Origin of the sequence: Actinocatenispora sera (assembly GCF_018324685.1) — a bacterium.
In the GTDB taxonomy this organism is placed as follows: Bacteria; Actinomycetota; Actinomycetes; order Mycobacteriales; family Micromonosporaceae; genus Actinocatenispora; species Actinocatenispora sera.
On sequence record NZ_AP023354.1, the window covers coordinates 2,434,673 to 2,490,069 of the forward strand.

57 protein-coding genes and 2 tRNA genes (2 of these 59 running past the window's edge) are annotated in these 55,397 nt (G+C 72.0%); 26 read left to right on the forward strand and 33 right to left on the reverse strand.

Annotated features, from left to right (window positions below; translation table 11 throughout):
• Positions 1-318, reverse strand: partial view of an alpha/beta hydrolase gene (locus tag Asera_RS11705; RefSeq protein ID WP_051802909.1) — the beginning only. It extends 822 nt beyond the left edge of the window; only the first 318 of its 1,140 coding nucleotides appear in the window; it begins with the start codon at positions 316-318; its stop codon lies off the left edge, out of view.
• A 217-nt stretch (positions 319-535) separates the two neighbouring features.
• Between Asera_RS11705 and Asera_RS11710 the strand changes: the two genes are divergently transcribed.
• Genes Asera_RS11710 through Asera_RS11720 form a run of 3 tightly spaced genes read left to right on the forward strand, consistent with a single transcriptional unit; the run spans position 536 to position 3,003 of the window.
• Positions 536-1,147 carry a hypothetical protein gene (locus tag Asera_RS11710; protein WP_051802910.1) on the forward strand — a complete coding sequence of 204 codons (612 nt, stop codon included), beginning with the start codon at positions 536-538 and terminating at the stop codon, positions 1,145-1,147.
• A gap of 42 nt (positions 1,148-1,189) precedes the next feature.
• Positions 1,190-2,341, forward strand: coding sequence for a sensor histidine kinase (locus Asera_RS11715; RefSeq protein WP_157035132.1), 1,152 nt, complete (start codon positions 1,190-1,192; stop codon positions 2,339-2,341).
• Entirely contained in the window at positions 2,338-3,003 is a 666-nt protein-coding gene (locus Asera_RS11720) for a response regulator (RefSeq protein WP_030449140.1), read from the forward strand. Before Asera_RS11715 ends, Asera_RS11720 begins: the two co-directional genes overlap by 4 nt.
• A gap of 166 nt (positions 3,004-3,169) precedes the next feature.
• Here Asera_RS11720 and Asera_RS11725 read toward each other — a convergent pair whose 3' ends face one another.
• A complete protein-coding gene (locus Asera_RS11725) occupies positions 3,170-3,559 on the reverse strand; it encodes a nuclear transport factor 2 family protein (protein ID WP_030449141.1) in 390 nt (129 codons plus the stop codon).
• A 97-nt stretch (positions 3,560-3,656) separates the two neighbouring features.
• On the opposite strand from Asera_RS11725, the gene Asera_RS11730 reads away from it, so the two are divergent.
• Positions 3,657-4,124 (forward strand): MarR family winged helix-turn-helix transcriptional regulator, encoded by a 468-nt coding sequence (locus Asera_RS11730; protein ID WP_051802912.1) that lies wholly within the window; start codon positions 3,657-3,659, stop codon positions 4,122-4,124.
• A 101-nt stretch (positions 4,125-4,225) separates the two neighbouring features.
• On the opposite strand, the gene Asera_RS11735 is transcribed toward Asera_RS11730, so the two are convergent.
• Positions 4,226-5,185 carry a DNA-3-methyladenine glycosylase family protein gene (locus Asera_RS11735; protein WP_030449143.1) on the reverse strand — a complete coding sequence of 320 codons (960 nt, stop codon included), beginning with the start codon at positions 5,183-5,185 and terminating at the stop codon, positions 4,226-4,228.
• A gap of 168 nt (positions 5,186-5,353) precedes the next feature.
• Between Asera_RS11735 and Asera_RS11740 the strand changes: the two genes are divergently transcribed.
• Entirely contained in the window at positions 5,354-6,700 is a 1,347-nt protein-coding gene (locus Asera_RS11740; protein ID WP_030449144.1) for a flavin-dependent oxidoreductase, read from the forward strand.
• A gap of 85 nt (positions 6,701-6,785) precedes the next feature.
• Here Asera_RS11740 and glgA read toward each other — a convergent pair whose 3' ends face one another.
• The 13 genes from glgA to Asera_RS11805 all read right to left on the reverse strand — a co-directional run bounded on the left by glgA (position 6,786) and on the right by Asera_RS11805 (position 22,431).
• Positions 6,786-7,940: a glycogen synthase gene (glgA, locus tag Asera_RS11745; RefSeq protein WP_030449145.1), complete on the reverse strand. Its 1,155-nt coding sequence runs from the start codon at positions 7,938-7,940 to the stop codon at positions 6,786-6,788.
• 66 nt (positions 7,941-8,006) lie between these two features.
• The gene (locus tag Asera_RS11750; RefSeq protein ID WP_030449146.1) at positions 8,007-9,176 is read right to left on the reverse strand and encodes an ABC transporter ATP-binding protein; all 1,170 of its coding nucleotides are present in this window, start codon (positions 9,174-9,176) and stop codon (positions 8,007-8,009) included.
• Positions 9,177-9,185: 9 nt separating this feature from the next.
• A complete protein-coding gene (locus Asera_RS11755) occupies positions 9,186-10,016 on the reverse strand; it encodes a carbohydrate ABC transporter permease (protein ID WP_030449147.1) in 831 nt (276 codons plus the stop codon).
• On the reverse strand, positions 10,016-11,041 hold the full coding sequence (locus tag Asera_RS11760; RefSeq protein ID WP_244843842.1) for a carbohydrate ABC transporter permease: 1,026 nt from the start codon (positions 11,039-11,041) through the stop codon (positions 10,016-10,018). The genes Asera_RS11755 and Asera_RS11760 overlap by 1 nt, the downstream gene beginning before the upstream one ends.
• The gene (locus Asera_RS11765; protein ID WP_244843843.1) at positions 11,038-12,351 is read right to left on the reverse strand and encodes an ABC transporter substrate-binding protein; all 1,314 of its coding nucleotides are present in this window, start codon (positions 12,349-12,351) and stop codon (positions 11,038-11,040) included. The genes Asera_RS11760 and Asera_RS11765 overlap by 4 nt, the downstream gene beginning before the upstream one ends.
• Before the next feature lie 217 nt (positions 12,352-12,568).
• Positions 12,569-13,579, reverse strand: a complete 1,011-nt coding sequence (hpnH, locus tag Asera_RS11770) for an adenosyl-hopene transferase HpnH (RefSeq protein ID WP_030449150.1) — start codon at positions 13,577-13,579, stop codon at positions 12,569-12,571.
• Position 13,580: 1 nt separating this feature from the next.
• Complete coding sequence (locus tag Asera_RS11775) at positions 13,581-14,312, reverse strand: phosphorylase family protein (RefSeq protein ID WP_030449151.1); 732 nt, start codon at positions 14,310-14,312, stop codon at positions 13,581-13,583.
• Positions 14,309-16,246, reverse strand: a complete 1,938-nt coding sequence (gene shc, locus Asera_RS11780) for a squalene--hopene cyclase (protein ID WP_051802913.1) — start codon at positions 16,244-16,246, stop codon at positions 14,309-14,311. The genes Asera_RS11775 and shc overlap by 4 nt, the downstream gene beginning before the upstream one ends.
• On the reverse strand, positions 16,243-17,292 hold the full coding sequence (locus tag Asera_RS11785) for a polyprenyl synthetase family protein (protein WP_030449153.1): 1,050 nt from the start codon (positions 17,290-17,292) through the stop codon (positions 16,243-16,245). Before Asera_RS11785 ends, shc begins: the two co-directional genes overlap by 4 nt.
• On the reverse strand, positions 17,289-18,713 hold the full coding sequence (hpnE, locus tag Asera_RS11790) for a hydroxysqualene dehydroxylase HpnE (RefSeq protein WP_211255768.1): 1,425 nt from the start codon (positions 18,711-18,713) through the stop codon (positions 17,289-17,291). The genes Asera_RS11785 and hpnE overlap by 4 nt, the downstream gene beginning before the upstream one ends.
• A complete protein-coding gene (locus tag Asera_RS11795) occupies positions 18,710-19,717 on the reverse strand; it encodes a squalene/phytoene synthase family protein (RefSeq protein WP_030449155.1) in 1,008 nt (335 codons plus the stop codon). The genes hpnE and Asera_RS11795 overlap by 4 nt, the downstream gene beginning before the upstream one ends.
• On the reverse strand, positions 19,714-20,595 hold the full coding sequence (gene hpnC, locus Asera_RS11800; RefSeq protein ID WP_084132639.1) for a squalene synthase HpnC: 882 nt from the start codon (positions 20,593-20,595) through the stop codon (positions 19,714-19,716). The genes Asera_RS11795 and hpnC overlap by 4 nt, the downstream gene beginning before the upstream one ends.
• Before the next feature lie 12 nt (positions 20,596-20,607).
• Complete coding sequence (locus tag Asera_RS11805) at positions 20,608-22,431, reverse strand: 1-deoxy-D-xylulose-5-phosphate synthase (protein ID WP_030449157.1); 1,824 nt, start codon at positions 22,429-22,431, stop codon at positions 20,608-20,610.
• A 198-nt stretch (positions 22,432-22,629) separates the two neighbouring features.
• Here Asera_RS11805 and clpS point away from each other — a divergent pair, with 198 nt between their 5' ends.
• From clpS to Asera_RS11830, 5 genes are all read left to right on the forward strand, one after another.
• The gene (gene clpS, locus Asera_RS11810) at positions 22,630-22,929 is read left to right on the forward strand and encodes an ATP-dependent Clp protease adapter ClpS (RefSeq protein WP_035298378.1); all 300 of its coding nucleotides are present in this window, start codon (positions 22,630-22,632) and stop codon (positions 22,927-22,929) included.
• Positions 22,926-23,453: a DUF2017 family protein gene (locus Asera_RS11815; protein ID WP_030449159.1), complete on the forward strand. Its 528-nt coding sequence runs from the start codon at positions 22,926-22,928 to the stop codon at positions 23,451-23,453. Before clpS ends, Asera_RS11815 begins: the two co-directional genes overlap by 4 nt.
• 105 nt (positions 23,454-23,558) lie before the next feature.
• A complete protein-coding gene (locus Asera_RS11820; protein WP_030449160.1) occupies positions 23,559-24,056 on the forward strand; it encodes a M67 family metallopeptidase in 498 nt (165 codons plus the stop codon).
• Between the two features lie 73 nt (positions 24,057-24,129).
• On the forward strand, positions 24,130-24,411 hold the full coding sequence (locus Asera_RS11825; protein WP_030449161.1) for a MoaD/ThiS family protein: 282 nt from the start codon (positions 24,130-24,132) through the stop codon (positions 24,409-24,411).
• A gap of 8 nt (positions 24,412-24,419) precedes the next feature.
• The gene (locus Asera_RS11830) at positions 24,420-25,370 is read left to right on the forward strand and encodes a PLP-dependent cysteine synthase family protein (RefSeq protein WP_030449162.1); all 951 of its coding nucleotides are present in this window, start codon (positions 24,420-24,422) and stop codon (positions 25,368-25,370) included.
• A 43-nt stretch (positions 25,371-25,413) separates the two neighbouring features.
• Here the strand turns inward: Asera_RS11830 and Asera_RS11835 are convergent, their stop codons facing one another.
• Positions 25,414-25,971, reverse strand: coding sequence for a hypothetical protein (locus tag Asera_RS11835; RefSeq protein ID WP_157035133.1), 558 nt, complete (start codon positions 25,969-25,971; stop codon positions 25,414-25,416).
• A 570-nt stretch (positions 25,972-26,541) separates the two neighbouring features.
• Here Asera_RS11835 and Asera_RS33920 point away from each other — a divergent pair.
• From Asera_RS33920 to Asera_RS11865, 6 genes are all read left to right on the forward strand, one after another.
• Positions 26,542-26,703 carry a zinc ribbon domain-containing protein gene (locus tag Asera_RS33920; RefSeq protein WP_360872933.1) on the forward strand — a complete coding sequence of 54 codons (162 nt, stop codon included), beginning with the start codon at positions 26,542-26,544 and terminating at the stop codon, positions 26,701-26,703.
• Between the two features lie 144 nt (positions 26,704-26,847).
• Positions 26,848-27,675, forward strand: a complete 828-nt coding sequence (gene murI / locus Asera_RS11845; protein ID WP_051802914.1) for a glutamate racemase — start codon at positions 26,848-26,850, stop codon at positions 27,673-27,675.
• A gap of 143 nt (positions 27,676-27,818) precedes the next feature.
• The gene (locus Asera_RS11850; protein ID WP_030449165.1) at positions 27,819-28,565 is read left to right on the forward strand and encodes an MBL fold metallo-hydrolase; all 747 of its coding nucleotides are present in this window, start codon (positions 27,819-27,821) and stop codon (positions 28,563-28,565) included.
• Between the two features lie 32 nt (positions 28,566-28,597).
• Complete coding sequence (gene rph / locus Asera_RS11855; protein ID WP_030449166.1) at positions 28,598-29,326, forward strand: ribonuclease PH; 729 nt, start codon at positions 28,598-28,600, stop codon at positions 29,324-29,326.
• Positions 29,323-29,934 (forward strand): RdgB/HAM1 family non-canonical purine NTP pyrophosphatase, encoded by a 612-nt coding sequence (rdgB, locus tag Asera_RS11860; protein ID WP_030449167.1) that lies wholly within the window; start codon positions 29,323-29,325, stop codon positions 29,932-29,934. The genes rph and rdgB overlap by 4 nt, the downstream gene beginning before the upstream one ends.
• An 85-nt stretch (positions 29,935-30,019) precedes the next feature.
• Positions 30,020-30,589: an HhH-GPD-type base excision DNA repair protein gene (locus Asera_RS11865; RefSeq protein ID WP_030449168.1), complete on the forward strand. Its 570-nt coding sequence runs from the start codon at positions 30,020-30,022 to the stop codon at positions 30,587-30,589.
• 198 nt (positions 30,590-30,787) lie between these two features.
• Here the strand turns inward: Asera_RS11865 and Asera_RS11870 are convergent, their stop codons facing one another.
• Positions 30,788-31,420, reverse strand: coding sequence for a TetR/AcrR family transcriptional regulator (locus Asera_RS11870; protein WP_030449169.1), 633 nt, complete (start codon positions 31,418-31,420; stop codon positions 30,788-30,790).
• A gap of 194 nt (positions 31,421-31,614) precedes the next feature.
• Here Asera_RS11870 and Asera_RS11875 point away from each other — a divergent pair, with 194 nt between their 5' ends.
• Positions 31,615-32,076 carry an SRPBCC family protein gene (locus Asera_RS11875; RefSeq protein ID WP_030449170.1) on the forward strand — a complete coding sequence of 154 codons (462 nt, stop codon included), beginning with the start codon at positions 31,615-31,617 and terminating at the stop codon, positions 32,074-32,076.
• A gap of 15 nt (positions 32,077-32,091) precedes the next feature.
• On the opposite strand, the gene Asera_RS11880 is transcribed toward Asera_RS11875, so the two are convergent.
• A tRNA-Leu gene (locus Asera_RS11880) sits at positions 32,092-32,164 on the reverse strand.
• Between the two features lie 89 nt (positions 32,165-32,253).
• Positions 32,254-33,729, reverse strand: a complete 1,476-nt coding sequence (locus Asera_RS11885; protein ID WP_084132642.1) for a zinc-dependent metalloprotease — start codon at positions 33,727-33,729, stop codon at positions 32,254-32,256.
• 229 nt (positions 33,730-33,958) lie between these two features.
• Between Asera_RS11885 and Asera_RS11890 the strand changes: the two genes are divergently transcribed.
• From Asera_RS11890 to Asera_RS11900, 3 genes are all read left to right on the forward strand, one after another.
• Positions 33,959-34,975 (forward strand): YlbL family protein, encoded by a 1,017-nt coding sequence (locus tag Asera_RS11890; RefSeq protein ID WP_030449172.1) that lies wholly within the window; start codon positions 33,959-33,961, stop codon positions 34,973-34,975.
• A gap of 127 nt (positions 34,976-35,102) precedes the next feature.
• A complete protein-coding gene (locus Asera_RS11895; protein WP_084132655.1) occupies positions 35,103-38,063 on the forward strand; it encodes a UPF0182 family membrane protein in 2,961 nt (986 codons plus the stop codon).
• Positions 38,064-38,123: 60 nt separating this feature from the next.
• A tRNA-Met gene (locus tag Asera_RS11900) sits at positions 38,124-38,197 on the forward strand.
• A 66-nt stretch (positions 38,198-38,263) separates the two neighbouring features.
• Here the strand turns inward: Asera_RS11900 and Asera_RS11905 are convergent.
• The 6 genes from Asera_RS11905 to Asera_RS11930 form a co-directional block, all read right to left on the reverse strand.
• Complete coding sequence (locus Asera_RS11905; protein ID WP_212804563.1) at positions 38,264-39,604, reverse strand: site-specific integrase; 1,341 nt, start codon at positions 39,602-39,604, stop codon at positions 38,264-38,266.
• A 349-nt stretch (positions 39,605-39,953) separates the two neighbouring features.
• Positions 39,954-40,862, reverse strand: a complete 909-nt coding sequence (locus Asera_RS11910; protein WP_212804565.1) for a bifunctional DNA primase/polymerase — start codon at positions 40,860-40,862, stop codon at positions 39,954-39,956.
• 140 nt (positions 40,863-41,002) lie between these two features.
• Positions 41,003-42,376, reverse strand: coding sequence for an AAA family ATPase (locus Asera_RS11915; protein ID WP_212804567.1), 1,374 nt, complete (start codon positions 42,374-42,376; stop codon positions 41,003-41,005).
• A 234-nt stretch (positions 42,377-42,610) separates the two neighbouring features.
• Positions 42,611-43,279, reverse strand: a complete 669-nt coding sequence (locus Asera_RS11920; protein WP_030445886.1) for an RNA polymerase sigma factor — start codon at positions 43,277-43,279, stop codon at positions 42,611-42,613.
• Positions 43,279-43,803: a winged helix-turn-helix transcriptional regulator gene (locus tag Asera_RS11925; RefSeq protein ID WP_030445885.1), complete on the reverse strand. Its 525-nt coding sequence runs from the start codon at positions 43,801-43,803 to the stop codon at positions 43,279-43,281. The genes Asera_RS11920 and Asera_RS11925 overlap by 1 nt, the downstream gene beginning before the upstream one ends.
• 1 nt (position 43,804) lies before the next feature.
• On the reverse strand, positions 43,805-44,047 hold the full coding sequence (locus Asera_RS11930; protein ID WP_051802147.1) for a helix-turn-helix domain-containing protein: 243 nt from the start codon (positions 44,045-44,047) through the stop codon (positions 43,805-43,807).
• Positions 44,048-44,257: 210 nt separating this feature from the next.
• Here Asera_RS11930 and Asera_RS11935 point away from each other — a divergent pair, with 210 nt between their 5' ends.
• The 4 genes from Asera_RS11935 (at position 44,258) to Asera_RS11950 (ending at position 48,121) form a co-directional block, all read left to right on the forward strand.
• Positions 44,258-45,037, forward strand: coding sequence for a GntR family transcriptional regulator (locus Asera_RS11935; protein WP_030445883.1), 780 nt, complete (start codon positions 44,258-44,260; stop codon positions 45,035-45,037).
• A 1-nt stretch (position 45,038) separates the two neighbouring features.
• Positions 45,039-45,575 (forward strand): GNAT family N-acetyltransferase, encoded by a 537-nt coding sequence (locus tag Asera_RS11940; RefSeq protein WP_030445882.1) that lies wholly within the window; start codon positions 45,039-45,041, stop codon positions 45,573-45,575.
• A gap of 1,237 nt (positions 45,576-46,812) precedes the next feature.
• Positions 46,813-47,184: a VOC family protein gene (locus Asera_RS11945; protein WP_030445881.1), complete on the forward strand. Its 372-nt coding sequence runs from the start codon at positions 46,813-46,815 to the stop codon at positions 47,182-47,184.
• A 157-nt stretch (positions 47,185-47,341) separates the two neighbouring features.
• A complete protein-coding gene (locus Asera_RS11950; RefSeq protein ID WP_030445880.1) occupies positions 47,342-48,121 on the forward strand; it encodes a class I SAM-dependent methyltransferase in 780 nt (259 codons plus the stop codon).
• Between the two features lie 44 nt (positions 48,122-48,165).
• On the opposite strand, the gene Asera_RS33580 is transcribed toward Asera_RS11950, so the two are convergent.
• Both Asera_RS33580 and Asera_RS11955 read right to left on the reverse strand, forming a co-directional pair.
• Positions 48,166-48,294, reverse strand: a complete 129-nt coding sequence (locus Asera_RS33580) for a hypothetical protein (protein ID WP_280529726.1) — start codon at positions 48,292-48,294, stop codon at positions 48,166-48,168.
• Positions 48,295-48,514: 220 nt separating this feature from the next.
• Positions 48,515-48,856: a hypothetical protein gene (locus tag Asera_RS11955; RefSeq protein WP_211255543.1), complete on the reverse strand. Its 342-nt coding sequence runs from the start codon at positions 48,854-48,856 to the stop codon at positions 48,515-48,517.
• 61 nt (positions 48,857-48,917) lie between these two features.
• On the opposite strand from Asera_RS11955, the gene Asera_RS11960 reads away from it, so the two are divergent.
• Positions 48,918-49,511 (forward strand): TetR/AcrR family transcriptional regulator, encoded by a 594-nt coding sequence (locus Asera_RS11960; protein ID WP_030445878.1) that lies wholly within the window; start codon positions 48,918-48,920, stop codon positions 49,509-49,511.
• A 188-nt stretch (positions 49,512-49,699) separates the two neighbouring features.
• Here the strand turns inward: Asera_RS11960 and Asera_RS11965 are convergent, their stop codons facing one another.
• Complete coding sequence (locus Asera_RS11965) at positions 49,700-51,178, reverse strand: amidase (RefSeq protein ID WP_030445877.1); 1,479 nt, start codon at positions 51,176-51,178, stop codon at positions 49,700-49,702.
• 276 nt (positions 51,179-51,454) lie between these two features.
• Positions 51,455-52,660, reverse strand: a complete 1,206-nt coding sequence (locus tag Asera_RS11970; RefSeq protein ID WP_157034774.1) for a hypothetical protein — start codon at positions 52,658-52,660, stop codon at positions 51,455-51,457.
• Positions 52,661-52,800: 140 nt separating this feature from the next.
• On the opposite strand from Asera_RS11970, the gene Asera_RS11975 reads away from it, so the two are divergent.
• Positions 52,801-53,538, forward strand: coding sequence for an aminoglycoside 3'-phosphotransferase (locus tag Asera_RS11975; protein WP_244843844.1), 738 nt, complete (start codon positions 52,801-52,803; stop codon positions 53,536-53,538).
• A gap of 19 nt (positions 53,539-53,557) precedes the next feature.
• Here the strand turns inward: Asera_RS11975 and Asera_RS11980 are convergent, their stop codons facing one another.
• The 3 genes from Asera_RS11980 to Asera_RS11990 form a co-directional block, all read right to left on the reverse strand.
• Positions 53,558-54,157, reverse strand: a complete 600-nt coding sequence (locus tag Asera_RS11980; protein ID WP_051802132.1) for a class I SAM-dependent methyltransferase — start codon at positions 54,155-54,157, stop codon at positions 53,558-53,560.
• Between the two features lie 82 nt (positions 54,158-54,239).
• On the reverse strand, positions 54,240-54,671 hold the full coding sequence (locus Asera_RS11985; protein WP_030445873.1) for a MarR family winged helix-turn-helix transcriptional regulator: 432 nt from the start codon (positions 54,669-54,671) through the stop codon (positions 54,240-54,242).
• A 58-nt stretch (positions 54,672-54,729) separates the two neighbouring features.
• Positions 54,730-55,397, reverse strand: partial view of a helix-turn-helix domain-containing protein gene (locus Asera_RS11990; protein WP_030445872.1) — the 3' portion only. It continues 310 nt past the right edge of the window; the window shows 668 of its 978 coding nt (coding positions 311-978); the start codon falls outside the window, past its right edge; it ends in the stop codon at positions 54,730-54,732.

Genomic DNA, 55,397 nt, shown 5'->3' on the forward strand with positions numbered 1-55,397 from the left:
GAACGCGGCGTCCAGCGCGGCGGCGAGCACCGGCCGGGCGGTACGGGTCCGGACCGCGAGCGCCACCATCCCGGCTGCCGGGACCGCGGTCAGGGTGAGACCGAGCCACCAGAGCGGCGCCCCGGCGGTACCGCCGGCGAGGAACGGCAGGGCGGCAGCGGTCAGGACGACCAGCGCGGCGAACGGTTGCTCGTTGAGCAGGTACGTCATCATCGCGACCGTCGACCACGGGGTGGACCGGCGCGGCCGCGGTGGCCGCCACGCGAGCGCGACCAGCAGTACGAACAGCACCATCGTGGTGATGAATCCGGGCGGCATCTGGTCCTCGTTCCGCGGACGTCGGGGGTGCCGCAAGCCTCGCGGGTACGCGGTTGCGGGCGCATCGGCCCGATGGCGGCGCCGGCTCGGACCCCGGTCGGTACCCGCCTCGACTTTGGTCGGTGGTCCCGCGTTCTCCACCCGGCTCTCCACCCGCGCGCCGATCCGTCCCCGCCGCCCGATCCCTACCTTCGGTGGGCGGGGAAAGGGGTAGGCGATGGAGAAGACCGTCCTGGCCATCGGTGTGGTGCTGGTGGTGGTCGCGTTGATGATCGTGCGGCGGGTGTACGGCGAGCCGCTGAAGGCGCGCCGGCTGCTGCTCGCGCCGCTGATCGAACTGGCGATGGGTGGGTACCAGATCGCCACGCACGGCGGGCTGCCGGCGGGCGAGTGGCTGTCGCTGGCGCTGACCGGTGCGGTGTCGCTCGGCCTGGGCGCGGCCCGCGGCGGGACGGTGCAGCTCTTCGAGCGGCGCGGCGTGCTGTGGCAGCGGTACCGCCTGCGCACGTTCCTGGTGTGGCTCGGCGCGTTCGTCGCCCGGTTCGGGATCCGGGCCCTGCTCGCCGCGCTCGGCGTCACGACCGCGGCGGCCAGCCTGTCGTCGCTCGCGTCCGGCGGCAGGCCGCACGTCAGCGCCGCGCTCATCGGTACCCTGCTGATCACCTCGGGGCTCGGCTTCCTCGGCGAGTCGCTGGTGCTCACGCCGCGGGCGCTGGCCACCGGGGTACCGATGCAGGCGTCCGGGCCGGGCGGATCGGCGCTGCTGGGGATACTCGACGGAGTACGAGGCGACGACCGGCCGGTGGGTGGCACTCGCCGGCGGAGGTGAGACGTGCAGCCCATGTGGTGGGGGCGGCCCGAGGACGGCCCGATGACCTGGGACGTCCTCGTACGGCGGGCGATCCGGGTCGCCGTGCTGGTGTTCCTGGCCGCCGGTGTGCTCGTGATCGAGACCCGGCACTGGGCGCCGCACCGGAGCGTACCGGCGGTGATCCTGCTCGGGTTGTCGGTCGTCGGGATGCTGCTGCTGTGGCCGATGCGCCGGGGCGGCGGCCGGTACGTGCCGGTGATCCTGCTGGTGACCGCGGCGCTGACGGTGGCGCTCGGCATCCTCACCCCGGAAACGATCGGCGGACTCTTCCTCTTCCTGCCGGTCTCGGTGGCGGCGATCCGGTGGCGGATCGACGCCTCCGCGGCGGTCGTGGTCGGCATCGTGGTCTGCTACGTCGGCGGTACGTGGCTGGTCTGGCACCAGTGGCCCGGCTGGTGGCTGCTCGGTGGGCTTGCCGGCTCGTACCTGGGCGGGCTGCTCGACCACGCTCGCCAGGAGCGCGTCCGGCAGTCGGCCGAGCTGCTGGAACAGAAGCAGCGGGCGCACGCCGCGGAGGCGCGGTCGGCCACGCTGGCCGAACGCAGCCGGATCGCCCGCGAGATCCACGACGTGCTGGCGCACTCGCTGGCGGCGCTCGCGGTCCAGCTGGAGGCGGCGGACGCGCTGCTCGGCGCCGGCCGGGAGGAGAAGGCGCGGGAGGTGGTGCGTACCTCGCGCCGGCTGGCCCGGGAGGGGCTGGCCGAGACCAAGCAGGCGGTGCTGGCGCTGCGGGAGGGGGCCAGCGCGCCGCTGCCCGAGTCGCTGTCCGCGTTGCTCGCCGCCACTGCGCCGGCCGAGGCGGCGGCCGGCGAGAACGGCCGGGACGAACGGCTGCGGGTCGACGGGACGGTACGCGAGGTGCCGGAGGAGGCGGGCTTCGCGCTGTACCGGATCGCCCAGGAGGCGTTGACGAACGCGGCGAGGCACGCCGCCGGGGCACCGGTACGGATGGTCCTCGCGTACGGCGCCGACCGGGTCGAGCTGACGATCCGGAACGACCCGCCCCCCGCCGGGTCGCCGGCGTCGCCGGCCGCCGCCGGCAGCGGGTACGGGCTGATCGGCATGCGGGAGCGGCTCGAACCGCTCGGCGGCACCCTGGAGGCGGGGCCGCGCGACGGCGGCTGGCAGGTGGCGGCGAGGATTCCGGTATGACCGAACCGGTGCGCATCGTGGTCGCCGACGATCAGACCGCGGTACGGGAAGGGCTCGCCACCATGCTCGACCTGCTGCCCGACGTGACCGTGGTGGCCACCGCGGCCGGTGGCGCCGAGGCGGTGGCCGCGGTCGCCGCGCACGCTCCCGACGTCGTCCTGATGGACCTGCACATGCCCGGGATGGACGGGGTCACCGCCACCCGGCAGATCGCGGCCGACCACCCGGACACCCGGGTGGTCGTGCTCACCACGTTCGCCGACGACCAGAGCATTCTCGCCGGGCTGCGCGCCGGCGCCATCGGCTACCTGACCAAGGAGGCCGGTCGGGACGAGATCGCCCGCGCGGTGCACGCCGCGGCAGCCGGCCAGGGCGTACTGGACGCCGACGTGCAGCGGCGGCTGGTGGCGGCGACCACCGCGGCGACACCGCCGGTACCGGCCGGGCCGGCGCTGCCCGACGGGCTGACTCCCCGCGAGGGCGAGGTGCTCGCGTTGATCGCCGCCGGGCTGACCAACCGGGAGATCGCCGCCGAGCTGTTCGTCAGCGAGGCGACCGTCAAGACGCACATCAACAACCTGTTCACCAAGGCGCGGTTGCGGGACCGCGCCCAAGCGGTCCGGTACGCCTACCAGCACGCCGTCGTCCTGCCCGACCGCTGACCGATCGCGCGGGTTGATCGTGGACCCGTGCCGCCCCGGCGCGTCGGTCACGGACCCGGGTGGGCGTGGCGGCGGCGTCACGCCGTACCGAGTCCCCTTCGGCAGGGGGTGGTCACGACCCCTGGACCGGTGGGGACGTGGTCACGATCCCTTTGACCGGCGGAGGTCAGGCGCCGGGAGCGCCGGGCGGGGGAGCGATCGGGCTCAGGTGGATGCCGGCGAGGCGCCATCGGCCATCGGGGCGGACCAGGATCTGGGTGACCCGGAACTTCCCGTCGCTGGGCCGCCCCTGGTACGCGGCGCGCTGGTCCTGGATGCCGATCGCGACGGCGCTGTCGCCGTAGTCGCGGACGGTGACGTCGTGCCAGTCCAGTTCGGTGGTGACGAACTGGCCGGACCGGTACCGGTCGAGCCACTGCTTCTTGTCGAGCAGGAAGCCCAGCGGGCCGACCAGGGTGAAGTCGTCGACGGCCAGCTCGTCGAGGGTGTCGGTGTCGCCCTGCACCTCTGCCGCGGCCCAGCGCCGGCCGAGTTCGGTGATGTCGGTGATGGACATGGTGTCCGCCTCTCGGGTCGGGTTCGATGGGCTAAACGTTAGACTTCTAACGATTAGCCGTCAAGCATTTCCCTCGAACCTGGGTTACGCTCTCGCCATGGGACCGCCTGCCCGGATGCCGATCGGCCTGGCCCTGGCCCGTTCGGCCAAGATCGTGAGCCGCGCCTTCGACGACGCGCTCGCCGCCGCCGGCGGCAGCCTGCCCAGCTGGTTGATCCTCATCTCGCTGAAGACCCGGGTACACGCCAACCAGCGCGAACTCGCCGCAGCGATCGGCATCCAGGGTGCGACGCTGACCCACCACCTGAACGCGATGGAGTCGGCCGGCCTGCTGCTGCGTCGGCGCGACCCGGCCAACCGCCGGGTGCACCAGGTGACGATGACCGACGAGGGCGAGCGGCTGTTCCACCGGCTGCGGCAGGCCGCCACCGAGTTCGACCGGCAGCTGCGCACCGGTCTCGACGACGGGGACCTCGACGCGCTCACCCGCACGCTCGGCACCCTCGCCGGCAACGTCGCGACCGATGCGACCGACGCCTTCCCGAACCCCACCGCCGCCCACTGACCGCGAGGCGAGTGGCAAGGCGGGCAGGGCGAGGCCGTGACCGGCGTAACGGCATCTCGTCGGCCGGCGAGCCGTAACCGGCGCGACCGGCTCGGGCGGCGTCAGGCGGCCCGGTGCGGGCGGGTGGCGTGGGTGGTGGGGACGCCGAGGCCGGCCAGCGCGGTCTTCGCGTAGTACGCCCACCAGCCGAGGTAGCGGCCGTAGCGCTCGGCGACCGCGTCGATCGAGGTGTCCGCGCCGTAGAGCCGGGCGGCCACGTCGGCGAACTGCGGCATCGCGATCGGCAACCGGTCGGGCCGGCCGAGCACCCGCAGCATGATTGCCGCCGCGGTGAACTCGCCGACGCCGCGGATGCGCCGCAGCTCGGCCCGCACCTGCTCGTACGGCGCGGTGGCGAGCCACTGCTCGTCGGCGCCGGCGAGCGCGTGGATCGCGGCGAGCAGGTAGTCGGTCTGCCTGGCGTTGCCGGTGAACCGTGCCAGCTGGTCCGGGCCGAGACCGGTCAGCGTGGCGAACGCCGGGAACGCCACGAACCGCTGCCCGTCCACCGTCAGCGACGGCCCGTGTGCCGCAGCGAGCCGGCGCTTGCGCAGCCCGGCGACCCGCTGCGCGGTGCGCTGGGTGAGCACGAAGTAGCACGCGCCCTCGGCCAGCGAGGCGAACCGGACCTGGTGCAGCCCGGCCACCTCGGTGAGCACCGGCCGCAGCGCCGGGTCGTCGGCGGCCACGGCGAGGAATCCGGTCATGTCGTCGGCCAGGCCGAGCCAGTCGGACACCCGTCGCTCGGCCCAGCGCAGCTCGTCGTCGGCGAGCGGCCGGCCGCCGAACACGGCGAGCGACACGCCGGCCCGGCCGTCGCCGCGCGGCCCCACCTCCACCACGATCGCCTCCGCGGCCGGGCCGGCCGCGGAGGGCAGCGCGAACGCCTTGCGGACGGCGCCGTCGGCGATCACCTGCTCGCCGGCGCACGGGGCGAAACCCGACAGCGCCCGCAGGCTCTGCCGCAGATCGAACGGCGGCACGGCCGGAAGCTTGGTGGTGTGCTGAAGGCTGCTCGACATGGTTCCAGCATCGAACACAGGTACGACACTTTCCCGGCCGGCGAACGCCCCGGCCGCGAGGAACCGAACTTTCCTGCCGGCCCCCGCCGGCTCGCCCGGGCGGAATCAGAAACCAGGTACGGATCGGGTATAAGGGAGCACGACAGCCGATCGACGCCGGGAGTGCGCATGTCGACCAGCAGCGAACCGGACGTGCTCGTCGCCGGTGCCGGCATCGCCGGGTTGACCGCCGCGCTGAGCCTGGCCACCGCGGGCCGGCCGGCGCGGGTGTTCGACCCGGTCCGCCGGTTCACCCCGCTCGGGGTCGGCATCAACCTGCAACCGCACGCGGTCCGGGAGCTCACCGAGCTGGGGCTGGCCGGTGAACTGGCCGGGATCGGCATGCCGATCGAGGAGTGCGTGCACGTCGACCGGCACGGTAACCGGATCTGGAGCGAGCCGCGTGGTACGGCGGCGGGCTACCGCTGGCCGCAGTACGCGGTGCATCGCGGTCAGCTGCAGATGCTGCTGCTGGCTGCGGTCACCGCCCGGCTCGGCGCCGATGCCGTCCGGCCCGGGACCGCGGTCGTCGACTTCACCGACGGGGCAGCCGAGAACGTCGAGCGCGTCGAGAACATCGAGCGGGTCGAGGGCGTGGAGCGCGCCGACAGGACGCGGGGGGATCGGTCGGCGCTGCGGGTGACGGTGCAGGACCGCGCGTCCGGCGAGCGCCGGGAGCTGACGCCGGCCGCGCTGCTCGGGGCGGACGGGCTGCACTCGACGGTGCGCGAGCGACTGCATCCGGGCGAGGGTGAGCCGCTGGGCAACGACATCCTGATGTTTCGCGGCACCGCGCGGGCCGAGCCGTTCCTGACCGGCCGGTCGATGCTGGTGGCGGGCTGCAACACCCGGTCGAAGTTCGTCGCGTACCCGGTTTCGCCGGTCACCGACGGGCTGGTCACCGTCAACTGGGTCGGGGAGGTGCGGTTGCCGGCCACGGAGCGGGGGATGGTGGCGGACTGGACCGCCGCCGGCTCGCTCGACGACGTGCTGCCGCACTTCGCCGACTGGCGCTACGACTTCCTCGACGTGCCGGCGCTGATCCGCGGCGCCGACCGGATCCTGGCGTACCCGATGGTCGACCGGGACCCGTTGCCGTGGTGGGGCCGCGGCCGGGTGACGCTGCTCGGCGACGCCGCGCATCCGATGTACCCGATCGGGTCGAACGGCGGCTCGCAGGCGATCCTGGACGGTCGCGCCGTGGCGTACCACCTCGCGACGGCGCCGAGTGCGACCGAGGCGCTGGCCCGGTACGAGGCCGACCGGCGGGACGAGGCGGTCGCGGTGCAGCGGGCGAACCGGGCGATGGGGCCGGAGCGGGTGCTGCGACTGGTCGCCGAGCGCGCGCCGGACGGCTTCGCCCGGGTCGAGGACGTGCTGTCCGCGGCGGAGCTGGCCGCGATCGGCGCGGCCTACCAGCAGACCACCAGCATGGACGTGCCGGCCCTCAACGCCCGCCGCTCCTGGTCGGTCTGACCCCGACCGCCACCCGCGGCGGTGCGCCCCGTCGGTTCCGGGCGCCACTCGGTAGGCGCCCGTCGACTCCGGCCGCGACCGCCGGTCAGAGCAGGCTGCGGTAGAGCTCGACGGTGCGGGCGGCGATGGCGTCCCAGCCGAACTCGGCGACCGCGCGTTCCCGGCCGGCGCGGCCCAGCGCGGCGGCCCGGTCCGGGTCGGTGAGCAGCGTGTTGAGTGCGATGGCGAGGCGGGCCTCGAAGCCGTCCGGGTCGGCCGCGTCGTAGTGCACCAGCAGCCCGGTCTCGCCGTCGTCGACGACCTCCGGGATGCCGCCGACGTCGGACGCGACGACGGCGGTCTCGCACGCCATCGCCTCCAGGTTCACGATGCCGAGCGGCTCGTACACCGAGGGGCAGCAGAACACGGTGGCGTGGCTGAGCAGCGTGATGACCTCGGCGCGGGACAGCATGGTGTCGAGCCAGACCGTACCGCCGCGGTGCGCGTCGAGTTCCTCGACCGCGGTGGCGACCTCGGCGGCGATCTCGTCGGTGTCCGGCGCGGCCGCGGCGAGGACCAGCTGGGCGGACGGGTCGAGGTCGACGGCGGCGCCGAGCAGGTGCGGCAGCCCCTTCTGTCGGGTGATCCGCCCGACGTACAGCACGTACGGGCGGTCCGGGTCGATGCCGTGGCGGCGCAGCAACGCCTCGTCCGGGCGCGGCTGGTACAGCTCGGTGTCGATGCCGTTGTGGATGACCTGTACCCGGTCCGGGTCGATCTGCGGGTAGCTCGCGAGCACGTCGTCGCGCATCCCGGCGGACACCGCGACGACCGCGTCGGCGGCCAGGTAGGCGGTGCGCTCCGCCCACGACGACAGCGCGTACCCGCCGCCGAGCTGCTCGGCCTTCCACGGCCGCAGCGGTTCCAGCGAGTGCGCGGTGACCACGTGCGGCCGGTCGTACAGCAGCTTCGCCAGGTGCCCGGCGAGGTTCGCGTACCAGGTGTGCGAGTGCACCAGGTCGACCGACGGTTCGACGCCGGCGGTCATCCGCAGGTCGGTGGACAGGGTGCGCAGCGCGGCGTTCGCGGCGCCGAGCGCGTCGTCCGGACGGTACCCGGCGGCGTCCGGGCGGTCCGCGCCGAAGCAGTGCACGTCCACCTCGACCAGCCGGCGCAGCTCACGCACCAGGAAGTCGACGTGCACGCCGGCGCCGCCGTAGATCTCCGGTGGGTACTCGTTGGTCAGCATCGCCACCCGCATGCCGCCAGCCTATGCGACGGCCGGGGCCGCGGCGGGTCGCCACGGCCCCGGCCGGGGTGCGGGTTGCTACCTGATGGTGAGGTTGGCGCCGGAGTGCGGCTCGAACACGTCGATCGAGTCCGGGTCGAACCAGACCTCCAGGTTCTGGCCCTCCCGGACCCGGGACCGGGCGTCCAGCTCGGTGACGAGCTGCGCCTCGCCGATCTCCTCGGTACCGCTGTCGCGCTCGATCTCGGCCAGGTGCTCGGAGTCCACGTGCGCGTTCTCCAGCGAGAAGTACGCGTACTTGACCGACCCCATCGACTCCAGGATGTCCACCGGCGCGGTGAACGTGACGCCGGCTCCGCGGCTGCCGTCGACCAGCGCGGCGTCCTCGAACGCCTCCGGCCGGATGCCGACGATCACCTCGCGCGGAACGTCGTGCCCTTCCAGCGTGGTACGGATCCGGTCGGTGAGCGGGATCCGGCCGAGTACCGTGTCGATCGCGTTGTCGGCGACGGTGCCGGGCACGAAGTTCATCGACGGCGAGCCGATGAACCCGGCGACGAACAGGTTGACGGGATCCTCGTACAGTTCCTGTGGCGAGCCGACCTGCTGGATCAGCCCGGCGCGCATGATCACGATCCGGTCGCCGAGCGTCATCGCCTCGGTCTGGTCGTGCGTCACGTACACCGTGGTGGTGCCGAGCCGCTTCTGGATCCGGGAGATCGAGGTGCGCATCTGCACCCGCAGCTTGGCGTCCAGGTTGGACAGTGGCTCGTCCATCAGGAACGCCTTGGGGCTGCGGACGATCGCCCGGCCCATGGCGACCCGCTGCCGCTGCCCGCCGGACAGCGCGCCGGGCTTGCGGTCCAGGTACGGCACCAGGTCGAGGATCGCCGCGGCCTCCTCGATCTGCTGCTTGGCGGTGCCCTTGTCCACCTTGGCCAGCTTCAACGGGAAGCCGATGTTCTCCCGTACGGTCATGTGCGGGTAGAGCGCGTACGACTGGAACACCATGGCGATGTCCCGGTCCCGCGGTGCCACCTCGTTGACGCGCTTGCCGTCGATGCGCAGCTCGCCGTCGGAGATGTCCTCCAGCCCGGCGATCATGTTCAGCGTGGTGGTCTTCCCGCAGCCGGACGGGCCGACGAGGATGATGAACTCGTGGTCGGCCACGTCCAGGCTGAAGTTGTCGACGGCGACGGTGCCGTCCGGGAAGCGCTTGGTTATCTTGTCGAGGACGATCTCAGCCACTGTTGCCACTCATCCCTTCACCGCACCGGACGTGAGCCCGGAGACGATCCGACGCTGGAAGATCAGTACGAAGATGATGATCGGGATCGTGATCACCACTGCGGCCGCCATGATCGAACCCACCGGGTCCTCGAACTGGGAGGCACCGGTGAAGAACGAGATCGCCGCCGGCGCCGTGCGGGCCCTGTTCGACGAGGTCAGCGAGATCGCGAAGACGAAGTCGTTCCAGCACATGATGAACGCGAGGATCGCGGTGGTGATCACGCCCGGCATCGCCAGCGGCACGATCACCTGCCGGAACGCCTGGAACGGCGTGGCACCGTCCATCTTCGCGGCCTTCTCCAACTCCCACGGGATCTCCCGCAGGAACGCCGACAACGTGTAGATCGTCAACGGCAGTGCGAACGTGATGTACGGCAGGATCAGTCCCGGCCAGGTGTTGAACAGGCCGATCTGCCGCTCGATCTGGAACATCGGGGTCACCAGCGACACCTGCGGGAACATCGCGATCAGCAGCGAGGCGCCGAGCATCAGCCGCTTGCCCGGGAACTGCAGCCGGGCGATGGCGTACGCGGCGAACGTGCCGAAGACGATGGCGACGAGGGTCGAGATGAGACCGATGCCGATCGAGTTGACCAGTGGCCGGAGGAAACCGCCGACCTGGAAGATGCTGACGTAGTTGTCGAACGTCCACTTGCGCGGGATGAAGTGCCCGTCGGTGAACGTGCTCGGGTCCTTGAGCGACAACGACAGCAGCCACAACACCGGGATCAGCGCGTAGATCGCCACGACGACGTTCGCGATGCTCCAGCCGGTTCGCTGCCGGGTGGTGGTGGCCATCAGCGCCTCCCCGCGTTGTCGCTGCCGGGCGCGGCCGTGCCGAACCCCTTGATGAAGATGAACGCGATGATCGCGACCGTGATGAACATCAGGATCGACATGGTGGAGCCGATGCCGAGGTTCAGCCCGCCGATCAGGTTGTGGTAGGTCAGGATCGACAGCGAACTGGTGCCCTGGGCGCCGTTGGTCAGCACGTAGATGTTGTCGTAGATGCGCACCGCGTCCAGGGTGCGGAACAGCAGCGCGACCAGGATCGCCGGCTTCATCAGCGGCAGCGTCACCTGGGTGAACCGCTGCCAGGTGGAGGCGCCGTCCATCGACGCGGCGCGCTGCAGGTCGTCCGGCACGATGGCCAGCCCGGCCAGCAGCAGCAGCGCCATGAACGGCGTGGTCTTCCAGATCTCGGCGAGGATGATGATGCCCACCGCCGGTGCCTGCTGGGTCAGCGGCGCCGAGTTGTCCGACAGCACGTTCGCCAGGTAGCCGTACCCGGGCGTCCACGCGTACCGCCAGCCGTAGGCGGCGACGACCGTGACGATGCCGTACGGGATGAGGGCCAGGGTGCGCACCACTCCGCGGCCGAGCAGCGTCCGGTGCATGACCATCGCCAGCGCCATGCCGAGGACCAGCTCGACCGCGACGCTGATGACGGTGACGATCATGGTGATCGCGAACGCGTGCCACCAGAACGAGTTGGTCAGCACGGTGACGTAGTTGGTCAGCCCGACCCACTTGTTGTCGTTCGGGAAGCGCAGGTCGGCACGCTGCAACGACAGCAGGATCGCGTAGACGATCGGGTAGATCGTCACCACGACCATGATCACCGCGGCCGGCAGGCACAGCAGCCAGCCGAGCCGCCGTTCGGAGCGCCTGCCCTCGCTGAGCGCGGCCCGGCGCGCACCGTTCGGTACGGTCGCGGTCGCCGCACCCGTGGCGGCCGCGACCGGACCGGCGGCCGGCGCCGGGATGTCGGCTTCGGCGCGCGTCTCGTCGCGGGGTTGGCGCGTCTCGCCGTCGTCGGTCACGGCAGAACCCCCTTGGACTGGAGTGCGTCACTGATCTGCGATCGCAGCGCGCGCTCGGTGGACACCGCCTGGATCGACTTCGGCGGGGACAGCAACGTCGAGGTGACCGTCGAGACGTTCTGGTAGGTGGCGGTCACCGGCCGGGACACCGCCGTACGCAGCTCGTCCAGAATCGCCTGCCGCATCGGATATGCGGTCACCATGCTCGGATTGGTCTTCGCGTTGGTCTTCTTGTTCGGGTCCAGCGGCCTGGTGTCGTGGTAGACGGACTCGATGGTCGGCGGTACCCCGTCCAGAATCGCGCCGTACTTCTGGTTCGCCGCGTTGCGCAGGCACAGCGCCGCGCTGAAGGCAAGGTCCGGATGGTCGGAGTACTTGCTCACGGCGAGGTTCTCGCCGCCGATGGTGGCCTTGCCGGTACCCGTGATGCCGGGGATCGGCGCCCACTTGAAGTTCTTCAGCATCTGGGGCTTGTCGGCGGCCATCGACGCGTACACGTACGGCCAGTTGATCTCGGCCACCGCGGTGCCGCCCTCGACGGCGAGCCGCGCCGGGTCCTCCTGGGTGTTGGACAGCGACGGGTCGGCCGCGGCGGAGTTGGCGAACTTGGACATGGTGGACAGCGCGGTGACCGCCGGCTTGCCCAGCGACACCTCGGTACCGGCCTTGTTCAGGATCGAGCCGCCGGCGGCGGCGAGGACGCTGTTGAACCACACCACGAGGCCCTCGTACTGGGCGCCGGTGACCTCGACGTAGTGCGGCTTGCCGGCCTTCTTCAGCCGGGTCGCCTCGTCGATCAGCCCCTGGTAGGTCGCCGGTGGCTTGGGCATCAGGTCGGAGCGATACCACAGCAGCTGGACGTTGGTGTTGTTCGGCGCGCCGTACAGCGTGCCGTTGATGGTGGCGGTGGACAGCGGCGCGGGAAGCGTGCCGTTCTCCACCTGCTGCCGGTTGCTACCGGTCCACGGGCGGATCCATCCCGCCTTGGCCAGCTCGGCGGTCCAGGTGACGTCGATGCCGAGAATGTCCATGCCGTGGTCGGCCGCGGCGAGGCGGCGCACCAGTTGCTCCCGCTGCTGGTCGGCGGTGCGGGGCAACAGGTTCAGATCGATCCGGTATTTGCCGTGTGCCTGCTGGTTGCAGCGTTTGACGATGTCTGCCCGGTGCTGTTGTGGGTACGCATACATGTTCAGGACCGGGGTGCCCGTCGATTCCGATCCTCCACAGGCGGACAGCAGCGTGCCGGCCATGATGGCCGCCGCTCCCACCGCCACAGTTGTGCGCAGCCGCCGGGTGGTTTCTGGCCGCACGATTCGCTCTCCTTCCGGCATCCCGGGCCGGGTAGCGCGTGCCCGGCCCGTTCTGCGTTCGCCGCACTCGCGGTACGAGCGCGCAAGCGTCGCCGAGATGCGACAAGACGTAATCTAATTCCGGCACGGGTAGGGCGTTGCCGTTTCCGCCCAATAGGCGGACGCCGCTGTGCGGTGGCGGCACCGGATGTACCGGTTGTACCGGTACCGTCACCGGTCAGACCTCGCGCAGCGCGCGCAGCCCGTCCCGCAGCGAGCTCGTCGTGGCCAGGACCGCGCTCGGCTCGTACCCGCAGTGCGCCATGCAGTTGTTGCAGCGCTCGTCCCGGCCGCGGCCGTACGAGTCCCAGTCGGTCGTCTCGACCAGCTCCCGGTAGCTCTTGGCGTAGCTGTCGCCCATCAGGTAGCAGGGCCGCTGCCACCCCTTCAGCGAGTACGACGGGATGCCCCAGGCGGTGCAGTCGAAGTCCCGCTTGCCCTCCAGGAAGTCCAGGAACAGCGGGGAGTGGGACAGCCGCCACTTCTTCCGGTTGCCGTTCGCGAAAGCCTTCTTGAACAGCTCCCGGGTCTCGGTCACGCCGAGGAAGTGGTCCTGGTCGGGCGCCTTCTCGTACGCGTAGGCCGGCGAGATCATCATGTCGTCGACCTTGACCTCGTCGTTGAGGAAGTTCAGCACGTCGATGATGGTCTGCGGCGTGTCGGTGTTGAAGAACGTCGAGTTCGTCGTCACCCGGAAACCCTTGGCCTGCAGGAACCTGATGGCCGCGATCGCCTCGTCGAACACACCTTCCTTGCTCACCGACTCGTCGTGCCGCTCGCGCAGCCCGTCGATGTGCACCGCGAACTGGAAGTAGGGCGAGGGCTTGAAGTCGAACTTGTCGAACCGCTTGCGCAGCAGTACGGCGTTGGTGCAGAGGATCACGAACTTCTTGCGCTTGACCAGTTCGTTGACCATCACGTCGATCTGCGGATGCATCAGCGGTTCGCCGCCCGCGATCGAGACGGCCGGCGTGCCGCACTCCTCGACCGCGGCGATCGCCTGCTCGACCGGCATCCGTCGCTTGAGCACGTCGGCCGGTTCCTGGATCTTGCCGCAGCCCACGCACGCCAGGTTGCAGGCGAACAGCGGTTCCAGCTCCAGGACGAGCGGGAACTTCTTCCGGCCGGCGAGCCTGTTCTTCATCACGTAGGCACCGACCTTGACCGCCTGCCGCAGCGGTACACCCATGTCAGCGCACCTCCTTGAGGGGTTGGTGTGATTCGTTCCGGACTGCCGGGCCGGCCGTCGCGGCCCAACCGGCGAGCACCTCGGCCAGGTCCCGCAGCCGGCGCAGCGCGGTACGCAGGTGCCACAGGGTGGCCGGGCCGAACACCGGCCCCGGCGCGCAGTCGGCGACCACCCGCAGGCAGCCCACCGGACGCGCCGGGCCGGACAGCAGCCAGTACGACTCGGTGTCGGCGACGAGCGCGCCGGTGCCGGCGAGCCGGTCGCGCGCGGTACCGGCCACGAGCCGGCGCCGGCTGGCGACCGGTCCGATGTGGACGGTGCAGCCGGCGGCGCGCAGCAGCGCGGCGAGCTGCGCCGTGCCGTCGAGGCGGACCGGGGCACCGTCGGGGCCGCGGACCTTGTCGGCCAGGACCACGTCGCCGGTGTGCAGCGAGGCGACCAGGCCGCCGCCGACCCCGGCGACGACCACGCCGTGGCCGGCCAGCCGGGCCGCGGCGCGCGCCGCCCGTCCCGGGCCGACCCCGGTGTGCAGCACCGCCGCCGCGCCGGCGCCGGCCGGGCGGGGTGGCAGGGGCGCACCGGTGCCGGCCGGCTCGACGCCGGCCGTGCCGACGCCGGCCGACAGGGCCATACCGGTGCCGGCCGGGTCGGCGCCGCCGGGTGGGCCGGTGCGCGCGGCGCCGCGGCGCAGGGCGCGGGCCTCCGCGCGCATCGGGGCGAGCAGTACGGTCATCGCACCGCCCCTGCGCCGTCGCCGTCCGGTGCCGGCGTGACCCGGCCGAGGATCCGGCCGAGCGCGCTGACCGGGAACACCATCCGGTACAGCTTGTAGCTGAGATAGAAGTCGCCGGGGAAACCGGTCCCGGTGAAGAAGTCCTCGTCCCAGGAGCCGTCCGGGTTCTGCGTCTGGGCCAGGTAACCGGCACCCCGGCGAGCCTCCGCGCCGGCGCCGGCGCCGGCCGCGTCCAGCGCGAGCAGCGCCCACGCGGTCTGCGACGGGGTCGACTCGCCGCGGCCGCGCCAGGCATCGTCGCGGTACGAGCGCAGATCCTCGCCCCAGCCGCCGTCCGGGTTCTGGTGCGCCGACAGCCAGCGCACCGCCCGCCGGATTCGCGGATCGTCCGGGGTGAGCCCGGCCGCCACCAGCGCCGGCAGCACCGCGCCGGTGCCGTACACGTAGTTGGCGCCCCACCGCCCGTACCAGGAACCGTCGTCCTCCTGGTGGCGCAGCAACCAGTCGACGCCGCGGCGCACCACCGGATCGGTCGCCATGCCCTCGGCGCACAGGCACTCCACCACGTGCGCGGTGACGTCCGCGGACGGCGGGTCGGTCATCGCGCCGAAGTCGGCGAACGGGATCTGTGCCGGGATGCTGGAGGTGTTGTCGGCGTCGAACGCGCCCCAGCCGCCGTCGGACGACTGCATCCCGGCCAGCCACCGTACCGCGCGGCCGATCGTGGCCCGCCGGTCCCGCGCATCGGCCGCGCCGGAACGGATCCGGCGCAGCGCGAGGATCACCTCGGCGGTGTCGTCGGTGTCCGGGTACCCGTCGTTGGCGAACTCGAACGCCCAGCCGCTCGGTGCGAGCCCGGGCCGGCGCACCGCCCAGTCGCCGGTACGCCGGATCTCCTCGCCCACCAGCCACCGGCCGGCCCTGGTCAGCGCCGGATCGTCGGCCGCAACGCCGGCGTCGGCGAGCGCGGTGACCGCGAGGCAGGTGTCCCACACCGGTGACTGGCACGCCTCCATCCACCGCACCGGCCCGGCGGGGGAGTCCTCGTGCACGGTGAAACCGTCCAGCCCGGACAGCGCCGCCCGCTGTACCGGATGGTCCAACGGGTAGCCGAGCGCGTCGAGCGCCATCAGCCCGTACGCCCACGGCGGCTGGATGCCGCCCCAGCCGCCGTCCGCCTCCTGCCGGGCGATCATCCACTCGGCGCAGCGGGCCAGGGCGAGCCGGCGCAGCGGCCGGATCGGATGCCGCTCGTACCCGATCAGTACCTGGCGGTCGAGCAGGTGGAACAGCCCCGGTACGGACAGCGCCCGCGGCGGGGTGGGCGGCGGTGACCCGGCCCGCAGCTCGGCCAGCGAGACGCCGAGCCGCCGGCGCGGTTGCAGCGCCCGCAGCACCGCGATCGGCACCACGGTCTGCCGGGCCCAGCATCCGAAGCTGTACAGCGACAGCGGCGCGGACGGCGGCAGGAACACGATCTCCGGCGGGATCACCGGTACCAGCTGCCACGGCCACTCGCCGAACAGCGCCAGCCAGATCCGGGTGAACACCCGGCTCGATTCGAGACCACCGTGCGACACGACGTACCCGCGGGCGGCGGCCATGTGCGGCGCGTCGACGCCGTCGCCGGCCAGCTTGAGCGCCAGGTACGCCTCGACCGTGGTGGACAGGTCGGCCGGGCCGCCGTGGAACGCCGCCCAGGTGCCGTCGTCGCGCTGCTTGGACCGGATCCAGCGCGCCGACGCCGCGGTCTGCTCCGCGGTACGGATGCCGAGGAACTGCCGCATCAGCAGGTCCTCGGCGTCCATCGTCACGTTGGTCTCCATGTTGCCCTTCCACCAGCCGTCCGCGGTCTGGTGCTCGCGCAGCCACGCCACGGCACGGTCCAGCGCCGCCCCGGCAGCGTCCAAAGTGGACTGAGCCTGTACGGTCATCGGTCCCGCCCCGTGACGAAGTGCGCGAGGTCGATCAGCTCGGCCCGGACGTCGGCCGGCAGCGGCGCGGGTGCCGCGTCGTCGCCGCCGGCGAGCTCGTCGATCTCGTCGAGCTGGGCCAGCGCCAGGTCGAGCTGGCGGCCCGCCTCGTGTTCGGTCCACGACCGGCCGCCCGCCGCCTCGACCAGCGCCGCGGCCTCGGCGAGCTGCTCGCCGGTCAGCTCGCCGGGCGCGAGGTACAGCTCGCGCAGCCGGTCGGCCGCGGCGACGCCGGCACCCAGCGCGTACACCACCGGGATCGACTTCTTGCGCGACTGCAGGTCGTGCAGCACCGGCTTGCCGGTCACCTCGGGCGTGCCCCAGATGCCGAGCAGGTCGTCGACGAGCTGGAACGCCACGCCGAGGTGCTCGCCGTACCGGGCGAGGCGCAGCGTGGTCTCGGCCGGCGCGTCGCACAGCATCGCGCCGATCGAGCAGGAGCAGGCGAACAGCGCCGCGGTCTTGCCGCGCACCATCTCCAGGCACTCGTCCAGCGTCACGTCGTCGCGGCGCTCGAAGCGCAGGTCCGCGGTCTGCCCGGCGACCAGCCGCCGTACCGTCACCGACAGGGTACGAAGCGCCCAGGTCGCGGTCGGCTCGGCCGCCTCGGCGAGCAGCTCGAACGCCAGCCCCAGCAGCGCGTCGCCGGCGAGGATCGCATCCGCTTCGCCGTACGCCGCCCACGCCGACGGCCGGTGCCGCCGCTCGGCGTCGCGGTCCATCACGTCGTCGTGCAGCAGCGAGTAGTTGTGCACCAGTTCGACCGCGGCGGCGGCCGGCACCGCGCGGTCCGGTCGGGCACCCGCGGCGCGCGCCCCGAGCAGCGTGAACGCCGCCCGCATGCCCTTGCCGCCGCCGTCGGTCGGCGTCCCGTCGACCTGCCAGTACCCGAGGTGGTAGCCGGAGACCAGGCGGCAGTGCGAATCGAGCCGGTCGATCGCGCCCCGGATCGACGGCTCGACCAGCGCCCGCAGCGCACCGAGGCTCTCCGGTATGGTCGCCGTCATCGCGCCGGCTCCGCGTCGCTGGCGCCGGCCCGGGCTGTGCTCATGATGCTGCCTCCGAGGTGAGTCGGGGATCGGGGATTCTCGGCTGAGCTGCCGAGGTGGTCGGCGATCGCGTCGGCCGCCGCGTTGCCGCTGCGGACCGCGCCTTCCATCGTGTCCGGCCAGCCGGTGCCGACCCAGGCGCCGGCCAGCGCCAGGCCGGGCAGTGCGGTACGGGTGGCCGGCCGCAGCGCGCGGGTCCCGGGTGCCTGGCGGAACGTCGCGCGCGGCTCCCGGGTCACGAACGCGTCGGTCAGCTGCGCACCGCGGGCGCCCGGCAGCAGCGCGGCGAGCGCGTCCCGCTGCTCGGCGATCAGCTCGGCCGCCGGTCGCCGCAGCAGCGCGTCGGCCGCCGACAGCGAGACCGCGAGGTACTGGCCGGAGCGCAGCCCGGACTCCCGGGTCCGGTCGAACAGCCACTGCACCGGCGAGTCGATCGCCGCGGCGAAGCCGTGTTCGGTGACCGGGCGGTCGTACAGCAGGTGCACGTTGACGATCGCGGTGGCGGACAGTTCGGCCCAGCGCTGGGCCGCCTCGACGGCGCCGGCCGGTACCAGCCGGGCGGCGGCCGGGTGCGGCACCGCCAGCACCACCGACCGGGCGAGCACCTCACCGTCCGAAGTGGACAGCAGGAATTCGGTGCCGGACCGGACGATCCGCTCCACCTTGCAGCGGGTACGGACGGTGGTGCCGAGCTCGCCCAGTACCCGTGCCGCCGGGTCGGCGTGCAGCGCGGACAGCCCGACTCGGGGCCGGCCGATGTCGCCCGCGCGCGCCGAGGTCAACAGCCCGGTCCGGAAGACCCGGGCGGCGAGCGCCAGCGACGCGCCGTCCGGCCCGACGTTCAGCGCGGACACCGCGACGAGCTCCCACAGCCGGCGCACCGTGTCCGGCGACTGGTGCTGCGCGGCGAAGAACTCGCCCAGGCTGCGCTCGTCGGACGCCGGCGCGTCCGGGTCGACGAACCGCAGCGCCGCGGCGGCGCGCAGCGCGCGGAGGCGTTCGGTGACCGTCAGCGGCGCGTACCCGAGCAGCGCCGGCAGCAGGTGCAGCGGCGCCGGCAGCCCGCGGGTACGGCGTAGCCGGTGCACGGGGCGGCCCGGCGCCAGTACCGGCACGTCGAACCGGTCCTGCAGCTCGACCCGGTCGGCGGTACCGAGCCGGCGCAGCAGCGCCAGGTAGTCGGTGTAGCAGCGCAGGAACACGTGCTGCCCGGTGTCCACGGTCAGCTCGCCGCGCCGGAACGAGTAGGTGGCGCCGCCGAGCCGCGGCCGGCCCTCCAGCATCGCGACCGTGGCGCCGGCGTCGGCGAGCCGGATTGCGGCGGCGATGCCGGCAAGGCCACCGCCGACCACCGCGACGTCGTAGCGCTGTGCGGTCACGACACCCCCGCGGTGCCGCGCCGCCGGGCGCGGCGCGGCAGCAGCGCGCGGCCGGCGACGAGCGCCTTCTGCCGGCCCGGCAGCGACATCCGCCCGTGCGTGACCGCGAGCGGGTCGCGCCAGATCCGGCGCAGCAGCGCGTGGTAGATCCCGGCCATCGCGCCGGTGCAGGCCGCGGAGCGGTGGTCGAGCCGGGGCAGTAGCTGCAGGCCGATCGTGTACCAGCGGCCGGCCCGCGCCGCTTCGAACCGGATCAGGCCGGCGAGCGCCGCCCGCTCGTCGTCGAAGCCGACCCCGTCGCGCTCGGAGTCGGAGAGCCGGAGCCGGACCCCGAACCGCTGCAGATCCTGCTTGGGCAGGTAGATCCGGTCGTTGCGGCGATCCTCCAGCACGTCGCGCAGGATGTTCGTCAGCTGCAACGCGACGCCGAGCACGTCGGCCAGTTCGGCGTCGGTGAGCGAGTCCGCGGTGGCCGGCTCCGGCGCCAGGCCGAGCATCTCCTCGATCGGCAGTGGCGCGCCGACCGTGACCCGGTGCGACCCGTCCGGCGCCACCGGCGCGTCCGATCCGAGGAAGACGCCGAGCGACAGCCGGCCCACCGAGCCGGCCACCTGGCGGCAGTAGCCGACCAGGTCGGCCAGCGTGCGGTAGCTGGTGCCGCGCACGTCGGCCTCGCAGCCGTCGATCAGCTCGTCGAAGCAGGACAGCGGGATCGGGAAGCGGCGGGCCGCGTCGATCAGCGCGTACAGCACGGGATCGTGCGGTTCGGCGTCCGGGTCGGCCAGCAGCTTCAGGTCGGCCCGGACCGCGGCGAGGCCGGCGAGCCGCTCGTCGACGCTGCCCGTACCGTCGCCGATGTCGTCGATCCGCCGGGCCAGCGCGTACACGGCGGACAGCGCCCGCCGCTGGTCCGGCGGCAGCAGCCGGATCCCGTACGAGAAGTTCCGGGCCTCGGTGCGGGTGACCTGCTCGCAGTGCTGGTACGCGGCCTCGATGACTGTCATGCACGCCTCCCGAACGTGATGCGCAGCAGCGCACCCACCACCATTGCCTTGCTCGCCTTCGGCGGGCCGGGCAGCGGGTCGTACCCGCTGCGGGCGAGCGCGGCGAGCGCGGCCCGGCCGCCCGCCGCGTAGCCGCTGACCGCGAGCCGGGCGAACCCGTGCAGCGAGCCCAGCAGCGGTTCGCCGGCGGCCAACCAGGCCGCGGCCCGCTCCGCCTCGTACGCCACCAGGTCGCGCAGCGCGGTGTTCGCCCGCGGCGCGGCCAGATCCGCCTCGCTGACGCCGAACCGGTCCAGGTCCTCCTGCGGCAGGTACACCCGGCCGGCGCGGTGGTCCTCGGCGATGTCCTGCAGGTGCTCGACGATCTGCAGCGCGGTGCAGATCCGGTCGGACAGCGCGACCCGGGTCGCGGTGTGCCGGCCGAACACGTGCAGCACCAGCTCGCCGACCGGGTTCGCGGACAGGGTGCAGTAGTCGGCCAGCTGGTCGAACGTGGCGTACCGGGCGACCACCTGATCGACCCGGTTCGCCTCGATCAGCCGCACCAGCACGTCGGCCGGGATCCCGCACGCCTCGATCGTCGGCGCCAGGTCGCGCAGCACCCGCTCGCTCGCCGGCCGGCCAGCGTACAGCCCGCGCAGTTCCTGCTCCACCTCGTCGAGCCGGGCGATCCGGTCCCCGACGTACTCGTCGCCGATGTCGTCGACCATCCGGGCGTACCCGTAGATCGCGAGCAGGTGCCGCCGCGGCGCCGCGGGCAGCACCCGCAGCGCCACCGGGAAGTTCTCCGCCCCGGCCTGGGTGGTCGGATCCGCCGTCACCGCGAGCCGTTCGGGCCCGGTGCCGTCCGAGATGTCGTCGGGGTGCGCAGTGGTCATGAAGTCAACCGATCAGGCAGTCGTCGCGGTGGGAATGCGGCCGAGGGAGTCGAGCGTGGCGGCGGCGATGCCGGCCGCGTCCAACCCGTACCGGGAGAGCAGGCTGCCGCGGCCGGCGTGCGGCAGGAACTCGCGTGGCAGACCGAGCACGCGCACCGGCACCTCGACCCCGGCGTCGGCGAGCAGCGCCGCGATCGCCGCGCCGGCGCCGCCCTCGCGTACCCCGTCCTCGACGGTGACGACCAGCCGGTGCTCGGCGGCCAGCTCGGCCAGTACCGGCGGGGCGGGGTGGACCCAGCGCGGATCGACCACGGTGACCCGGTGGCCGAGCGCGGCCAGTTCGTCCGCGGCGGCGAGCGCGGCACCGGCCAGTACCCCGACCGAGACGAGCAGGATGTCCGGCCGCTCCGGCCGGCGCAGCAGGTCGACCCCGCCGGCCCGGTGCAGGGCCGGGATGTCGTCGGACAGCGACGCCTTCGGGAACCGCAGCACGGTCGGCCCGTCGGCGACGTCGACCGCCTCGCGCAACTCCTCGCGCAGCGTCCCGGCGTCGCGCGGCGCGGCGAGCCGCAGCCCCGGTACGACACCGAGCGCGGCCATGTCCCACATGCCGTGGTGGCTCGGCCCGTCCGGCCCGGTCACCCCGGCCCGGTCCAGCACGAACGTGACCGGCAGCCGGTGCAGCCCGACGTCCGTCATCACCTGGTCGAACGCCCGGTTGAGAAACGTCGCGTAGATCGCGACGACCGGGTGCTTGCCGCCCATCGCCAGTCCCGCCGCCGAGGTCACCGCGTGCTGCTCGGCGATGCCCACGTCGTAGGCCCGGTCCGGGAACTTCACCGCGAACGGGTACAGCCCGGTCGGCCGGACCATCGCCGCCGACACCGCCACCACGTCCGCCCGTTCCGAGCCGAGCGCGACCAGCTCGTCGGAGAACGCGTGCGTCCAGGTGCGCTCCGACTTCACCGGGGTACCGGTCGCCGGGTCGACCACGCCGATCGAGTGCAGCCGGTCCGCGTCGTCGGTCTCCGCCGGCCCGTACCCGAGGCCCTTGCGGGTCAGGCAGTGCACCACCACCGGCCGGCCGTACTCCCGGGCCGCCGCGAACGCGCGCTCCAGCGCCGCGATGTCGTGCCCGTCGACCGGCCCGAGATAGCCGAGCCCGAGCCCGCCGAACAGTTCGCTCGGCGTCGGCGGCGCCGGTCGCTCGTGGCCGCCCTCCAGCAGGGCCAGCACGTCGCCGTACCCGCTGCGCCGGCGGGAGGCGGCGAGCTGGCCGGCGAGCCCGCCGACCGTCGGCTCGTACGAGCGGCCGTTGTCGTTGAGCACCACGACCACCGGCCGGTCGCAGCCACCCAGGTTGTTCAGCGCCTCCCAGGCCAGCCCACCGGTCAGCGCGCCGTCCCCGATCACCGCGACGACCCGGCGGTCCGAGCCGTCCAGCGCGAACGCCTTGGCCAGACCGTCGGCGTAGGACAGCGCGGTGGACGCGTGCGAGTTCTCCACCAGGTCGTGTACCGACTCGGCCCGGCTGGGATAGCCGGACAGGCCGCCCTCCTGGCGCAGCCCGGCGAAACCGGCCCGACGGCCGGTGAGCAGCTTGTGCACGTACGACTGGTGGCCGGTGTCGAACACCAGCCGGTCGAACGGGGAACCGAACACCCGGTGCAGCGCGATGGTCAGCTCGACCACGCCGAGGTTCGGCCCCAGATGTCCGCCGGTATGGCACACCGCGCGGATCAGGAATTCCCGGATCTCGCCGGCCAGCTCGGTGAGCTGAGCGGCAGCGAGCCGGCGGAGGTCCGCCGGCTCGGTGATCGACTCGAGCAGAGCCATCGCTGCCTCCGCGGGTTCGGCGCCTGGGTGGTGTGCACGTGTCTCACCGTCAGATGTACCCGCGCCGGCCGCCAATATCATCGATCTTGCGAATTCCTCGACCCGGCGGAGATTTCCGCCCGGCCGGCCCGCCCGCCCGACGGTCTGCACCCGAACGTCCGGGTGGCACCATGGAGACGTGGGGCGCACGGAGGGGCCATGAGTAGCGAGAGCCAGACCGCGACGCTGCCGGTCGAGGAGACCGAGGTCGCCGAGCGGCCGGACGCCGACCGGCCGTGGGTCACCGTCGTCTGGGACGACCCGGTCAACATGATGACGTACGTGACCTGGGTGTTCGTCAAGCTGTTCGGCTATCCGAAGCCGAAGGCGGAGAAGCTGATGCTCGACGTGCACACCAAGGGTCGCGCCGCGGTGTCCACCGGCGCCCGGGAGCGGATGGAGTTCGACGCGCGCCGGCTCCACTCGTACGGCCTGTGGGCGACCGTCGAACAGCAATGACCGAGCAGCCCGGGGAGTTCACCCTGTTTGTCCGTGACGGCGACCAGCTGGTCGGTTCGTTCGCGCCCGAGTACGCGACGGTGCTGCGCGAGCTGGTCCGGCAGAGCAGCGACGTGCTCGACCACCCGGTCGACCGCACCGACCCGGGGCTGGCCCGGCTGTTCCCCGACGTGTACCCCGACTCGCCGGGCGACTCGGCGGAGCTGCGCCGGCTCACCGAGAGCGAGCTGCGCAGCGACAAGCTCTCCGCGGCCCGGCTGATCCTGGACACGCTGCCGGCCGACGGCGGCGAGGTACGGCTCGACGACGAGGCGGCGAGCGTCTGGCTGCGCGGTCTCAACGACATCCGGTTGCTGCTCGGCAGCCGGCTGGAGGTGGAGGCCGACACCGACCTCGCCGAGGAGTTGGACGGCGAGATCCGCCGCGACCCGTCCTCGCCGCGGGCCGCCCAGCTGCTCGCCTACGTGGTCGCCGGCGAGGTGCAGGACGCCCTGCTCGTCGCCCTCACCGGCTGGCGGTACTGAGAACGCCGGGTCGGTGCCGCTGCGCGTCCGGTGCGTCCCGGTTTGGCGCCCCCTGGTGAGACGTGCCACTCCCGGTGTCGGTCGAATGCCGGCTAGGCTGGAGGCGTGCTGAGGCTGGGCCGCTCCGTTCGGGACGCGATCGTCGAGCACGCCCGCCGGGACCACCCGGACGAGGCGTGCGGCATCGTGGCCGGTCCGGCCGGCTCCGACGACGCCGTTCGCTTCGTCCCCATGCTCAACGCCGAGCGGTCCATGACCGGCTACCGGTTCGAGGGCGACGAGTGGCGGCGGGTCTACCTGGAGCTGGACGACCGGGACGAGGAGCCCGTCGTCATCTACCACTCGCACACGGCCACCGAGGCGTTCCCGTCGCGTACCGACGTCAACCGCGCCGCGGAGTACGCGACGATGCTGCCCGACCCGCACTACGTGCTGGTCAGCACGCGGGAGCCGGACTCGGTCGAGTTCCGCTCGTTCCGGATCGTCGACGGTGTGGTCACCGAGGAGCCGGTCGAGGTCGTCGACGACGCCGACCCGGTCCAGTCGTACAAGTTCGGGCACACCCCGACGTCGGTCGTCTACGACTGTTCCGCAGACGCCTGAGCGGCGTCGCGCCACTCGTCACGGTTTCGCCCTTCTTCAGTTTTGTCGTCCTGCCCACGCAAGGAGTGCCCCCATGGCCATCGAGGTCCGCATCCCGACCATCCTGCGCAGCTACACCGGCGGCGCGAAGAGCGTCGAGGCGTCCGGTAGTTCGCTGTCGGAGGTCATCACCGACCTGGACGCCCGCCACCCCGGCCTGCGCGGCCGGCTGATCACCGACGACGGCGGCCTGCACCGCTTCGTCAACGTGTACGTCAACGACGAGGACGTCCGGTTCACCGGGGCGCTGTCCACCTCGCTGGCCGACGGCGACTCGGTGACGATCCTGCCGGCCGTCGCCGGCGGCGCCCGCTAGGCCGCGCCGTGTCCCGGTACGACTCGCTGCTCGACGCGTGCGGTGACACGCCGCTCGTCGGCCTGCCCCGGCTGTCCCCGGCGCCGAACGTACGGCTGTGGGCGAAGCTGGAGGACCGCAACCCGACGGGCAGCGTCAAGGATCGGGCCGCGCTGTACATGGTGCAGGCGGCGGAGCGGGCCGGCACGCTCCGCCCCGGCGACACCATCCTGGAGCCGACCAGCGGAAACACCGGCATCGCGCTGGCCATGGTGGCGAAGCTGCGCGGCTACCGGCTGGTCTGCGTGATGCCGGAGAACACCTCGGTCGAGCGCCGGCAGATCCTCACCATGTACGGCGCGGAGATCATCTCCTCGCCGGCCGCCGGCGGCTCCAACCAGGCGGTCGCGATGGCCAAGCAGCTCGCCGCCGAGCACCCCGACTGGGTGATGCTCTTCCAGTACGGCAACGAGGCGAACGCGCGGGCGCACTTCGAGACGACCGGCCCGGAGCTGCTGCGCGACCTGCCGACGATCACGCACTTCGTCGCCGGACTCGGCACCACCGGCACCCTGATGGGCACCGGCCGGTACCTGCGGGAGAAGCAGCCGGACATCCAGATCATCGCCGCCGAGCCCCGCTACGGCGAGCTGGTGTACGGGCTGCGCAACATCGACGAGGGTTACGTCCCCGAGCTGTACGACGCGACCGTGCTCACCCGCCGATTCTCCGTCGGTACCCGGGACGCGCTGCTGCGCACCCGGCAGCTGATGGAGGTCGAGGGGGTCTTCGCCGGGCCGTCCACCGGCGCGGTGCTGCACGCCGCGCTCGCGGTGGCGCACCAGGCGCACCAGGCGGGGGAGGACGCCGACGTGGCGTTCGTCGTCGCCGACGGCGGCTGGAAGTACCTGTCGACCGGCGCCTACTCGGGCACCCTCGCGGAGGCCGAGACGTCCCTCGAGGGCCAGCTCTGGGCCTGACGCGCGAGTCCCGGCGCCGGGCGTTGCCGGCGCCGGGGACCGATCAGGACGCGGACGCGGTGAGGACGTAGCCGACGACCAGCGTCACGGTGCTGCCGCCGAGCAGCGCCCAGGGCACCAGCCGCCGCTCCGCCAGCGGGAACGCCGCCGCGGCGAGCGCCAGCCCGAAGACCCCGACGACCACGATCGTCGGTTCGTACCAGCTGGGGGTCACCCCGCTGAGGATCGCGATCAGGCCCCAGGTTCCGCAGACGAGGCCGCCCAGGCAGAGCAGCACCGCCCACACCGCGGCGAGCCCGAGGGCCCGCATCCGGGGCGACCCGGTCCGCTTGGCGAGCAACGGCTGCGACTGCGGCTGCGCCGGTTGACCCATCAACCCGAGCACCGCGTCGCGCCGCGGCACGCCGGGCGCATGATCGGCCGCCACCGGGATGCTCTGCGTCGTACCGATCCCGGCGCCCGGCGCGACCATGACCGGCGTGGCGCCGCGCGGTGCGGCGTTGCCCGGCATCACCCCGGCGTTGCCCGGCATCGGCCTGGTGTTGCCCGGCATCGGCCCGGTGTTGCCCGGCATCGGCCCAGCGCTGGTCGGTGGCAGCACCGGCCCCGCACCGTGGGGTGCGGGGGGCGTGGCGGATCCGGTCATGGTCGGGTCCGGCGCGGAGCCGGGACCGGGGCCGCTGACTGGACCGGGCCCGGGAACGGGGCCGGGACCGGCGGGCGGCGCGGCGGGTTCCTGCGGCCACACCGGCATCGGGCCGGTCGGCGGCGGGGGTGGCGTACCGCCGGCGGATGCCGCGGGCCGCTGGTCGCCGCTGCCGGCGCTGTCGCTGCTTGTTGGCTGCGAAGTCACGCGTCCGATTCTTCCGTATGTCGGTCGGCGCCGGGCCCGGCCGCGCGAAGCGCGCCACCGGTACGGTGCCGTGGCGGGTGCCGTGGCCCAGCATGTCAGGTCCGGTGGACGGGACGTGCGTGAGGTGCCGCCCAAATCGCGCCGTCACCAGTCTTCCGTCGTGTGGAAGCTCGGTCTTTCTGGTAGGGAGGAAGCGCGTCACGTCCGAGCGGCCGTCCTCTCGGCGATGGCTTGTCTCCGTCGGTCGGGGCAAGCGCGACTTCGAGTAGGTGGATGATCTCGGAGTTGAGGGAACGCCGGTCGGTGCGGGCTTCGTCGATGGACTGCGCGACGTGCGGAGCGAGAACCAGGCACGCACTTCCTCTTTCTGAACGTACCTACACCTGCACGGTGTGCGGAGTGTCGTCCCCAAGGGACAAGAACTCTGCGCGCGTGATGTTGGTCCGGGCTGGTCTCGACCCGGCTGGCGCCGAGGCCTAACACCTGCGGGGCCGCTGCTCCCGCAGGCAGCTGAACCAGAAATCCCCTCTCCTCACGGAGGGGAGGACTCAACGGAGTGTCACGTTCGCGACATTCAGCTGCGCTGGACGGCCCGGTGTGGCGTGGGCGGTTAGGCTCACGCCCGTGACCGACGCGCCCATCGGCATCTTCGACTCCGGTGTCGGCGGCCTCACGGTGGCCCGCGCGATCCTCGACCAGCTGCCCTCGGAACAGCTGCTCTACGTCGGGGACACCGCGCACGCGCCGTACGGGCCGCGCCCGATCGCCGAGGTCCGGCGCTATGCCCTGGACGTGCTGGACCACCTGGTCGAGCAGGGCGTGAAGATGCTCGTCATCGCCTGCAACGCGGGCTCGTCGGCGTGCCTGCACGACGCCCGGGAGCGCTACCGGGTGCCGGTGGTGGAGGTGATCCGGCCCGCGGTGCGGCGTGCGGTGGCCGCCACCCGCAACGGCCGGATCGGCGTGATCGCCACCGCGATGACCGTCACGTCCGGCGCGTACGAGGATGCCTTCTCGGCGGCGCCCGGCGTTTCGGTGCACAGCGTCGCCTGCCCGCAGTTCGTCCCGTTCGTGGAGCGGGGGATCACCACCGGCCGGCAACTGCTCGGCGTGGCCCAGTCGTACCTGGAACCGCTGCAACGTGCCGACGTCGACACCCTGGTGCTCGGCTGTACCCACTACCCGCTGCTCGCTGGCCTGCTCGGGCTGGTGGTGGGCGACGGCGTGACACTCGTCTCCAGCGCCGATGAGACGGCCAAGGACGTGTACCGCGTTCTTACTCAGGGAGACCTGCTGCGTGCCGAGGGTGCGGACGCGCCGCGGCACCGGTTCCTCTCCACCGGCGACCCGGACCGGTTCGAGGCGCTGGCCCGACGGTTCCTCGGGCTGTCCGCGGCGACGGCCGAGTCGGTGGACGGGACGGCGTTCGGCGGTGTCTCGCTGGCGTCCTGACGGGCGGCAGCACCGGTGCGGGGCACCGGACAACCTCGGCGCCGGCGGGTGTCCGTACACAGGATCGAGGCGCCAGGTCGCGCGGTGGGTGTGGTCCCCGCGGCGGCGCGGACACAGACAGGCAACGCAAGGGGTAGAGCAACGTGAGACTGACCATCGTCGGCTGTGCCGGCAGCTTTCCGGGTCCGGAGGCGCCGTGTTCTGCCTACCTGGTCGAGGCCGAGGGGTTCCGGTTGCTGGTCGATTTCGGCACCGGCTCGCTGGGGACGCTGCAGCGCTACGTCGACCCGTACTCGATCGACGCGATCTTCCTGAGCCACCTGCACGGCGACCACATGTTCGACGCGTCCTCCTACGTGGTGGCCCGGCGGTACGGGCCGGGTGGGCCCTATCCGCAGCTGCCGGTGTACGGCCCGGCCGGTACCGAGCAGCGGCTGTCGGAGGTCTACGACGGCGGCGACGAGCCGCTCGGCGACGTGTACCGGTTCGTCACGCTCACCCCGGGCACCGGCACCATCGGCCCCTTCGAGCTCACCGTGGACCGGATGAACCACCCGGTGGAGACGTTCGGTGCGCGCATCGAGCACGGCGGGCGGACCCTCGCGTACTCCGCCGACACCGCGTCGTGCGACCAGCTGACGAAGCTCGCCGACGGCGCCGAGACCTTCCTGTGCGAGGCGAGCTACGTGGAGACCCGGCAGAACCCGCCGGACCTGCACCTGACCGGCCGGGAGGCCGGCGGGTTCGCGCGCCGCGCCGACGTCGGCCGGCTGCTGCTGACCCACCTGGTACCGGCGTGGCACTCCGAGGCGCAGACCCTCGACGAGGTGGCGGGGGAGTACGACGGGCCGACCGAGGTGGTCCGGCCGGGCGCGTCGTACCAGGTCTGAGCCTGTCGGTCCCCGTCGGTAGGGTGTGGCGCATGACGCGAGCTGACGGACGAAACGCCGACGAGTTGCGCCCGGTGACCCTGACCCGCGGCTGGACCAGGAACCCGGAGGGCTCGGTGCTGGTGTCGTTCGGCGACACCCGGGTGCTGTGCACCGCGAGCGTCACCGAGGGCGTGCCGCGCTGGCGCAAGGGCAGCGGTGAGGGCTGGGTCACCGCCGAGTACGCGATGCTGCCCCGCTCGACGAACACCCGCGGCGACCGGGAGAGCGTCAAGGGCCGCATCGGCGGCCGCACCCAGGAGATCAGCCGGCTGATCGGCCGCAGCCTGCGTGCCTGCCTCGACTTCAAGGCGCTCGGGGAGAACTCGATCGTGCTCGACTGCGACGTGCTGCAGGCCGACGGCGGCACCCGCACCGCCGCCATCACCGGGGCCTACGTCGCGCTCGCCGACGCGATCGCCTGGATGGGCGGGCGCCGCATCCTCGCCGCGTCGCCGGGCAAGGTGCTGCACCGGTCGGTGTCGGCGATCAGCGTCGGCGTCATCGACGGCGAGCCGCGCCTCGACCTGCCGTACGAGGAGGACGTGCGCGCCGACGTCGACATGAACGTGGTGTGCACCGGGACCGGGGAGTTCGTCGAGGTGCAGGGCACCGGCGAGCACGACGTGTTCGACCGGGCGCTGCTGGACAAGCTGCTCGATCTGGCCTCCGCCGGCTGCGTGCAGCTCGCCGAGGCGCAGCGGAAGGCGCTCGCGTCGTGACCACCCGCCTGCTGCTTGCCAGCCGGAACGCGAAGAAGCTGGTCGAGCTGCGCCGCATCCTCGCCGCCACCAGCGCCGGCGAGCAGATCGAGCTGGTCGGCCTGGACGACGTCGACGAGTACGCCGAGGTGCCGGAGTCGGGTCTCACCTTCGCCGAGAACGCGCTGATCAAGGCGCGCGAGGGTGCCCAGCAGACCGGCCTGCCGACGGTCGCCGACGACTCCGGTCTGACGGTCGACGCGCTCAACGGCATGCCCGGCGTGTTCAGCGCCCGCTGGTCCGGCCGGCACGGCAACGACGAGGCCAACCTGCGGCTGGTGCTCGACCAGATCGCCGACGTACCGGACGAGCACCGCGCCGGCGGGTTCGTCTGCGCCGCCGCGCTGGTCTGGCCGGACGGGCGGGAACAGGTCGTCGAGGGCCGGATGCTCGGGCACATCATCCGCGCGCCGCGGGGCGAGAACGGCTTCGGCTACGACCCGATCTTCGTCCCGGACGGGTACGAGCAGACCACCGCCGAGCTGTCCGCCGACGACAAGGACGCGATCAGCCACCGCGGCAAGGCGTTCCGCGGCCTCGCCGACCTCATCGCCGCCGAGCTTCGCTGACCCGTCGCCGCCGGTTCGGGCCCGCGCCCGGTCGGCGCTGGATCAAGCTGCTGCCGGGTGCATCGCGCGGTGGCAGGATGCGGGTATGGGACGCACCGTGTACCTGGCGGGTGAGCCGGCGGCCGACTCGCTGCTCGCCGACTCACCGCTGGCGCTGCTGATCGGCATGCTGCTGGACCAGCAGGTGCCGATGGAGACCGCGTTCGCCGGCCCGAAGAAGATCGCCGACCGGTTCGGCGAGCTGTCCGCCGAGGCGATCGCGGACGCCGACGAGGACGAGTTCGTGGCGCTGTGTTCCGAGCCGCCGGCCGTGCACCGGTTCCCCGGCTCGATGGCCCGCCGCATCCAGGCGCTCTGCCGGTACCTGGTGGCCGAGTACGACGGGGTGCCCGAGGCGCTGTGGACCAGCGGCGACCCGGACGGCGCGACGGTGCTGAAGCGGTTGAAGAAGCTGCCCGGCTACGGTGAGCAGAAGGCGCGCATCTTCCTCGCCCTGCTCGGCAAGCAGTTCGACGTGCGGCCGGCCGGCTGGCGTGCGGCGGCCGGCGACTACGGCGTCGCGAACTCGCGCCGGTCGATCGCGGACGTGGTCGACGACAGGTCGCTCGCCGAGGTGCGCGCCTTCAAGAAGCAGCAGAAGCTCAGCAGGCGCTGAACGCGCCTGCTGAGCGCGGTGGTCTCCCGCTGGTGTGGGCGTCGAGAGTGGTTGCGGTGGACCACGTCGCTGGGTGGGCGTCGGGGCCTGTCGCGGTTCACCTTGTCGGGTGCGGTGGGCGTCGAGGGTGGTTGCGGTGCGCCACGGCGGTGGGGTGGGCGTCGGGCATGGTGCGTGGCCACCGTGGCGGAGGGTTGGTCACTCCGCTGGGTGCGGGGTGGTGAGGCCGTTGATGAGGTGGTCGAGGGCGGCGATCATCTCCGTCCTGGCCGCGTCCGGGTCGGCGGACTCGGCGACGTAGAGGGCGGCCTCGTCGCTGGCGCCGAGCAGCAGGTGGGTGAGCGGGACGACCGGCTGGCGGGGTACCCGACCGGTGTCCATCGCGGCCGCGAGCAGGTCGTGCACCAGCCGGAACACGTACCGCTGGCAGAGCGCGCGCCAGCGGGTCCAGCCGAGTACCGAGGGGCCGTCGACGAGCACGATGCGCCGCACGTCTGGCGCGGCGCAGGCTTCCAGCCAGGCGCGGGCGGCCAGCCGCATCGCGGCGACCGGCTCGGTGACGCCGGCGGCGCTGACCCGCTCGACCAGGTGTTCCGCGACGCCCGCCTCGACCGTCTCCAGTACCGCGGCGAACAGCGCCGTCTTGTCGGCGAACTGGTGGTACATCGCGCCACGGGTCACCGCCGCGGCGGCGACGATCGCCTCGGTACCGACGTGGGCGAAGCCGTGCGCCGCGAACAGCGGCCGGGCCGCGGTGACGAGCGCCTCCCGGGTGGCGGCGGAGCGTTCGGGTTGGCTTCGGCGGGCCGGCTTCGGGGTGGTCGAAGGCATGGGGCGGCGCCCTCCTTGATTTACATACAGGCTGTCTGTATCTTAATTGCCACGGCCCGGCTCGCGCCAGGCGAGCCGGCAGGTTCCGGTCCGAGTCTGCCGCGCTGCCGCCGGAGCCCGCGCGCCCGGCCCGAGCGCCCACGCCCCGGCCGAGCGCCGTGCCGCCGGAGTCGACACAGGAGACAGGAGTGCGCATGGACGAGCGGATCAGGACGCTCGCGGCGTCGATCGACATCGCCGCACCGGCCGCCAGCGTGTGGCGGGTCGTCGCCGACGTGCGACGTACCGGCGAGTGGTCCCCGGAGTGCCGTCGGGTGATTCCGATCGGCGGTCGGGTCCGCCGGGGCACGTGGCTGCTCGGACTAAACCGCCGCGGCAGCACCCGGTGGCCGACGCTGTCGCGGGTGGTCCGGTTCGAGCCGGAGCGGGAGATCACCTGGCGGGTCGACACCAACCGTTCGCAGTGGGGCTACACGCTGCGGGAGACCGACACCGGATGCGAGCTGACCTCGACCCGGCGCACCCCGGACGGGGTCGGCGCGTTCGCCACCTGGTTCACGCGCACCTTCCTCGGCGGCCAGAACAGCCACGACGAGGAGCTGGAGGCCGGCATCCGGGCCAGCCTGGAGCGGATCAGGTCGCTCGCGGAGGCATGACCGGGGCGGACCGGGTGGGGCCGGTGAGATTCGAACTCACACTGGCATGGACCTAAACCATGTGCCTCTGCCGTTGGGCTACGGCCCCCGCGTACGCGTTGCGCCCGCTCCTGGTCGGAGCGGGCGCGTCGAACGTCAGGCCAGTGTAGGCAGCCTGCACCAGCCGGCCGCCGCGGGTCAGTCCTGCGGCTTGTCGCCATCCTCGGGACGGTCGCGCCGCTCGGCGCCCCCGGCCGCGCCCTCCGTGCCGGCACCGCCTTCCGTGCCGGTGCTGTCGTTCGTGCCGGTGCTGTCGTTCGTGCCGGCACCGCCTTCCGTGCCGGTGCTGTCGTTCGTGCCGGCGCTGTCGTCGGAGTCGGCCCTCGATCCCGGGTCCGGCTCGCCGTCCGTCGCCGGCTTGCCCGTACCGACCTCGGGGGTCGCGGTGCCGGTGAGCGCCGGGTCGGACAGGTCGAAGCCCATGTCGCCGATGTCGAACGACGAGGTGTCGGCGAACGCGGCCGGGTCGGCGAAGTCGTCCGCCGACGGCAGCAGGTCCGGGTGGCCCCAGATCGCGTCCCGTCCGTCGACACCGCGGCGGGCCCGCAGCTCCTCCCACAGCGCGGTCGCCTCGCGCAGCCGGCGCGGCCGCAGCTCCAGGCCGACCAGCGCGGCGAACGTCTGCTCGGCCGGGCCGCCCTCGGCCCGGCGCCGCTGGAACGCCTCGGTCAGCCGCGCGACGTTCGGCAGCCGGTCCGCGACCGCGGCGGTGACCACGTGCGTCACCCACCCCTCGACCAGCGCCAGGCTGGTCTCCAGCCGGTTCAGCGCGGAGCGCTGTGCCGGGGTGTCCTCCGGGGTGAAGACGCCCTCGAAGTTGAGCTCCTGCATCGACTCCGGGTTGCTCGGATCGACCTGGCCGAGCGCCTCCTCGATGGCCTCCCGGTTGACCGTGATGCCCTGCGCGTACGTCTCGACGGCGGCGAGCATGTGCCCGCGCAGCCACGGCACGTGCGCGTACAGCCGGTGGTGAGCGGCCTCGCGCAGCGCGGTGTAGAGCCGCACCTGATCGGCCGGCAGCTCCAGCCCCTCCCGGTACGCGGCGAGGTTGGTGGGCAGCAGACCGGCCACGCCGGCCGGGCCGAGCGGCAGGCCGATGTCGGAGTCGGACAGCACCTCGCCGGCCAGCGACGCGAGCGCCGCGCCGAGCTGGCCGCCGAACATCGCGCCACCCAGCGAAGAGACCATCGCCTGCATCGGGCCAAGCTGGCCGCGCAGCTCCTCGGGCATCAGGTCGCTCATCGAGGTGACCATCCGGCCGGCCACCGGGTCGCACAGCTGCTGCCAGACCGGCAGCGTCTTCTCGATCCACTCCCGTCGGGTCCAGGCGGCGGTCGAGCGCACCCCGCTGGGCAGCGTGGTGACCGGATCGAGCCACAGGTCGGCGAGTTTCACCGCCTCGGCGAGCTCGGCGCGGTCGCTCGCGGCGACGGCGGGATCGTCGGTGTCGACCTGGCTGGTGGCGACCTGCTTGGCCAGGTCCCAGTTGACCGGGCCGGAGCTCGGGGTCACCAGAAACTGCTGAAGCTGGGACAAAAACCGCGCCATCTGCTGCGGGTCGTTGGGGTCGGGTGTGCCTCCCGGCACCGAGAACCCGAACGGAATATCAGTCATCACAACGTCCCATCGCACCGTGTGCAGGTAGGTGCAACCGCCCCGGTCACACCTCCCACGGTACGCGACGTGCAGTGACCGGACACCCGGGCGGCGTCCGCTGTGCGCGAACACGCGCACGGCCCCCGCACCCCGCGACACGAAGTGCGTGCCGCCCCCGGGCCGGACTGCCGACACGCGGTGCGCGGGTGGCTGCGCCGGCGTGGCGCCGCCCGAATAGGCTCCCGGCATGGAACGACGCGGGTGGACCGTGCTGATCGGCACCGTACTGGTGGCCCTGCTGACCGTGGCCTCGCTGCTGGTGAAGGTGCCGTACGTGGCGCTCGGGCCGGGGCCGACGGTCGACACGCTGGGCACCGTCGACGGGACGAAGATCATCACCGTGCAGCGCGGTACGGCGTCGAAGTCGACCGGGCAGCTGCGGCTGGTGACGGTCTCCGTCTCCGACGACCTGACCCTTTGGTCGGCGATGTACGACTGGTGGGACGACCGGTACGCCGTGGTGCCGCGAGACGCGGTCTACCCGCCGGACCAGACCGAGCAGCAGACCGACAAGCAGCAGCAACAGCAGTTCCAGGACTCGCAGACCGCGGCCGAGACCGCCGCCTACCGCGAGCTGGGCTGTTCGGTCGACGTGACCGTCAAGTCGGTGGCGGCCGGTTCCGGCGCGGCCGGCAAGCTGAAGGCCGGCGACGTGCTGGACAGCGTCGACGGCAAGCCGGTCACCTCGACGCAGAACCTGGTCACCCTGGTGCAGGGCAAGGCGGTCGGTAGCAAGCGCGAGATCGGCTACACCCGCGACGGCAAGGCGAGGACCGCGACGATCACCACCGGCAAGGGCGACTCGGGCAAGGCGGCACTGGGGGTCACGGTGACCGAGAAGCAGCCCTGCAAGTACCGGGTGAAGGTCAGCCTCGGCGAGATCGGCGGGCCGTCCGCCGGGATGATGTTCGCGCTGGGCATCGTCGACACGCTGACCCCGGCCGACCTGACCGGCGGCAAGGTCATCGCCGGTACCGGCGAGATCGACGCGGACGGCAGGGTCGGCCCGATCGGCGGCATCCAGCAGAAGCTGCTCGGCGCGAAGCGGGACCGCGCGACGGTGTTCCTCACCCCGGCCGGCAACTGCGCGCAGGCCAAGAGCGCGGTACCGGACGGGTTGACGCTGGTGAAGGTGAGCACGCTGCACGGCGCGCTGCAGGCGCTGTCCGAGTTGCGTGCCGGCAAACCGACTCCGACGTGCTGAACGGTTCCTCGGTGTTTGCTGACCGGCCGGCAGGCAGGACCGTACGGGCGGATGCCGGCGCGATCGCCTAGTCTGGGACGCCACGCGCAGGTCGTGGGTCGGCGGGATGGGGGATGAGCCGGTGACGATGCGAACGCCTCTGCCCATGGTCGGTCGCCGCACCCGGCGCATCCTGGTCGCGATCGTCGCACTGATCGTGCTGATCGCGGTCGGCAGCTGGGTGGTGTCCGCCTGGACCGACTGGCTGTGGTTCCGCGAGGTGTCCTACACCTCGGTGTTCGCCACCAACCTGCGCACCAAGCTGGCGCTGTTCGCCGTCTTCGGCGTCGCCGCGGCGGTGTGGCTCGGCGGCAACATCCAGCTCGCGTACCGGCTGCGGCCGAAGGTGCGGCCGCACTCGCCCGAGCAGCAGAACCTGGACCGCTACCGGTCGGCCGTGACACCGCGGATGCGGCTGATCGTCGCCGCGGTGGCGATCGTGACCGGGCTGATCACCGGGCTGTCCGCGCGCGGCGAGTGGGCGCAGTGGCTGCTGTTCCGCAACGCCCAGCGGTTCGGGACCGGCGACCCGCAGTTCGGCACCGACATCGGCTTCTACGTCTTCAAGTACCCGTTCTACCGGTACCTGATCGGGGTCGGGTTCACGCTGGTGTTCCTGGCGCTGGTGGCGGTGCTGCTGACGTACTGGCTCTACGGCGGGGTGCGGCTGTCCGGCCGCGGCGACCGCATCACCAACGCCGCCCGGCTGCACCTGTCGATCCTGGTCGCGCTGTTCGTGGTGCTCAAGGCGGTGGCGTACTTCCTGGACCAGTGCGGGCTGCTGCTCGGCCACACGTCCACCACCGGTACCGACGGCGCCGGGTACACCGCGATCAACGCGCTGCTGCCGGCCAAACAGATCCTCGCCTGGATCGCGCTGGTGGTCGCGGTCGCGGTGCTGGTGTTCTCCAACGCGGTGGCGCGCAACCTGATCTGGCCCGGGGTGTCGTTGGCGCTGCTGGCGATCGCGGCGGTCACCATCGGCGGGATCTACCCGGGCATGGTGTCCACGTTCACCGTCAAGCCGAACATCCCTGCCAAGGAAGGCAAGTACATCCAGCGCAGCATCACCGCGACCCGTGCGGCGTACGGCATCCAGGACATCGGTGGCGGGGTGTACCCGGCGTCCAACACCACGCCGGACGCCAAGCTGGCGGCGGACAGGAACACGGTGCCGAACGTACGGCTGCTCGACCCGGCCAAGGTGCCGGCCACCTTCACCCAGCTGCAGCAGGTGCGCGGGTTCTACGACTTCGGCGACAAGCTCAACGTGGACCGGTACACAGTGGACGGTCGCACCCAGGACTACGTGGTCGGGGTGCGCCAGCTCGACTCGTCCCGGCTGTCCGGCGCGCAGCGCACCTGGCAGAACCGGCACGCGGTGTTCACCCACGGGTACGGGTTCGTCGCCGCGCCCGCCGACACCACCTGTGCCGACGGACAACCGTCGTTCGTGTCCGGCTCGCTCGGCGACACCAAGAAGGAGGCCACGCAGGGAGACTGCTACTCCGGGCCGAGCAAGCTGGACGTCCGGCAGCCGCGCATCTACTACTCGGACAAGCTGACCGACTTCGCCATCGTGGGCAAGACCGGCGGCGCCGACCGGGAGTACGACCGGCCGGGCGCGGGTGGCGCCAACGCGCCCGAGCTGCAGAACACCTACGACGGCTCCGGCGGCGTCCCCGTCGGCTCGTACGGCCGGCGACTGCTGTACGCGCTGGACTTCCACGACAGCAACTTCCTGCTCGCCAGCGACTACTTCAATGCCGACTCGAAGCTGCTGTACGTCCGGGACCCGCGGGCGAGGGTGGAGAAGGTCGCGCCGTTCCTGACCGTCGACGGCGACCCCTACCCCGCGGTCGTGGGCGGCCGGGTGCAGTGGATCCTCGACTGCTACACCACCTCCTCGACTTACCCGTACTCGCAGCGCACCGACCTGCAGTCGGCGACCAGCGACTCGCAGACCGGATCCGGTACCGCGGCCCAGGACCGGCGCAGCATCAACTACATCCGCAACTCGGTCAAGGCCACCGTGGACGCCTACACCGGCAAGGTCACGCTGTACCAGTTCGACCGCACCGACCCGGTGCTGAAGGCCTGGAACGCCGCGTACGGCGGGATCCTGAAGACGACGATCCCGGCGGACCTCGCCGCGCACTTCCGGTACCCGGAGGACCTGTTCAAGGTGCAGCGCGACACCCTGAACCGGTACCACATCACCGATCCGCAGGCGTTCAACAAGCAGGACAACCTGTGGGAGACGCCCAAGGACCCGACCCGCTCCGGTGGCCACAAGCAGCCGCCGTACTACGTGGTCGCCCAGTTCCCGCAACAGAACGAGCCGACGTTCCAGCTCACCGCGGCACTCACCTCGCGCAACCGCAACAACCTCGCCGCGATCCTCTCCGCGTACTACGACTCGTCCGGCCGGCCGAAGCTCGCCGTCACCGAACTGCCCGGCAACTCCAACTTCCTCGGCCCCAACCAGGTCCAGTCGAAGATGCAGAACCAGGAAGGCATCCAGAACAACCTGGCACTCGGCGACTCCAAGACCTCCAGCCTCGACTACGGCAACCTGCTCACGCTTCCGGTCGCCGACGGGCTGCTCTACGTGGAACCGGTGTACATCAAGGGCAAGAACGTGCCGTACCCGTTGCTGAAGACGGTCCTGGTCGGCTACGGCAGCCAGGTCGGCTACGGCCCCGACCTCAAGTCCGCGATCACCAACATGACCTCGTCGTCCACCAGTACGGCACCGCCCGGCGACGACGGCTCCGATGCCGGCGGCGAGACCGGTACCTCACCCGACATCGACGCCGCGGTACGGGCGATCGACAAGGCGCTCGCCGACCTGTCCGCTGCCCGCAAGGCCGACGACTACACCGCCGAAGGCAAGGCGCTCGCCGAGCTGAAGAAGGCCACCAAACAGTACGAAGACGCCAAGAAAGCGGCAAAGGCGACGGCCTCGCCGGGAGCCGGGACGACCCCGTCGCCGGGCGCGAAGACCCCCTCGCCAGAGGCGAAGACAACGCCCTCACCAGGGAGTTGATCGACACCGCCACCCCGATTTGGAGGGCGCCGGGGCGCCCGCTAGTATTGGTCTCACCGCCGCGGGGTGGAGCAGCTCGGTAGCTCGCTGGGCTCATAACCCAGAGGTCGCAGGTTCAAATCCTGCCCCCGCTACGAGGGAAAACGCCCTCCTGGAGATCATCCAGGAGGGCGTTTTCATGTCCCGTGCTAACGGATTTGCTAACCGGCCTCGTCGGCGGCCGGCTCAGGCGCCTCGTCGGGCGGCAGGATCAGGTTCGCGATGGTGTCGGCTGCATCACGATCCATGCCAGGCAGGACGTGCGTGTAGACCGACATCGTGAACGCCTCGGACGCGTGACCGAGCCGGCGGCTCACCACGGCCGGGTGTACGCCGGCCTTGAGCGCCGCCGTGGCGTAGCTGTGCCGCACGTCGTGCAGTCGGATCCTCGGCAGTCCGCACGCGGCGGCCATCCGGTGGAACCGCTGCCGCACCACGTCGGGGTGAATCGGCCGCCCGTCCTCCCACGTGAATAGGAGGTCGGTGCCGTCGTACTCCTCGTCGTAGAACGGGCGCTCGGAACGCTGAACGGTCCGCCACTCGCGTAGCGCGTCAACGGTCACCTTGTCGAGCGAGAGCAGCCGGGGCGCGTTGTCCGTCTTGCCGTCGCTGGTCTCCGCGCGACCGTCGACCACCACCCGCGGCGATCCGGGATCGACCGCCAGGTGCCCGGCCTCGATATCGACCGCCGACCACGTCAGCCCGCACACTTCCGCCCGCCGCATTCCAGTTGTTGCGACGACGAGATACAGCGCGTAGAACCGGTCCGTACGGGCGTACGCGAGGAACGTGCCGAGCTGCTTTGGTGTCCAGACCGGCCGGCGCCGTTTCGGCACTCGCGGCGGCTTCACACTCGCGGCTACATTCTCGGTGACGTAGTGCCAGGCGAGGGCATCCGTCAACGCCTTGTGCAGCATGGCGTGAATGTTCCGAACGGTCTTCGGATCGAGCCCAGGGTTTACCGCTTTCGGTGTGCGGCCGGCACGGTACCGGCGAACGGCTGCTCGTGCCGCGTGAATCGTCACGCCGCACGCCTGCATCACCTCCCGCGGCTTCGGTTCCTCGCCTTTCTTCTGGCGGGCGGTCCAGTAGCCGAACATCGCCTCGTCGGCGGTGCGCTTCACACGGCCGGTGGTCAACAGGTGCTCGTACAGCGCGTGCAACCGAACCGCGGTGAGATCCTGCATCCGGACCTTTCCAATGGCGGGAACCACGTTGGAAGTCGTGTAGTGACGCCAGCTCGCCCACGTCGACGCCGCGACCGTCCGGCGTACGACCGGAAGCCATTGCGACACAAGGAATTCCTCGACGGTTCGCTTTGACGGTTCGGCGTACTTCCCGGACTCCACTTGCTGCATCGCCTCGCGGCACTTCTGCCAGGCGATAGTCTCTGTCTTCCACCCGCCTTTGCTGATCTGCTTGCGGTCACCGGTGAGCGGGTCAGGCTGGCCATCGAACATGTACGTGTACGTCTTGCCGCGCTTGTAGACGTGGCCTTTCATCGTGTGGTGCCTGCCTCTCGGGAGCCGTAGCGGTAGCGGGTCATCAGGGGTCGCCAGGCGGCCAGTACCGGCCTGACGGCGTATGCGCGCGGCGGGCCGCTACCCGCTACCGACCGGCGTTGCCGCTGGTAGAGGGGCGGTTCTTCGGTAGCGGGTACCGGTAGCGGCGGCGCTACCGGTAGCGGGGCGGATAGTGGCGGGACGGCGGCCACCTGGTCGACGGCCAGGCGGCGTGTTCGGCCGCCTGGCGCGGTGGCGCCGCTATCGGCTATCTCGCTGGTCAGGGGGCTAGCGGCGGGGCTATCGATTGCGGCGGGTGGGGCTATCCGATAGCCCCGGGGCGGGCGGGTCATGCGGCGCCTCCGATGGTGTCGGCGGGCAGGGGTACGTTCTCGTCGCGGAACCCGCCGGTGATGGCGGCGCGGATGTCGCGGTCGGTCTGTTCGGCGGCGCGACCGGCGTCGGTCAGCTCGGCTACGGCGGTGCCGGTGTCGAGCGCGCCGGCCGCCACGATGCGGGCCACGCCGCGCGCGACGCCGTACAGCGTGGTGCGGCGGCGGCCGACCGGGGCGGTGGTGATGCGCCGCAGGTTGCTCGCCAGCAGCGCGGCGGGTGATGAGATGCCCCCGCCCCCGACATGCGGAACGATCGGTGTGGTTGGGCGGTGTGCGGGCTGGGGCGGTGCGGGCGCGGTCGGCCGGTCCACGATGGCCGCCAGGCGCGGGGGCATCTCCACGACCGGCCCGTCGTGCACCGTGCGGTACGGGCGGCGGGTGACCGGGTGGACCGATGGCGGGGCGACCACGTACCCGCCGTCTGCCTTGATGTCGACGCCGGGCCGGTCGGGCATCGGCCGGGAGGTCACCGGGTGGCCGGGGTGGGCGTAGTACAGGTGCCAGCCTCCGGAGCCGGTCGCGACGGTGTAGGTGGGCACCATCACCGACCGATCGAGCTGCCCGCCGTGCTGGGGGTCGATGTCGACCACCACCAGCCCGGCCGCCGCCCCGGTCCGGATGGCCAGCAGCCCGGCGGGGACGGCGGACAGCATGGCGGCGATGCGGTGCGGGTCGGTGGTGGCGGCGTAGAACCCGTGGCACGTCAGGCAACCACACGCTTCGCGGTCGTGTCCGGGTCCGGCGTCGTGACACTGTGGACAGTTGGCCACGGGCCGTTTGGTGCGGCCCAGCACGAACACCGGCCAGCCGCGCCCGGCGGCGGCCCGTGCCGGCCGGTGATAGCGGCTCGTCGGGTGGGTCATCGCGTTACCTCGATTCGGCGGGTTGGGCGGGTGTCGGTGTCGGTGCTGCTAGCTGCTACCGGGCAGGTCACGGCATGGTTTGGCTGCTAGCAGGGCTGCTATCGCTAGCAGGCAGGGCTGCTAGCGATAGCAGCCGTCGGCTAGCTCGGTGGGCGGCCCGTGCCGGTCGGCGCGCAGGACTCGCAGACGGTGGGACGGTCGGGCCGAACGCGCGCCGGTCGGCCGCATCGTTCGCACGAGCCGATGCCGGGCACGTCGACCAGTAGCGGCACGTCGACCGCGCCACCCGCGCCATTCGCGCCACCGTTCGCGCCACCATTCGCGCCAACGGCGTCAACGCTGTGACCTGCACTTATGCCATTCGCGCCATTCGCGCCACGGGAGAGGGCACGGCCGGTGTCGTCGGCCGCGAGTCGCCACACGGCGCCGCCGCCGAACCCGGACCGGTCGGCGTCGACCCCGGCGGACTTGCGGGCGCGTTGCACGGTGCGCCAGGCGATCCCGGCTGCCTCCGCACCGGCCTGCACGTCGGCGGTAGCCGCCTCCCCGCCCTGTTCGCGCAGGAACCCGACGAGCCATTCGGCCGCCTTGCTGCGGGCCGGGCCGGTCTCCGACTCGCCCGGCTCCCGCAGCAGGTCGGCGGCGGTGTAGTCGACGGTGCCGTCCCATTCGATGCGGGCGCATCCGTGGTCGGGCGCGTCGACCAGGCGGTAGGCCAGGGCGGGCGGCATCACGGCGATGTTGGCTTTGGTCGGGGCGACGATCACCCGTCCCTCGTCGCGCGGGTCTTTGGCCACGGCGTAGCCGAGCCGGGCGGCGCCGATGATGCCGATCGAGCCGCCGCCCCGGTAGATCGGCGACGGCCCGCCGCCCTTGGTGAAGTGCCGGACCAGCACGATCGCGCATCCGGTCTTCTCCGCGGTCTTGATCAGCGGCGTCAGCGCCCGGCGGACGTCCTTGTCCTGGTACTCGTTGACCTTCTCGCCCAGGTAGGCCATCAGCGGGTCGACCACCACCAGGGCAGCACCGACGGCGGCGATCGCGTCGGCCACCATCCCGGCGTCGTCGGGCAGCGTCACCAGCCGATCGACCCACCCGGCATCCCGCGCGTCCCACTCGGTGACGCTGGTCAGCGCGACCACCCGCGCCGGGTCCGCCCCGGCCGCGTCCAGCCGGGGGCGGATGGTGTCGGCTGGGTCATCCTCGGCCGACAGCAGCACCACGCCGGCCGGGCCGGTACCGGGCTGCCCGTCCGGCCACGGCTTGCCGGTGGTGATGCGGGCGGCGAGGTCGGTGGTCATGGTCGACTTGCCGGTGCCCGGATCGCCGTCGATCACGTGGAGCTTGCCGGCGGCGAGGTAGCCAGGCCACAGCCACGTGATGCGCTCCGGGGTCACGTCGGCCAGGCGCACCAGACGCGGCATGGCACGCGGCACCGCGTCCGGGTCCGGGGCGGGTTCGAGTGGCGGCCGGGTCTGGGTGAGACCGGGTTCGCCGGGGTGTGCGGGCAGCATCGACACAACTCCTGTCGCGTCTGGTCGGGTGGGTTCGGCGCCGCGTTGCGGGCGGTGCCGGACCCCGGTCACGGGGCCGGGTGCGTCCGGGTCGTCTCGCTGGTCAGCGACCGTGCGGACTCACCCGGCCTGCCGGGTCTGCGTGGCGCCGTGCGCGCCGCGTCCGGTGCCGGGTTCGGTGCCGGTGCTGTACCGGTGCGCACCTGCGGGTTCGTCCGCGACCGGGCGGCCACCTCACGCCGCCTCGGCCACGGTGCCGGTGCGGGCGGCGACCATCTTCTGAATCACCGCGTACTGCGCCGGCGTGCACCGGCGACGCGGGCCGCCGGACGCGCGGCGCTTCAACGTGCGCTGCGCGATGTGCCAGGTCGAGTCGACCTTCGACTTCGACCACCCGGTCTGCGCGATGATCTCCATCGGACGCAGCCCGGACAGCCGCAGCGTGGCCACCTGCCGCTGTACCGGTGGCAGGTCGGCAACCTCGGTGCTCAGCCGCTCGCGCATCGCCTCACGCTGCCGGTCGACCGGCTCCAGCAGCGGCGGCGCGGCCACCTCCGCGTACTGCCAGAACGTGTCGTCGACGGCGCTCTCCTTGCCGTGCCGCCGGAAGTGCCGCAACGCCTGATACCGCGCCATCCCCCGCAGCCACCGCCCGAACCCCGGCCCGTCCGACCCGCGGTCGGCGAACTTGGCCAGGCCGCCGGTCAGCAGTTCTTCCCAGGTGTTCTGTGCGATGTCCTCGGCCGTGCTCGCGCCGCCGTAGCTGCCGCGCACCACCGACCGCAGGTAACGCACCAGATCGGCCGCGTGCCGCGCGTACAGCACGCCCACCGCGTCCCGGTCACCGTCCTGCGCCGCCGCCACCAACCCCGCGTCGGTCATCTCCACCAAGTGCGCGCGCATCACGCCACCCCCAGCACGGCGTGAGCCGGACGCACGGTCGCCGGGAAGTACCGGCCAGCCGCGTCCCGCGACACCTGCCCAGCGGCAGCCATTCGCGCGCACGCACTGCGCACCGCCTCGTGCGAGATGCCCAACGCGTCGGCCAGCCGCTTCGGCGTGATACCCGGCTGCGCGGCCACCCGCCGCGCGATCGCCCGCCGCGTCTCCTGCATCGGCCGACCGGCCGGGCGGGCGGCGAACACGTCGGCCAGGCGGCGCCGGCAGACCGCCAGCCACCCGGCGTCGACCGTGCCCGTGGCGATGTCGTCGTGCAGCTGCGAAACGCGCTGCCGGATCGCCACCAAACCTTCGGTGGCCACCGCCAGCACCAGGGCGTCGCGCACGTCCTGGTCGTGCACCAGGTCGTCGGCCACAAGCTGGGGCTCGTAGTACAGCGCGGCGGCCATCTCGTCGGCGGTCAACGGCAACTCGACACGAAGCCGCACGGTCGTTTCCGGCGTGACCTCGAACAGCGGGGCGCTCATCTCAGGCCACCTCACCCTCGACGCTGGTAGCGATCGCGGCGAGGAACGCCTCGAACGCCTGCCGGGTGATCCGCAACCCGCCCCGGCCCGCGCCGACCCGCAGCGCCGCCAGGCGGCCCGACTCAATCGCCCGATACACCGTCGCCGGGTGCACATCCAGCAGCTCGGCAACCTGCTTCACGCGGTACGGCCGCACGGCGGGAACGGTGCCGGTGGCCAGTTCGTCGCTACGCTGGTCCTGCATCTTCACTCCTCCGACAGACACGGATGGGGATGCTCCGACCCGGCCGGTGCTGCAACACCGGCCGGGTCTTGCCTTGCCAGCGACCCAGGCGACGCCTGCGAAACTGGCTTGAGCCACTTTCTAGCAGAGTGGCTCAAGCCACGTCAAGGGACTGGCTCAAGCCAGATGGATGTACGGTGGTGTGGTCTGTCGGAGAAGGAGGACCACGCCATGCCCCGGGAACCCAGCGACAAGCGGCCACCGAGCCGCCGCATCGCGGATGACCTGCGAGAACAGATCAAGAACGGCACGTACGGGCCAGGCGACAAGCTCCCGTCTGAGCGCAAGCTCGCTGCGCAGTACGGATCCGCACGCAACACCGCAGCGGAGGCGATCGACATCCTGCGCCGTGAAGGCCTGGCGGTCGCCAAGCACGGCGCGGGCGCGTTCGTTCGGCTCAAGCCCGCCCTACTTCGCCTCGGCTCCAACCGGTACTCACGCACGTTGCGGGAGACGACCGGCCTGTCTCCGTACCGTGCCGAGGTGACGAAACAGGGCCGGACGCCGCGTGTCGCCTGTACGTCGATTGAGCGTGTAGACGCTCCGGAGGATGTCGCGCAGCGACTCGGATTGAACGATGACGACCGGTCGGTTGTACGCCGCGAAAATTGGTATTTTGCGGACGATGAACCGGTGCAAGTTGGGGTCACGTTCATTCCGTGGGCTATCGCTGACGGCTCGGTGCTGGCGACTAGCGCGAACATGGGGAAAGGGAGTCTCTACGCCAGGTTTGAGGACCTCGGCCACCCATTGACGCGGATCCGAGAAGAGATATCGGCGCGAATGCCGACACCGGAGGAAGTCGCTGGGCTGGTTATCCCGGACGGCGTTCCCGTGCTGGAAGTTCTCCACACTGGGATAGACGACAATGGCGACCCATTCGAGGTCACCCGCTTTGTAATGCGCGCCGATTTCAACGCGCTCGACTACAACATGCCGATTGAGGATTGAGATGGCTGACGGCTCCACTCCCGTAGTCCGTATTCGCCGTAGCGATGACATCAAGGGATGCGCGGCGGTGTTGCGTGAGGTCTACGCAACCGATGGTTACCCGGTAGAGGGGGTGACGGACGCTGAGGGCTGGCTATTCCCTGACGGCTTGCTTGAGGCATGGGTAGCGGTCGACTCCAGCCAGATTCTCGGACACGCTGCGATCTGCGAACCGCGCGGTGAGGATGCGGCAGAAATGCTCATCGAACAGACCGGGATCAACGAGAGTGAAATCGCCGTGGTCGCGCGGTTGTTCGTCGCTCCCGCAGCGCGTGGCCGGTCTCTTGGGCAGGCACTTGCGGCGGCCGCAATGGAGTACGCCACAGCGCACGATCTGCGAGTCGTCTTCGACGTGATGACCAAGGATCGTGCTGCAATTCGACTCTACGAACGCCTCGGGTGTATCCGGCTCGGTACCGCGGTTCACAAGTTCGGCGAGGGCCAAGAAGTGGAGGCGTACTGCTACGTGGCGCCGGGAGCCATGCCGAGCACGCGGTGAGCGGCTGGGGTACACCCGTGGCGCGAATGGCGCGAATGGCATAAGCGCAGGTCACGGCGTTAGCGCCGGTGGCGCGAATGGTGGCGCGAACGTCCGTGACGCTTACCGCCTGGCGTGTTCCGTCACAGTGGCCGCCTGGTGAGCGACGGAACGCCCGCGGCGGATACGTCACCGTGGCGGAATGAGATGCCCCCGCCCGCTGTCGCCAGGGTGGCGGCCATCGCGGCGCGGGGGCATCTCGCGGTGAGGTGACGGAACGCGGTCGACGCGGTTCCGTCACTGCCCGAAGTCCGCGGCGGGGAGGCGTGCGGTGCCAGATGCCGTGAGACGGCCCGGCGCCGTTCGGTGCGATCCTCTTCACCAGCGCGCCGGTACGTTCTCTGAGGGCAAACTAGCGGCCTCTGAAACGGCCGTAGACGGCCGAAATCGGCTCGTTGGTAGTCCTGTAGGGGCGGGACGCTAGAGGCTAGATCCCAGGTGGCCGCCCAAGTGCCCGGCTAGCGGCGCCGCTAGGTCTAGCGCCGGGTGCCGCTAGGTCTAGCGGCAGCGATGCGGCCCAGCTTGCTAACGAGGTTGCTAACGCGACAGCCGTAGGTCCGTGCGGATCATGCGAAACGAGCAACCCTGTTGAGAGTAGATCCGTTGCGAGACAACGGAAGCAGCGACACGGGCGACAGGTGCGATTCGGCTTGAGCTGCTCATAACCCAGAGGTCGCAGGTTCAAATCCTGCCCCCGCTACGAGGGAAAACGCCCTCCTGGAGATCATCCAGGAGGGCGTTTTCATGTCCCGTGCTAACAGCCCCGTCGGCGGGCGTCTCCGGCGCCTCCTCGGGCGGCAGGATCGGCTCGCAGTGGTGTCGGCTGCGTCACGATCCATGCCGGGCAGGACGTGCGTGTAGACCGACATCGTGAACGCTCGGACGCGTGGCCGAGCCGGCGGCTCACCACCGCCGGTTCGCACCCGGCGGCCATGCGGTGGAATCGCTGCCGCACCACGTCGGGGTGAATCGGTCGCCCCGGCTCGCCGCGGGTGGTGGTCGACGGTCACGCCTGTAGCGGGCGGGGCGCCGAGGCCAGATCGCAGGTGACCGCGCAAGCGCGCGGCCAGCCGCGCCGCCGGGTCTAGCGTCAGGGGCAGCCAGGCCTGGCGGCGCCGTCCAGGGTCCGTGTCGAATCCCCCGGCCACGATGTCCAGAGGGCGAATGCCACGGCGTGCCGACCCAAAAAGGAGACGCCATGCAGATCAGTCGGCAAGTCGTCGTGTTCGACGCGCCGGACCTCACCGCCGAGAGTGATTTCTGGGCCGGCGTCATGAAGGGCGTCGTTGACAAGGAAGACGACTGGCACATGGTGATCGTGGACGGCAAGGCGCGCATCGGCGTGCAACTGGCGCCCGACCACGTCCGGCCCCAGTGGCCGGGAGGTCCGGAGCGGCAGCAGATTCACCTCGATCTGTACGTCGACGATCTCACCGCAGCGCAAAACGAGGTCACCGCGCTCGGCGCCACGTTGCTGCAAGCGGCTGATGATCCCGAGGCGAAGGGGAGCTTCCAGGTCTACGCGGATCCGGCCGGGCACCCCTTCTGCCTCTGTCTCCTCCGACCCTGACCCGTGGCCGGCAGGTGGCGCGGATGGCTGACGAGACTGGCAACGCGAGGGCTGTAGATCCGTACGGATCCCGCGAAACGGGAAACGACGATGACTGGTTTGCGGTCCGGGGCGGCGGCTTCGTGGGGGCGGGAGTGGTGCGCTTAGGCTTGCCGTTGTGACGGAGAGCTTCGATGCTGTGGCGTACAACCGTGCTGCGTGGGATCGCGAGGTGGCGAACGGGAACGAGTGGACCCGGCCGGCCGGGCGGGAGGTCATCGACCGGGCCCGGGCCGGCGACTGGTCCGTCGTCCTGATCGGGTACCGGTCGGTGCCACGCGGCTGGTTTCCGGCCGAACTGTCCGGCGTCGAGGTGCTGTGCCTGGCTTCCGGCGGAGGGCAGCAGGGGCCGGTGCTCGCGGCGGCGGGTGCGGCCGTGACGGTGCTGGACAACTCGCCGCGGCAGCTGGACCGCGACCGGGAGGTCGCCACCCGCGACGGGCTGGCCGTCCGTACGGTGCTCGGCGACATGCGCGATCTGAGCGCGTTCCCCGATGCCAGCTTCGATGTCGTCTTCAATCCGGTGTCCACCGTCTTCTGCCCCGAGCTTGCGCCGGTCTGGCGGGACTCGTTCCGGGTGCTGCGCCCGGGCGGGATCCTGATGACGGGGTTCCTGAACCCCGACGTCTTCATCTTCGACGTCGAGGCGTTGGACGAGCGGGGTGAGCTCGTCGTGCGACACCCGCTGCCGTTCAGCAGCCTCGATCTTCCGGACGACGAACGGGAGCGCTCGTACGGGACCGGCCCGATCGAGTACAGCCACTCGCTCGCCGAGCAGATCGGCGGGCAGCTCGCGGCCGGCTTCACCCTGACGCACTTCGACGAGGCCCCGCACCACGCGGACGCCACCGCCCGGTATCTGCCCGGGTACTTCGCCACCCGGGCCGTCAGGCCGTAACCGCGACCGCGAGGCCGCGGCCCTTCGGTGTCGGGCTCGACCGGTCACCGGCTCGGCAGGCTCGCGGGTTCGCCGGGTCGCCGGGTGGAAGCCGCCACCTCCCGCTCCAGCAGTTCGGCCAGCCGCAGCGGGGTGCGGTCGGCGAACATCGGGCCGACGGGCTGCACGCCCACCGGCAGGCCGTCGGTGGACCGGTCCGCCGATGCGGCGGTGGTGGGCAGGCGCGGCTCGAACGTGGGTGCCTGCCTGCCAGGTCGGGCGATGGCGTGCGGCCCTCGGTTGGGCGGGCGGACAAGGCCTGCGGCTCGACTGTGCCTTCGTGAGTTGAGGCTGGGTGCTCGGACCTCATGCGACGCAGGATCTTCGGACTTGACGAGCCCCGAAACCGGAGCGCTATCCATCCGCCGTGGCCGGGTTGGGGCGGCCTACGGCGGCGTTCAGCCAGTAGGCGCCGCGCAGGGCGTGGAAGGCGGCCATGACATACGCCCCGACAGCGATCGAGGCCGCGGCAGTCCATGGATGGTTCGGCATGTCGGCCAGGAACGTCAACACTGCCGTCAGCAGGAGTGCGGTCACACCGGCGAGCGCGTTGCGCAGGGGTGAGTTTCCCGCCAGGTTCGGGAACTCCTCGCCGAGGATGCCCTTGATCAAGTGTGGCAGCGCGTTGATGCCCATGAGGCCGGTGAGGAAGGCGAGCGCGATCGTCTGAAACATGAGCCCCTCGATTTCGGTCAACAGTGGTTGACTGAAATTATCATCTGCCCACATCTTGAGTCAACACATGTAGGCTGAGTAGATGGGTTCCACACACGTCGCCAGAGCTGAGCAACGTCGTCGCACCCAGGGCCGGATCGTGGCGGCGGCCCGAAGGTTGTTCGCCGAGCACGGCTATGACCGAACGACGATTCGCGCGATCGCGGCCGAGGCCAAGACCGATCCCGGCCTGGTCATGAGGTACTTCGAGTCGAAGGAGAAGCTCTTCGCCCGAGTCGCCGTGGTCGACCAGCACGAACCCATAGCCGGAACCCCTGAGCAGATCGCTGAACTGCTGCTGGCGTCGCTGGGTGCGAAGGTCGCCGCGGAGCCGGTCGCCGCGCTGGCGGCCATTCGGTCCATGTTCACCCATCCCGAAGCCGCCAGGGAGGTGCGCGCGGCGATGCTCGCCGAGCAGCGCCAAGCCGCCGAGACGATGGACGAGGAGGACGCTGCCCTGCGGACGGGGCTGATCGGCGCGTTGACGTTGGGGACCGTCATCGGGCGGTACCTGCTGGGCCTGGATGGGCTGCGGGACGCGCCGCCGGACCGGATCGTCGCCTTGCTACGCCAGTCGTTCCACTCGATCGTTCATGGCGATCCGGAGCCCGATCCGGCTGGACAGCGGTCCCGGTAGGCCCGACCAAGGGCCTGTCTCGAAGTCCGCGTGCCGGCTGCGGCGGCCCAGTTGCCCGCTCGCGGCGTTGCCGGAACGGCCGAGTGCAAACCCGGCACACGACCGCCCGTCCGCCTTGCGCGCGAACAACTGGGACTCGCCTCGCTCGGCCGGGGACTGCGAGACAGACCCCAGGACCGGGGAGCGCGTCAGGATAGCGGGCCGAGGAGTGCGGGGCCCGGGGGCTGGCGGAAGCCGCCGATCTCCCGCTCCAGCAGTTCGGCCAGCCGGAGCGGGGTGCGGTCGGCGAACATCGGGCCGATGAGCTGCACGCCCACCGGCAGGCCGTCGGCGGACAGGCCGGCCGGTACGGCGGTGGCGGGCAGGCCGGGCATGGTGGCCAGACCGGCCCAGACCAGCTGGTCGAAGAACGGGTACTCGACGCCGTCGATGTCGATCCGGCGTCCCAGCAGGTCCGGGTTCTGATCGTGCGGGAACGCGGGAGTCGGCGTGATCGGGCACACCACGGCGTCGAACTCGGCGAACAGCTGCCGCCAGCCGTGCCGGTGCAGCTCGCGCCGGTTGTCCGCCTCGAGCCAGTCGCGGTGGCTGAACACCATCGCGCGCAGCCGCGCGGCGTCGAGGCTCCGGTCGTCCGCGGGCAGTCCGGCGGCGCGGGCCTGCAACTGCTCGTACGCGTCGACGGGGAAGCGCGCGGCGGTGCCGGAGAACAGCAGCTGGGTGTAGAGCGTCGCGGCGTCGGCCAGGTCGGGCAGCAGCGGGCTGTGCCGTTCGACCCGGGCGCCGCCGTCGGCGAGCGCGTCGGCCACCCGGCGCACGCCCGCCCGTACCGCGGATCCGGTTGCCAGCAACGGATGCTCGTCGAGGACCAGGACCCGGAAGTCGCTCAGCCGCTCGCGGCGCGCCGGCGGCAGGGCCAACTGGTACGCCATGCCCGAGGTGAGGGGGTCCGGCCCGGCCATGACGTCGAGCAGCAGGGTCAGGTCGCGGGCGGTGCGCGCCATCGGGCCGACCACGGCGAGGTCGAGCTCGACCGGCAGTGCCGGCGCGGGCGGCGCGACCATGCCGCGGGACGCCACCAACCCGAGCGTCGGCTTGTGCGCGTAGACGCCGCAGAAGTGCGCGGGCGTGCGCAGCGAACCGCCGATGTCGGAGCCGAGCGACAGCGCGCCGAACCCGGCCGCAAGGGCCGCCGCCGATCCGCCGGAGGACCCGCCGGGCGTACGGGCGTGCTCCCACGGGTTGTTGGTGGTGCCGTAGATCTCGTTGAAGGTCTGCAGATCCTGCAGCCCCAGGGGCACGTTCGTCTTGCCGAGTACCACCGCGCCGGCGGCCCGGATCCGCGCCACCTGGACCGCGTCCTCGGCCGGCACGAAGTCCCGGTACTGCGGCATGCCCCAGGTCGTGGGCAGCCCGGCGATGTTGTAGGACTCCTTGACCGTCACCGGGACACCGAGCAGCGGCCGGTCCTCGCCGCGGCTGCGCGCCTCGTCGGCCCGGCGGGCGGCGTCCCGCGCCCGGTCGAAGTCCGGTACGCAGATCGCGTTGATCGCCTTGTCGTCCTGCTCGATCCGGGCGATCGCCCCATCGGTCAGCTCCACCGAGGTCACGTCACCGGCCCGCATCGCGGTCACGAGTTCTTCGGCCGTCGCACAGTTCCAGTCCATGGCTGCGACCGTAGCGCCCGCCCGGTGAGGCCACGAAATCCCGATTTCCGCAACGGGACGGAGGACTCGATTCGCCCCGGTCGGTCCCGGGCGGCAGGTCGGGTGGGTGGTGACCGTGATGCGGCCCTTGCTCGTCGGCAGGCTGATACGGTGCGGAGCCGACGGGTCGTCGGGAACGTCGATGTCCTCAGGGTTCGCCATGCTCCCAGGGGCGGAGAGTTCCCGTCGCCGGGCGGATCCATTCGGGCACGGTCGATCGGCGCCGCCAGTGGGTGGTCAGCGTCGCGAGCGGAGCAGTCGGCGCCGGCGGCGGAGCAGCAGGACTGTGGCCAGTACGGCCAGGGCGAGCGCCACCGCGCCGGCGGCGGCCAGCGGCCACAGCGGTGTCGCGCCGCGGTCCGGTTCGGTCGCGGAACGGATGGTGGCCTGGCGAACCAGGCCGATGGCGAGGTGCAGATCGCAGATCGGGGCGTCGTGGACCGGCCACCGGTTCGCCGTACGGATGCGGCGATCGGTGAGGGAGACCTCGTCGATGCGCAGGTCGCGGGCGACGAGCACCCGATCCGCGCCGCGCCAGCCGAGCAGCGATCCGGCGGCCACCGGCTCCGGTACCGGTCGGTGGGCGCCGGGCGCCCGAACGAAGCCCACGCCGACGGCGGAGGTCGAACCGGCGCCGGTCGCTGCCGTGGTCGCCAGCAGCGCGCCGTCCGGCGACCACGCGGCCGGTCCGGCCAGCTCCTGCCCGGCGGGCAGCGCGATCCGGCCCCGTACCACGCCGTGCGTCGTGACCAGCAACGCCTGCTGCCGTACCTGCGCGGCCAGCCGGCCGTCGGGTGCGAAGGCCGCGGCGCGGACCGGCCGGATCTTCGGGTACCGGGTCGAGACGCCGGTACGCAGGTCGAGCAGGACCAGGTCCCTGATCGGCCGCCCGTCCTCGTACGAGCCGGCCGCGGTGCCGTCCGCGGGCGGCGGCGCCGGTACGGCGTACGCGACGTACCGGCCGTCGTAGGACCAGGCGAGCAGTTGCGGCCCGGCGCCGACGTTGCTGTGCCACCTGGTGAGCCGGACGTGCCGGACCGCGCCGGTCCGCAGGTCGACCAGCCGCGCCCCGCGCCTGTCGCCGGGGGCGTTCACGGAGTCGAGCAGCAGCACCCGGGTGCCGTCCGGCGCGATCAGCCCGGTACTGGCCTCCTCGTCGAACCGGGACAGCGTCAACCGCCGGTACGAGTCGCGGTCGGCACCGACCACGGTGGCCTGCGACGTGTCGTCGGAGCAGTACCGCAGCAGCGCGATCGCCCGCCCCGCCGGCCGTTGCCGCACCGTGGCGGTCCTCGTCCAGGTCGACAGCGGGGCGAACCGGTCCGGCAGGCTGGGCCGGTGCGACCGGGCGGACGCCGGGCTCGGCACCACGGCCGCGAGGCAGCCGAGCAGGACGACACACCACCACGCGCGCCGGCGGAGCACCGGTCGGTCTCCGCTCATCCGCCCCTCCCGGTACGCCCCCCGGTCGTGGCCGCGGGATGACCGCGTGCGCGGTCGCGACGATGATCTCAGACGCGCGGTCGGCGGTGCAGCCCCGATCGCAGTTGCGTCCGGGGGGCAGGCGGGTCAGGGTGGGCGGCGTGTGGGAACGGGTGACGGTGGGGCTGTCGGGTGCCGTGGTCGAGCGGCGCGGCGACGTGTACCGGAAGCGCTCGACCGATCCGCGGCACGATCTGGTCGGCGAGGGCGAGCGGCTCAACTGGTTGCGGCAGCAGGGATTCCCCGCCGCCGAGGTACTGGAGTGCCGGCCCGGGCTGCTGGTGACCGCGGCGTTGCCGGGGCGCTCGGCGGCCGACGACTGGCCGGCCACGGCCAGGCCGTCCATCGTCGACGGGCTGGCCGACCTGACCCGGGAGCTGCACGCGTTGCCGGTCGCGGCGTGCCCGTTCGATCGCCGGCTCGCCGTCACGGTGCCCGAGGCGCTCGTCCCGGAGGTCGACCCGGCCGGCCTCGCCGCGGAGGTCGACCCGGGCGGCCTCGCCGCGGAAGGTACCCGTGCGTCCCGGGCACGGCTGACCGCGGAACTGCTGGCCACTCGCCCGGCCACCGAGGATCCGGTGGTCTGCCACGGTGACCTGTGCGTGCCGAACGTGCTGTTCGACCCGGACACGTACCGGCCGACCGGGGTGATCGACGTGGGCCGGCTGGGCGTCGCGGACCGCTGGTGCGATCTTGCCATCGCGACCCGCTCGCTGACCGCCGCCGACCTCAACCCGCAGTACGGGCCGTGGGCCGCCGCGCGGTTCCTGGCTCGCTACGGCATCGCGGCCGACGCGGCCCGGATCGCGTTCTACCGCCTGCTCGACGAGTTCGCCTGACCCGCCGCGCCGGGTTCGGTCAGTCGGCGGTGGCGTAGACGAAGAGTTGGAACTCGGTGGTGTCGCCGAGCGCGACCTCCTGGCGGTGCAGCGCGCGCACCGAGTAGCCGGCCGCGGTGACCGTCTCGGACAGGCCGGCGGCGGACGCCGCCGACACCCGTACCGGCACGCCCAAAAACTCGATCGGTACGTCGTCCAGATCGCCCTCGACCATCCCGAGGACGAGCAGCTTCGGGCCCTGCAGCCGGGTGCGCAGCGCGGCGAGCGTGTCGCGCCACTGCGCGCGGGGCAGCATCAGCAGGGCGAAGAACGCCGCCACGGCGTCGACGGTACCGACGGCGTCGGGCAGGGTGCGCAGGTCGGCCTGGTGGAACTCGGCCTCCGGTACGTTGCGGCGGGCCAGCTCGAGCATGCGGGCGGAGGTGTCGACGCCGACGACCTCGATGCCGCCGTCGGTGAGCTGGCGAGCCGTGGGCAGGCCGGAGCCGCAGCCGAGATCGAGGACCCGGCCGGGCCTGGGCAGCTCGTCCAGCGGCCACCGGCCGGCGGCGAGCTGGCCCTCGCGGTCGGTCGCTGCCTCGTCGTACCGCCCGGCGATCTCGTCGAATGGCTCGCTCATCCGCCCATCATGCCGCAGCGGCTCCGCTGGTACGCCGGCACGAATCAGCGGCGATCCGGGCCACGGGGCCAACCGGGCCGGGTCAGTGCAGGTCGGTGGGCAGGTCGGGGCCGAGCAACCGGGTCAGCAGGTCGCCGAGGGCGGCCCGGTCGGCCTGGTCGAGCGGCTCGAACGACCGGGCGAGCACCCGGTCCACCTCGTGCTGGGCGGCGGTGCGCAGCCGGTCGCCCTCGGCGGTGATGCGGTGCCGGACCGCGCGGCCGGGACCGGTGGTGCGTTCGATCAGGCCGCGGGCGGCCATCCGGCCGGCGAGCGTGCCCATCGACTGGTCGGTCTGGAACGTCAGCCGGGCCAGATCGTGCAGGGACGCGGCCGGGTGGCGGTGCAGGTGACGCAGCACGTCCCACTGGGCCAGGCTCAGCCCGAGTGGGGCGAGCCGGGCATCGATGGCCCGGTGGTGCCGCACCTGCAGCCGCTTGACCCCGAGCGCGAGCTCGGCCAGTGATGGCACCATCCGGCCAGCCTAACTCAACTCGCTTAGCTAAGCTCCCTGACAATGTCCGGAGTCGCGGTCAGAGCCAGCCGCGGCGGACGGCCTCCATGCCGGTCTGGAAGCGGGTGGTGGCGCCGAGCTCGGTCATCAGCCGGTGGATGTTGCGCTGGACGGTACGGATGCTCCAGCCGAAGTTGCGCGCGATCGCGGCGTCGGTGGCGCCGGCGGCGAGCAGGCCGAGGACCTGGCGGTCCCGGTCGTCGAGCGCACCGGCCTCGTTCGCGGCCGGCTGGTGCAGCGGGGTTGCCTTGTCCCACAACGCCTCGAACAGCTCGGCCACCACGTCGAGCAGGGACGAGGGGTGGATCAGGAACGCGATGCCGGCGGCCAGGTCGGCCGGTGCGGCCAGCACCGCGAGCTTGCGGTCGCTGAGTACGAGCTTGATCGGGGTGTTGGCGCACACCCGGGCACGCTCGCCGAGCCGGATGCCGTCCCAGATGTTCTCCAGCCGCCCCGGCAGCGCGATCGTCTCGTGGTCGTAGATGACCCGGTAGCCGGCGCGACCCTCGCGCAGGTGCCGGCGCTCCTCCAGGTTCGGGCCGTCGTCGCCGAGCTCACCGGGCGGCACGAAGTACGGCGGCTTGTCGATCGCCCGGATCTGCTCCTGCGCGGCGCGCTGCACCCGGACGAAGGTGCGCCAGACCGCGGTCGACCCCTCGATGACCTCCAGGTGGTCGGCCGGATGGC

Excerpts from the sequence above, each read along its gene's own strand:
- Asera_RS11710 (WP_051802910.1), top strand. The coding sequence starts at position 536 with ATGGAGAAGACCGTCCTGGCCATCGGTGTGGTGCTGGTGGTGGTCGCG.
- Asera_RS11715 (WP_157035132.1), top strand. The coding sequence starts at position 1,190 with ATGACCTGGGACGTCCTCGTACGGCGGGCGATCCGGGTCGCCGTGCTG.
- Asera_RS11720 (WP_030449140.1), top strand. The coding sequence starts at position 2,338 with ATGACCGAACCGGTGCGCATCGTGGTCGCCGACGATCAGACCGCGGTA.
- Asera_RS11725 (WP_030449141.1), bottom strand. The coding sequence starts at position 3,559 with ATGTCCATCACCGACATCACCGAACTCGGCCGGCGCTGGGCCGCGGCA.
- Asera_RS11730 (WP_051802912.1), top strand. The coding sequence starts at position 3,657 with ATGGGACCGCCTGCCCGGATGCCGATCGGCCTGGCCCTGGCCCGTTCG.
- Asera_RS11735 (WP_030449143.1), bottom strand. The coding sequence starts at position 5,185 with ATGTCGAGCAGCCTTCAGCACACCACCAAGCTTCCGGCCGTGCCGCCG.
- Asera_RS11740 (WP_030449144.1), top strand. The coding sequence starts at position 5,354 with ATGTCGACCAGCAGCGAACCGGACGTGCTCGTCGCCGGTGCCGGCATC.
- glgA (WP_030449145.1), bottom strand. The coding sequence starts at position 7,940 with ATGCGGGTGGCGATGCTGACCAACGAGTACCCACCGGAGATCTACGGC.
- Asera_RS11755 (WP_030449147.1), bottom strand. The coding sequence starts at position 10,016 with ATGGCCACCACCACCCGGCAGCGAACCGGCTGGAGCATCGCGAACGTC.
- hpnH (WP_030449150.1), bottom strand. The coding sequence starts at position 13,579 with ATGGGTGTACCGCTGCGGCAGGCGGTCAAGGTCGGTGCCTACGTGATG.
- Asera_RS11775 (WP_030449151.1), bottom strand. The coding sequence starts at position 14,312 with ATGACCGTACTGCTCGCCCCGATGCGCGCGGAGGCCCGCGCCCTGCGC.
- shc (WP_051802913.1), bottom strand. The coding sequence starts at position 16,246 with ATGACCGTACAGGCTCAGTCCACTTTGGACGCTGCCGGGGCGGCGCTG.
- Asera_RS11785 (WP_030449153.1), bottom strand. The coding sequence starts at position 17,292 with ATGACGGCGACCATACCGGAGAGCCTCGGTGCGCTGCGGGCGCTGGTC.
- Asera_RS11795 (WP_030449155.1), bottom strand. The coding sequence starts at position 19,717 with ATGACAGTCATCGAGGCCGCGTACCAGCACTGCGAGCAGGTCACCCGC.
- hpnC (WP_084132639.1), bottom strand. The coding sequence starts at position 20,595 with ATGACCACTGCGCACCCCGACGACATCTCGGACGGCACCGGGCCCGAA.
- Asera_RS11805 (WP_030449157.1), bottom strand. The coding sequence starts at position 22,431 with ATGGCTCTGCTCGAGTCGATCACCGAGCCGGCGGACCTCCGCCGGCTC.
- clpS (WP_035298378.1), top strand. The coding sequence starts at position 22,630 with ATGAGTAGCGAGAGCCAGACCGCGACGCTGCCGGTCGAGGAGACCGAG.
- Asera_RS11815 (WP_030449159.1), top strand. The coding sequence starts at position 22,926 with ATGACCGAGCAGCCCGGGGAGTTCACCCTGTTTGTCCGTGACGGCGAC.
- Asera_RS11825 (WP_030449161.1), top strand. The coding sequence starts at position 24,130 with ATGGCCATCGAGGTCCGCATCCCGACCATCCTGCGCAGCTACACCGGC.
- Asera_RS33920 (WP_360872933.1), top strand. The coding sequence starts at position 26,542 with ATGGACTGCGCGACGTGCGGAGCGAGAACCAGGCACGCACTTCCTCTT.
- rph (WP_030449166.1), top strand. The coding sequence starts at position 28,598 with ATGACGCGAGCTGACGGACGAAACGCCGACGAGTTGCGCCCGGTGACC.
- Asera_RS11865 (WP_030449168.1), top strand. The coding sequence starts at position 30,020 with ATGGGACGCACCGTGTACCTGGCGGGTGAGCCGGCGGCCGACTCGCTG.
- Asera_RS11870 (WP_030449169.1), bottom strand. The coding sequence starts at position 31,420 with ATGCCTTCGACCACCCCGAAGCCGGCCCGCCGAAGCCAACCCGAACGC.
- Asera_RS11875 (WP_030449170.1), top strand. The coding sequence starts at position 31,615 with ATGGACGAGCGGATCAGGACGCTCGCGGCGTCGATCGACATCGCCGCA.
- Asera_RS11885 (WP_084132642.1), bottom strand. The coding sequence starts at position 33,729 with ATGACTGATATTCCGTTCGGGTTCTCGGTGCCGGGAGGCACACCCGAC.
- Asera_RS11890 (WP_030449172.1), top strand. The coding sequence starts at position 33,959 with ATGGAACGACGCGGGTGGACCGTGCTGATCGGCACCGTACTGGTGGCC.
- Asera_RS11895 (WP_084132655.1), top strand. The coding sequence starts at position 35,103 with ATGCGAACGCCTCTGCCCATGGTCGGTCGCCGCACCCGGCGCATCCTG.
- Asera_RS11905 (WP_212804563.1), bottom strand. The coding sequence starts at position 39,604 with ATGAAAGGCCACGTCTACAAGCGCGGCAAGACGTACACGTACATGTTC.
- Asera_RS11910 (WP_212804565.1), bottom strand. The coding sequence starts at position 40,862 with ATGACCCACCCGACGAGCCGCTATCACCGGCCGGCACGGGCCGCCGCC.
- Asera_RS11915 (WP_212804567.1), bottom strand. The coding sequence starts at position 42,376 with ATGCTGCCCGCACACCCCGGCGAACCCGGTCTCACCCAGACCCGGCCG.
- Asera_RS11920 (WP_030445886.1), bottom strand. The coding sequence starts at position 43,279 with ATGCGCGCGCACTTGGTGGAGATGACCGACGCGGGGTTGGTGGCGGCG.
- Asera_RS11925 (WP_030445885.1), bottom strand. The coding sequence starts at position 43,803 with ATGAGCGCCCCGCTGTTCGAGGTCACGCCGGAAACGACCGTGCGGCTT.
- Asera_RS11930 (WP_051802147.1), bottom strand. The coding sequence starts at position 44,047 with ATGCAGGACCAGCGTAGCGACGAACTGGCCACCGGCACCGTTCCCGCC.
- Asera_RS11935 (WP_030445883.1), top strand. The coding sequence starts at position 44,258 with ATGCCCCGGGAACCCAGCGACAAGCGGCCACCGAGCCGCCGCATCGCG.
- Asera_RS11940 (WP_030445882.1), top strand. The coding sequence starts at position 45,039 with ATGGCTGACGGCTCCACTCCCGTAGTCCGTATTCGCCGTAGCGATGAC.
- Asera_RS11945 (WP_030445881.1), top strand. The coding sequence starts at position 46,813 with ATGCAGATCAGTCGGCAAGTCGTCGTGTTCGACGCGCCGGACCTCACC.
- Asera_RS11960 (WP_030445878.1), top strand. The coding sequence starts at position 48,918 with ATGGGTTCCACACACGTCGCCAGAGCTGAGCAACGTCGTCGCACCCAG.
- Asera_RS11965 (WP_030445877.1), bottom strand. The coding sequence starts at position 51,178 with ATGGACTGGAACTGTGCGACGGCCGAAGAACTCGTGACCGCGATGCGG.
- Asera_RS11970 (WP_157034774.1), bottom strand. The coding sequence starts at position 52,660 with ATGAGCGGAGACCGACCGGTGCTCCGCCGGCGCGCGTGGTGGTGTGTC.
- Asera_RS11980 (WP_051802132.1), bottom strand. The coding sequence starts at position 54,157 with ATGAGCGAGCCATTCGACGAGATCGCCGGGCGGTACGACGAGGCAGCG.
- Asera_RS11985 (WP_030445873.1), bottom strand. The coding sequence starts at position 54,671 with ATGGTGCCATCACTGGCCGAGCTCGCGCTCGGGGTCAAGCGGCTGCAG.